We start from the raw sequence: 42,781 nt of genomic DNA, 5'->3' as shown, positions 1-42,781 counted from the left end.
CTGCACACCATGCTGCTCGAAGTGCGGCCCTCCAATGTGGGCGCCATCGAGCTGTACCGTCAGGCAGGTTTCGCCGAGATCGGCCGGCGCAAGGGCTATTACCCCGCAGCCGGCCAGACGCGCGAGGATGCGCTTGTGCTGCGCCGCGCGTGGGCACCCACGGAGGCCACGCCATGAGCCGCCGCGCCAGGTTCCTCGAAGTGCTCGGCATTGCCGATGAATGGGTGCTGCGCCGCGCGCCAGCCCTGCCGGAGGCGGGCGAGCCAGCCGCCATGGCGGGGCTCGCCGCCCCGAGCGCCGAAGATCCCGCCGTCAACGACGACACCGCTTTGCGCGAAGTGGCCCAGGCCGCCGTGACGCTTGCCGCCGTGGCCGACGCCGGTGTGGACGAAGCCCCGGCCGAAGCCGCTGTCGCGTGCACGCCGCCAGAGCTTGCGGCGGCGGTGGCGGATACCGCCACGCGCGAAGCCGTGATTGCGCGCCTGGACTGGGCCGCGCTTGCGCAGCGGGTCTCCGGTTGCACCGATTGCCAGTTGTGCGACGGCCGCACCCAGACCGTGTTCGGCGTGGGCGACCGCCAGGCCGAATGGATGCTGGTCGGCGAAGCCCCGGGCGAAAACGAGGACCTGCAAGGCGAGCCCTTCGTGGGCCAGGCCGGCAAGCTGCTCGACAACATGCTGGCGGCCGTCGGCCTGGCACGCGGGCGCAACGTGTTTATCGCCAACGTGCTGAAGTGCCGCCCGCCCGGCAACCGCAATCCCGAGCCGGAGGAGGTCGCCCAGTGCGAGCCTTACCTGCGCCGGCAGATCGCGCTGATCCAGCCCAAGCTGATCGTGGTGCTGGGGCGCTTTGCCGCCCAGTCCCTGCTGCGCACCACCACGCCGATCGGCAAGTTGCGTGGCACCGTCCACAGCTACGAAGGCATTCCGGTGGTGGTGACCTACCACCCGGCCTACCTGTTGCGCACCTTGTCCGACAAGGCGCGTGCCTGGGAAGACCTGTGCCTGGCCCGCGAGGTACATGCCCGTGCGGGAGCCAAGGCCTGAGTTCACGCTGAGCCCCGGCGGCGCCATCGAGATGGCGCCGCTCTKGCGCCATGCCGTCTCGCAGCGCCTGCGCGAGCTCGCCTGGTGCTCGCTGTCGCCTCCGCTGCTGGCCTTCCTGCCGACGGACGACGCAGGCAACGCCATCATCAATGGCAACGCCCCCGGGCATTCGCAAGCGGCGCTCGCGCGCTGGCCGGAAGGCGCGCTGGCCGCCTGGCAGCGTTGGCTGCCCGCCGCCGACCCCGCCGCGCTGCCCCCCACCATTGCCGAACTTGCCGCGGGCCTGGAGCAGCAACGCGTGCGTGGCCCGTCGCCCGCGCCCAGCCTGAGGCTGGGCCGGCATGCGGAGCGCCTGCTGCAATTCACGCTGGAACACGCCCAGGGGCTGGAGCTGCTTGCGGCGAACCTGCCGGTGCGCCGTGCCGGCGCGCATGGTGTGCAGACGCTGGGCGAGCTCGATTTCGTCTGGCGCGACATGGCCAGCGGTGCCACCGTGCACTGGGAGATGGCGGCCAAGTTCTACCTGCTGGTCGAGCCTGCGGCGGACGGCGCGCCCCGCGGCGGCGGGCCCGGCGCTGCCGTGCTGGACCGCCATTGCTTCGTCGGCCCCAACCTGGTGGACCGCCTGGGCGACAAGCTCGAACATATCGTGCGCAGGCAACTGCCGCTGTCGCGAACCCCCGAGGCCCTGGCGCTGCTGGGCCGTCCCGTCGACCGCAGCGAGGTCTATCTGCTCGGCTGGCTGTTCTACCGGGACGGTGTGGTGCCGCTAGCCATCGACAGCCTGGGCATAGCGCCGGATCACCTGCACGGATGGTGGTCCACCTTGCCGGACTGGCTGGACTGGGCTGGCAAGCGCGAAGGCTCGCGCTGGTACCGGCTGCCGCGCTCGGCGTGGATGGCGCCGGCCAGGGTGGCGCAAGCGCACACGGAAACCGCCGAGGCGATTCATGAGGCACTGGCGCAGCGTTTTGCGGAGACGCATCACGAGAAGAATTGGCGCCGGGAAGCGCCGGTGATGCTGTGCGAGGTAGAGCCGGCGGGGCAGCCTGGTGTGTGGCGCGAGCGTACCCGCGGGTTTGTGGTGCCGCCGGGCTGGGAGGAGCGGGCGCGCGAGCGCATCGCCAGGCCGGTGGGTTGAACTGGCCTGTGGCGAAAGCGCCGCTTAGTGGTGCTTGTCCTCGCCGATCATGGCGAGCGAATTGAAGTTGCGCACGTTGTAGCGGTGCTGGCGCATCACCAGCAGCATGGTGGCACACACGAAGATGCCGAAGGCCACGATGACAATGCCGATCGGCACATTGAGCTTGATCAGCAGCGCGTACAGGCACAGCATCAGCAGCACCGAGACGTTCTCGTTGAAGTTCTGCACGGCGATCGAATGGCCGGCCGACAGCAGGACGTGCCCGCGGTGTTGCAGCAGCGCGTTCATCGGCACCACGAAGTAGCCGGACATGCCTCCCACCAGCATCAGGAAGACGTAGGCGATTGCCATGTACAGCGGCATGTGCATGCCGAGCACATCCAGCGAAATCTCGGGCAGGCTGTTCTTGGTGTAGAAGGCCATCAGCATCACCACCACACCCATCGCCACGCCAAACGGCAGCACCGACAGCGACTTGCGCAAGGGGATGCGCATGGCCGCCATGATCGCGCCGACCGCCACGCCCACCGCCACCACCGCTTGCAGCAGGGCGCCTTGCGACAGGTTCAGGCCGAGCGATTTTTCCGCCCATTTCAGCACGATGAACTGCAAGGTGGCGCCGGCGCCCCAGAACAGCGTGGTCACGGCCAGCGAGATCTGACCGAGCTTGTCGCGCCACAGGGCGGTAAAGCAATCAGCGAACTCGGCGATCAGCTTGATCGGGTTCTTTTCCTGCTGAGGGTAGCGGGCGCCCGTCTCGGGGATGAACAGGTTGAACACGGCTGCGATCACGTAGAACAGCATGATCACCACCATGGCGGCCTCGGCCGGGGTGTTGATGCCGGTGTTGACGTAGGGAACGTCGATACCGAGCAGAAGTTGCGAAATGTGCACCGAGATCAGCGCTCCGCCCACCACCGTGCCCAGGATGATCGAGCACACCGTCAGGCCTTCAATCCAGCCATTGGCGGCGACCAGTTTCTCGGGCGGCAGCAGTTCGGTGAGGATGCCGTACTTGGCGGGCGAGTATGCCGCTGCGCCGAACCCGACGATGCCGTAGGCCAGCAGCGGGTGCAACCCGAACATCATGATGGCGCACCCCGCAATCTTGATGGTGTTGGTGATGAACATCACCTTGCCCTTGGGCATCGAGTCGGCGAAGGCGCCCACGAAGGCAGCCAGCACGACGTAGGACAGCACGAAGAACAATTTGAGCAGCGGCGTCATCCACTGTGGGGAGTGCAGCTCGGTCAGAAGGGCGATAGCGGCGATGAGGAGCGCATTGTCGGCCAGCGAGGAGAAGAACTGCGCGGCCATGATGGTATAAAAACCCTTCTTCATACTTTGGACTCTGTCTCCATCGCTATCTCCGTACATGTCAGGCAGCAGCGCGCCGCTGGGCGCTGTGATTGCCTGTAGGGAACCTGGGCCCGTGTCGTTGTCAAAGTGATGCCTGGGCCAGTCTTGGGATTGCTGCGCAGCTTGCCTGACCGTGTTCGACATATTGCATCACTTTTAAAACATGGCCGGAACGTCCGGCTTTATAACACGAAAATAAGGCGATTCCGAGCTTCCACGGGCCGCCGGTTGGACAGCGCAAGCGCGCAGCGATTCCCTAAATGTTTGCCCTAATGTGTTCAAATAACGTCCGTGCGACGCGCTGCGCGTACCGGGTCTTCCCGGATATGGTGCATCCAGGCGGCGGGAGTGGTCCGGCCAGACAGCCAGGACCCCCGCCGATCCGCCGCGCCGCAAGCCACTAGAAGCAGTAGAAAGCACTAGAAAGTACTAGAAGCGATCCCATGCCAAGACCCATTCACGCCGTCATTCATCAACCGGCCCTGGCCAACAACCTGGACGTAGTGCGTCGTTGCGCACCCCAGTCGCGCGTCTGGGCCGTGATCAAGGCCAACGCCTACGGCCACGGCATCCGCCGGGCATTCGCCGGCCTGCGCGCCGCMGACGGCTTCGGCCTGCTCGACCTGAACGAAGCCGTGCTGCTGCGCGATCTGGGCTGGCAAGGCCCGATCCTGCTGCTAGAGGGTTTCTTCCAGCCGCAGGACGTGCCCTTGCTGGAGCAGTACCGCCTCACCACCGTGGTGCATTGCGAGGAGCAACTGCGCATGCTGGAAGTGGCGCGTCCCAAGGGGCCGCTGGGCATCCAGCTCAAGCTCAACACCGGCATGAACCGGCTGGGCTTCCGCCCGGAGCAGTACCKCACGGCCTGGGAGCGTGCGCGAACCCTGCCATGTGTGGGCAGCATTGTGCATATGACCCATTTCTCGGACGCCGACAGCGCGCGCGGCGTCGCGCATCAGCTGGAAGTCTTCGACGCCACCACCGCCAACCTGCCGGGCGAGGCCAGCTTGTCCAACTCGGCCGCCACGCTGTGGCATCCCCAGGCCCATCGCGCCTGGGTCCGTCCCGGCGTGGTGCTGTACGGTGCCTCGCCCACGGGCGTCGCGGCCGATGTAGCCAGCTTTGGACTGCAGCCGGCCATGTCGCTGCACAGCGAGCTGATTTCGGTGCAGGACCTGCAGCCGGGTGATACCGTCGGCTATGGCTCGCTGTTCACGGCCGAGCGGCCGATGCGCATCGGCGTGGTGGCCTGCGGCTATGCCGACGGCTATCCGCGCCACGCGGCAGGATGGGGCGACAAGCCGGCGCCGGTGCTGGTCGACGGCGTGCGCACCCGTCTGGTGGGGCGGGTCTCCATGGACATGATCTGTGTCGACCTGACGCCTTGCCCGAAGGCCAAGGTGGGCAGCGCCGTGACGCTGTGGGGCCAGGGCTTGCCGATCGACGACGTCGCCGTGGCCAGCGGCACCGTGGGCTACGAACTGATGTGCGCGCTGGCGCCCCGGGTGCCCGTCACCGTGGCGACCCTCACTGCGCCGGAGCAGCCTGCGCTGTGACCTGAGCGGCCATGCAGGGCGGGGCGTTCGTCCCGGCCCAGGGGATCGATCCCGCGCCMCCGCCATTGCCTTGCGCATCCTCTTCAGCATCCCTTTCAGCATCGTTTTCAGCCTCCCCTAGGACCTCAGTTGGCCAAGCCCAAGAACGTCTATACCTGCACCGAGTGCGGCGGCACCTCGCCGCGCTGGCAAGGCCAGTGCCCCCAGTGCCAGCAATGKAACACGCTGGTGGAGACCGTGGCGGAAACCCCGTCGACCAAGCGCTTCCAGCCGCTGGCGGCCTCGGCCATGGTGCAGCGCCTGTCCGAGATCGACGCCGCCGACGTGCCACGCTTTTCCAGCGGCATCGAGGAGTTCGACCGCGTGCTCGGCGGCGGCCTGGTGTCGGGCGGGGTGGTGCTGATTGGTGGCGATCCCGGCATCGGCAAGTCCACCTTGCTGCTGCAAGCTCTTGCCAACTTGTCCGCGCAGCGCCGCGTGCTGTACGTCAGCGGCGAGGAGTCCGGCGCGCAGATCGCACTGCGGGCGCAGCGCCTGGGCGTGGACAGCCCGCACCTGGCGCTGCTGGCCGAGATCCAGCTCGAGAAGATCCAGGCCACGCTGGAGGTGGAAAAGCCCGAGGTCGCGGTGATCGACTCGATCCAGACCTTGTTCTCGGATGCGCTGACCTCGGCGCCAGGCTCGGTCGCCCAGGTGCGCGAGTGCGCGGCCCAGCTGACGCGGATTGCCAAGAGCACCGGCACCACCATCATCCTGGTCGGCCACGTGACCAAGGACGGCAGCCTGGCCGGCCCGCGCGTGCTGGAGCACATCGTCGATACCGTGCTGTATTTCGAGGGCGACACGCATTCCTCGCACCGCCTGATCCGTGCCTTCAAGAACCGCTTTGGCGCGGTCAACGAGCTGGGCGTATTCGCCATGACCGAGCGCGGCCTGCGCGGGGTCAGCAACCCGTCCGCGCTGTTCCTTTCGCAGCATGAGCAGGTGGTGCCCGGCTCCTGCGTGCTGGTGACGCAGGAGGGCACGCGGCCGCTGCTGGTAGAGGTGCAGGCGCTGGTCGATACCGCGAACGTGCCGAACCCGCGGCGCCTGGCGGTGGGTCTGGAGCAGAACCGGCTGGCGATGTTGCTGGCGGTGCTGCACCGCCATGCCGGCATTGCGTGCTTCGACCAGGACGTCTTCCTCAACGCCGTGGGCGGGGTCAAGATCACCGAGCCGGCGGCCGACCTGGCGGTGCTGTTGGCCATTCACTCCTCCATGCGCAACAAGCCGCTGCCGCGCGGCCTGGTGGTGTTTGGCGAAATCGGCCTGGCCGGCGAGATCCGGCCCAGCCCGCGCGGCCAGGACCGCTTGCGCGAGGCGGCCAAGCTGGGCTTCTCGATAGCGGTGATCCCCAAGGCCAATGCGCCCAAGCAGAAGATCGAGGGCCTGGAAGTGATCGCGGTGGAGCGGCTGGAGCAGGCTATCGACCGGGTTCGGCATATGGAGTGAGGCGTTCAGCCCATTTCTGGTCCATGCCTGGCCCTTTTTTCTGCAACTTTGGGTATATTCCGAGGCACTTTTTTTAATCGGAGTTCATCCATGCGCACTTTCAACATCCGCCGTCACGCCGGCATGCTAGCCGCGATCGGCTGCGGCGCCACGCTGCTCTTGGTGTCGGGCGCCGCCGCCGCGGCCGATGCCAGCAAGGCGTTCTTTAACGCAGCGCTGTGCAAGCCGCCCTACACCACGAAATCCGCCACCGCGCTTTACGAGGCCGCCGAGAAGCTCGCCAAGCCGGATCTGTCCAGGCTGGGCGCGGCCATCTACAAGCTTGCGCAGCCCATCGGGCAGGACGGTTTCCAAAGCGATGAAGTGGTATTCGCCGGTACGTCGGCGGGTGTGCTGGTGCAAGGCCTGCAGGCCGAAGCGCTGGCCGCGCGCTACCAGCTCAAGCAGGAGCCTTCGACGTTGCTGGGCACCGCCACCAAGGGCTTTGCCCGCGCTCTGCCGCCCGCTCAACAGCCCTTGCCTGATCTCGGCACCGTTTCCGTTGTGGCGCGCGAAAGCGCTGCGCTGCCGGGCAAGACGCTGCTGGTCTGCGAGCTCGTCACCCACGCGGATGCGCGGGCGCTCAAAGCCTACGAACGCAGCCGGGCGGAGCAGGGCGCCGCTGCGCGCTGACCCTGGCCCAGGAGAACCGCCCCATGCCCGATCAACGCACTTCGGTAGCGGGCGCGGCTGGCCATGCGCCGGTCGTGCTGGAAACCGCGCGGCTGCGCCTGCGCCAGTGGCGTGAGGCGGATTTCGCACCCTTTGCCGCGCTCAATGCCGATCCTGTGGTGATGGCGTGTTTCCCCGCGCCGCTGGAGCGCGCGGCCAGCGACGCGATGGCGCTGCGCTGCCAGGCGCTGATCGCGCAGCGGGGCTGGGGCTTTTGGGCGGTGGAGCGCAAGGCCGATGGCGCTTTCATCGGCTTTGTCGGCCTGCACGAGCCTGCCGCCGCGTTGCCGTTTTCGCCCTGTGTGGAAATCGGCTGGCGCCTGGCGCAGGCGTACTGGGGGCAGGGCTATGCCTCGGAGGCGGCACAGGCTGCGCTGCGCTTCGGCTTCGAGCAGCTTGGGCTGGCGGAAATCGTCTCGTTCACTGCGCTGCCAAATGCCCGTTCGCGGGCCGTGATGGAGCGCCTGGGCATGGTGGCGGATGGCGCCTTCGAGCACCCGGCGGTCGCGCCGGACAGCCCGCTGCGCAAGCACTGGCTCTACCGCTTGCCGTTGGCGCGCTGGCATGCGTCAATCCGCCGCAAGCAGCGCCTTGCCCATCGCAACGGATTGGGCGGGCGCGATCCGCAAAATAGGTAATAATGTGCCTCGTATTGCGCGCCGGCGCATGTCGCCCGGCCCTTTTCTGCTAGTGAGCCATGCAAGCCAATTCCCGTAGTTTCTTTTTGCTGATCGCCGCGATTTCGTTTGGCCTGGTCGGCTATGCCCTCTACCTGCAGCATGTGGAGGGCTACCAGCCTTGCCCGCTCTGCGTGATGCAGCGCTTTGCCTTCGTCGGCATCGGCCTGTTCTCGCTGCTGGCCGCCATTGCGCAGAACACGCGCAGCCTGTGGCAGGGCCTGGGCATGTTGTCCGGCGTGGCCGGCATCGCGGTGGCGGGCTATCACGTGTCGCTGCTGCTCAACCCCAAGGCCAGCTGCGGCATCGACCCGCTGGAGAACTGGGTCAACCAGTTGCCCACGGCCAAGATCCTGCCGCAGGTGTTCTACTCGGATGGCATGTKCACCACGCCGCTGCCCCCGATCTTCGGCCTGTCGATCCCGGCCTGGTCGCTGATCTGGCTGTTCATCCTGTCCGCCACGCTGGCGGTCGGCATGATCCGGCGCGAGAAGAACTACCGCTGACCTGCCTGGCGCGCACTGGAGCGGCCGGCGCGCGCATCCCGGGGGCTGGCGCCCCCGGCACCCCTCGCACGATCAAACGATCAAACCATCAAACGATCAGCTCGATCTGCTCCTGCAGCTCCAGCCAGCGCTCTTCCAGCGTGTCCAGCTCGCCGCCGACTTCGCCCTGGCGCTTGAGCATCTCCATCAGCTTTGCCTTGTTGGCCTCCGCATAGCTGGCTTCGTCGGCCATGAACGTGTCGATCTCGCTCTTGGCCTGCTGCAACACGGCCATGCGCTTTTCCACCTTTTCCAGCTCCTTGGCCAGCGGCTTGCGCAATTGCGTCAGGCGCTGGCGCTCGTCGGCCTCGGCGCGGCGCTGGTCGCGGCGGTTGGCGATGGAGGTGGCTGGCGTTTCTCCGTCTTCCTGTGAGTGCGCCGCGGTGGCGGCGTTGCGCTTGGCCGCGGCTTGCTTGAGCAGCCAGTCCCGGTAATCGTCCAGGTCGCCGTCAAAGGGCTGTATGGTGCCGTCGGCCACCAGCAGGAACTGGTCGGTGGTGGCGCGCAGCAGGTGCCGGTCGTGGGAGACCACGATTAGCGTGCCTTCGAACTGCGCYAGCGCCATGGTGAGGRCCTCGCGGGTGTCGAGGTCCAGGTGGTTGGTCGGCTCATCCAGCAGCAGCAGGTTGGGCTTTTGCCAGACGATCAGCGACAGCGCCAGGCGCGCCTTCTCGCCGCCGGAGAAGGGCTCGATCGACGCGGTGGCCATTTCGCCGCGGAAGTTGAAGCTGCCGAGGAAGTCGCGCAGTTCCTGCTCGCGGGTGTCCGGCGCGAGCCGGGCCAAGTGCTGCAGTGGCGACTCGTGATCGCGCAGCGTTTCCAGCTGGTGCTGGGCAAAGTAGCCGATCTGCAGGCCCTTGCCCTGGCGCAGCGTGCCGGCCAGCGCTTCCTGCGAGGCGGCCAGCGTCTTGACCAGGGTTGACTTGCCCTGGCCGTTGGCGCCCAGCAGGCCGATGCGCTGGCCGGTCTGGATCGACAGCGTGAGGTTGCGCAGGATGGTCACGGGCGGTGCATCCGGCGCGGGAGCGGGATAGCCGCAGTCCACGCCTTCGAGCACCATCATCGGGTTAGGTGCCGAATCCGGCTCGCGGAACTCGAACGCAAAGCCCGCGGCGATATGCACCGGCGCCAGCCGCTCCATCTTCTCCAGTGCCTTGACCCGGCTCTGCGCCTGGCGTGCCTTGCTGGCCTTGGCCTTGAAGCGGGTGATGAAGGATTCGAGGTGGGCGATTTCCTTTTGCTGGCGCGAGTAGGCGGACTGCTGCAAGGCCATCTGCTGCAGGCGCAGCGTCTCGAACTGGCTGTAGTTGCCGCCGTAGCGGCGCAACTGCTGGTTCTCGATGTGCACGGTGACGTTGCAGATCGCATCGAGGAATTCGCGATCGTGGGAAATCATCACCAGCGTGCCCGGATAGCGTGCCAGCCAGTCTTCCAGCCAGACGATGGCGTCCAGGTCCAGGTGGTTGGTGGGCTCATCGAGCAGCAGCAGGTCGGACGGGCACATCAGCGCCTGCGCCAGGTTCAGCCGCATGCGCCAGCCGCCGGAGAACGAGGCCACCGGCTGCGATACCTGCGCCAGCGTAAAGCCCAGGCCCAGCAGCAGGGCCTCCGCGCGTGCCGGCGCGGTGTAGCCGTCGGCATCGGCAAAGGCGGCGTGGGCTTCGCCCTCGGCGCTGCCATCGCCGCTGGCCTGGGCCGCGGCGATGCGCGTTTCGATGTCGCGCAGCCGGGTATCGCCGTCGATCGTGTACTCCACCGCACTGCGCATTACCGCGGGGGTTTCCTGCGCCACGTGGGCAGTACGCCACTGCGGCGGGATGGCCACGTCGCCGCCGTCCGCCTGCAATTCTCCGCGCAGCATGGCGAACAGGGTCGACTTGCCGCTGCCGTTGGCACCGACAAGGCCGACGCGCTCGCCGGGGTTCAGCGTCACGCTGGTGTGGTCGAACAGCACCTTGGTGCCGCGCTGGAGGACTAGCTGGTCGATTCGGATCACGGGAAGGGAAAGGCTGAAGAGGGCTGCGGGTCTGGGGCGGTTGCCCTTGTAGCTCGAAATCTAACCGGCCCCGGCATGGCACGAGGCAACCCGGCATTGTAGCCGCTTCGTATGGCGGCGCCCCCGGAACGCTCGGCGCATGGCGTATGGCCGTCTTCGTTTTCGATTTACCTAGGTGAAAACCCTTGGGCTGGTAAAACTCTATTTTCATGGCATGGGGTTTGCGTGTAAATTTATTTACATAGATCCGCGCCGGATGAAAACGCTGTTTCCCGCCGCGCGCATCCCCGACCAACCCAATGCACGCGCCATGACCAACGGTAACGGTACCCACGGCTCTGCCGGAAAAAACGGCAGCAACGGTGGCAACGGCGGCGCTTCGATCGCGGAGCGCATCGCCCGCGCCTTGCCCACGCTCACGCCAGCGCACCAGCGCATGGCGGAGTACGTGCTGGGCAACCCGTTCCGCGCCGCCACCATGCGCATCGACGAATTCGCCGATGCCGTGGCGGTGTCGGTGGCCACCGCAAACCGCTTCGCGCGTGCGCTGGGCTTCGAAGGCTTCCCGCAGTTCCGCGCCGAACTGGTGCGCGGTTTCGAGGCAACGCTTGCACCAGTTGAGAAATTGCGCACCGAACTGGCGCGTCCCGCCACGGTGGCCGAAGTGTTTGCCGCGTCGCTGGAGGAGGATGTGCGCAACCTCGAAGCCTCGCGGCGCGCGCTCGATGCCGAGACCTGCGAGCGCGCGGTCGAGGCCATCCTGGCGGCGGAGCGCATCTTCGTGGTGGGCTTCGGCGCCAGCGGCTTCCTGGCGGGGCTGCTGCAGCACGGGCTGGATATGTCCTGCCGCACCGTGATCTCGGTCTCGGGCGCGGGCGGTGCGTCTACCGCGGCGCGCCAGTTGTTCAAGCTGCAGCCGCGCGACCTGCTGATCGTGATCGGCTTCCCGCGCTATGTGTATGACACCGTGGCCATCGCCAAGCGTGCCCGCTCGCATGGCGCCCACATCCTGGCGCTGACCGACGGGCCCACTTCGCCGCTGGCGCCGCTGGCCGATATCGCGCTGTACGCCCACACCGGGCGCCAGCTTTCCGCCAATTCGGATGCGGCCGTGCTGGCCTTTATCGAGGCGCTGTGCGGCGCGGTGGCGTATCGCGCCGCGCATGCGGTCAAGGCCGCCGCCGAGATGACCGACTTCCTGCTGCCGTGGCTGCACGGCGCGCCCGCCGGACAAGGGCGGGATGGGCGCGAGCCGCGTGACCAACGCGACCAACGCGAACAACGCGAACAACGCCACGACGAAGCGGCCGAAGGCCGCGCCAAGGCAGCTACGGCACGCCGCAAAAAGACTTCCCCGAACGCATCGTGAACCTCATGAACACCCCAGTCATTGCTATCCACGGCGGCGCCGGCACCATCACCCGTGCCGCCATGAGCCCCGCCAAGGAAGCCGAATACACCGCCGCGCTGAGCGCCGTGCTTGAAGCCGGCCAGCGCGTGCTGGCCGATGGCGGCAGCGCGCTCGATGCCGTCACCGAGGCCGTGCGCCTGCTGGAGGATTGCCCGTTGTTCAATGCCGGCCGCGGCTCGGTGCTGACCCACGCCGGCACCTATGAGCTGGATGCCGCGATCATGGACGGCGCCACGCTGGGCGCCGGCGCGGTGGCCTGCGTCAAGCACCTGCGCAACCCGGTGCTGGCCGCGCGCGCGGTGATGGAGAAGAGCCAGCACGTGCTGTTCGCCGGTGAGGGCGCCGAGGCCTTCGCGCAAGCGCAGGGCCTGGAACTGGTGACACCGGATTATTACTTCACGCAGGCGCGCACCGATCAGTGGGAACGCGCCCGCGCCGCCAGCGGCACGACCCTGCTGGACCACGACGCCGCCACGCTGGCCGCGGAACCCATTGACCCGGACACCAAGTTCGGCACCGTTGGCGCGGTGGCGTTCGATGCGCAGGKGCGCCTGGCCGCCGCGACTTCCACCGGCGGCGTGACCAACAAGCAGGTGGGGCGGGTGGGCGATACGCCCATCGTCGGCGCCGGCTGCTTTGCTGACGATGTGGCGGCGGTGTCCGCTACCGGCACTGGCGAAATGTTCATCCGCACCGTGGCAGCGTACGACGTGGCGGCGCAGATGCGTTATGCAGGCGTGCCGCTGGAAGACGCCGCGCGCCGCGTGGTGATGGAAAAGCTGCCTGCCATCGAAGGGCGCGGCGGCCTCATCGCCGTGGACCGCGCAGGCAACGTCACGCTGCCGTTCAATACCGAAGGCATGTACCGCGGTTTCGCCCGGGTGGGCGAGCCGGTCAATGTGTGGATCTACGGCTGAGCGTGCGCGAGCATGGCAGCGGCATCCGCATGGCAAGCAAAGCATCAAGCAACGCATCAAGCAAAGCATCAACCTAGGCACTAAAGGGGGCCCAGTGGCTGCATCCTCTTCCCAGTCGACCATCGTCCTGCCAGCGCAACGCGTGGTAGCCGTCAACGATCTCACCGTGCGTTTCTCCACCTCGGAGCGCACGGTGGAAGCCGTGCGCAACCTGTCTTTCCACGTCGATCGTGGCGAAACGCTAGCCGTGGTGGGCGAGTCGGGCTCGGGCAAGTCGGTGACCTCGCTTGCGCTGATGCGCCTGGTGGAACACGGCGGCGGCAAGATCGCCACCGGCAGCATGGCGCTGCGGCGGCGCAATGGCCAGGTGCTCGATCTCGCCACCGCCGATGGCGCGGCCATGCGCCGCGTGCGCGGCAGCGACGTGGCGATGATTTTCCAGGAGCCGATGACCTCGCTCAACCCGGTATTCCCGGTGGGCGAGCAGATTGCCGAATCGATCCGCCTGCACCAGGGCAAGAGCCGCGCCGAGGCGCGCGCCGAAGCCCTGCGCATGCTGGAGATCGTGCGCATTCCCGAGGCGCGTCGCGTGCTGGACCGCTTCCCGCACCAGCTCTCCGGCGGCATGCGCCAGCGCGTGATGATCGCCATGGCGCTGTCGTGCAAGCCGGCGCTGCTGATCGCCGACGAGCCCACCACGGCGCTCGACGTCACCATCCAGGCCGAGATCCTGCAACTGATCCGCAACCTGCAGTCCGAGATGGACATGGCCGTGGTCTTCATCACCCACGACATGGGCGTGGTGGCCGAGGTGGCCGACCGCGTGCTGGTGATGTACCGCGGCGAGAAGGTCGAGGAGGGCACTTCCGAGCAAGTCTTCGGCAAGCCCGCGCATCCCTACACCCGCGCGCTGCTGTCCGCGGTGCCCAAGCTGGGTGCCATGCGCGGCACCGACTGGCCGGCCAAGTTCCCGCTGGTGCAGCTGGACCAGGGCGAGCCGGTGGCGCCGGTGCCGCAGGATACGGTGGCGGTGGACGCCTCGCCGATCCTGCGCGTGCGCGACCTGGTGACCCGCTTCGACGTGCCGGGCGGCCTGCTGGGCCGTGTGGCGCGCCGCGTGCATGCGGTGGAGCGCGTGAGCTTTGACCTCTACCCCGGCGAGACCCTGGCACTGGTGGGCGAGTCCGGCTGCGGCAAGTCCACCACCGGCCGCTCGCTGCTGCGCCTGGTCGACAGCCAGAGCGGCACCATCGAGTTCAACGGGCAGGACATCAGCCAGATGCGCGGCGGTGCCTTGCAGACCCTGCGCCGCAATATCCAGTTCATCTTCCAGGACCCCTTCGCCTCGCTCGACCCGCGCGTGCCGGTGGGCTACTCCATCATGGAGCCGCTGCTGGTGCACAAGGTGGCCAGCGGCAGGCAGGCCGAGCAGCGCGTGGCCTGGCTGCTGGAAAAAGTGGGCCTGTCGGCCACCCACGCCTCGCGCTACCCGCACGAGTTCTCGGGCGGCCAGCGCCAGCGCATCTGCATTGCGCGTGCGCTCGCCTTGAACCCGAAGGTGGTGGTCGCTGACGAATCGGTCTCCGCGCTCGACGTTTCCATCCAGGCGCAGATCGTCAACCTGATGCTCGACCTGCAGCGCGAGATGGGCATTGCCTTCCTCTTTATCTCGCACGACATGGCCGTGGTGGAGCGTGTCAGCCACCGCGTGGCGGTGATGTACCTGGGCCAGATCGTCGAGATCGGCCCGCGCCGCGCCATCTTTGAAAACCCGCAGCACCCGTACACCAGGAAGCTGATGTCGGCGGTGCCGATCGCCGATCCGGCGCGCCGCCACCTCAAGCGCGAGCCGCTCTCGGACGAAATGCCCAGCCCGATCCGCGCGCTCGGCGACGAGCCGGTGGTGCAGCCGCTCGTCGCAGTCGGCGGCAACGCCGCTTCCCATCATTTTGTAGCCCGGCACGCCAYCGGCGGCGCCTACTGAACTGACGAAACCAAGGAGAATCGATGATGACCCGTTTGGCCCCTTCCAAGTTGATCGCCGGTGGCCTGGCCCTGGCCGCGTTCGGCGCAGGTCCCGCCTTTGCCGCCAAGGATGCCGTGATGGCGGTGTACTCCACCTTCACCACGCTCGACCCGTACGACGCCAACGACACGCTGTCGCAAGCCGCCGCCAAGTCCTTCTACCAGGGCCTGTTCGGCTTCGACAAGGACATGAAGCTGATCAATGTGCTGGCCGAGAGCTATGAAGCCAGCAAGGATGGCCTCACGTACACCATCAAGCTGAAGAAGAACGTGAAGTTCCACGACGGCACCGCCTTCGATGYCGCCGCCGTCAAGGCCAACTTCGACCGCGTTACCAACCCGGCCAACAAGCTCAAGCGCTACACGCTGTTCAACCGCGTGGCCAAGACCGAAGTGGTCGACGCCAACACCGTCAAGGTCACGCTCAAGGAGCCGTTCTCGCCGTTCATCAACGTGCTGGCCCATCCGTCCGCGGTGATGATCTCGCCCGCCGCGCTGCAGAAGTACGGCAAGGACATTGCCTTCCATCCGGTCGGCACCGGCCCGTTCGAATTCGTCGAGTGGAAGCAGCCCGATCACCTGAAGGGCAAGAAATTTGCCGGTTTCTGGAAGACCGGCTATCCCAAGATCGACACCATCACCTGGAAGCCTGTGGTGGACAACAATACCCGCGCCGCCATCATGCAGACCGGCGAAGCGGACTTTGCCTTCAGCATTCCGTTCGAACAGGCAGCGGTGCTCAAGGGCAGCGCCAAGGTGGACCTGATCGCCTCGCCCTCGATCATCCAGCGCTACCTGAGCATGAACACCATGGTCAAGCCGTTCAACGACCCCAAGGTGCGCCAGGCCATCAACTACGCCATCAACAAGGACGCGCTGGCCAAGGTAGCCTTTGCCGGTTACGCCACGCCGATGGACGGTGTGGTGCCCGCGGGTGTGGACTATGCCGAGAAGCTGGGCCCGTGGCCGTATGACCCGGCCAAGGCACGCGCGCTGCTCAAGGAAGCCGGCTACCCGAATGGCTTCGAGACCACGCTGTGGTCCGCGTACAACCACACCACCGCGCAGAAGGTGATCCAGTTCGTGCAGCAGCAGCTGCAGCAAGTCGGCATCAAGGCGAGCGTGCAAGCGCTCGAGGCCGGCCAGCGTGTCGAGAAGGTCGAGAGCGTGCAGAAGCCGGAAGACGCCGGCGTGCGCATGTACTACGTGGGCTGGTCGTCGTCGACCGGCGAGTCCGACTGGGCGCTGCGTCCGCTGCTGGCCTCCGAATCGATGCCGCCCAAGCTGCTGAACACCGCGTACTACAAGAACGACCAGGTCGACGCCGACATCGCCGGCGCCCTGCGTACCACCGACCGTGGCGAGAAGGCCCGTCTGTACAAGGACGCGCAGGAACACATCTGGAAGGATGCGCCCTGGGCGTTCCTGGTGACCGAAAAGGTGCTGTATGCGCGCAGCAAGCGCCTGACGGGCGCCTACGTGACGCCGGACGGCTCGTTCAGCTTCGACGACATCGACATCAAGCAGTAAGCGATCTGGCTTGGCGCGTGGCGCATCCCATCAGCGCGGTGCCACGCGCTCAGCCATCGCTTAGCGGTACAGCGCAGCAAGCCGCGCAAGGCCGCCTGCCCACAGTCGCGGGGGCAGGGCGGGCGGCCCGCGGTCTTTAATCATCCGGTGCATCATGCTGAATTACTTTCTCAAACGATTCCTGGGCGTGATCCCCACATTGCTGATCGTGGCAGTGCTGGTGTTCCTGTTCGTCCACCTGTTGCCCGGCGATCCCGCCCGGCTCGCGGCCGGCCCCGAGGCCGACCAGGCCACGGTGGAACTGGTGCGCCGCGATCTCGGCCTGGACAAGCCGCTGCCCGAGCAGTTCGTGCAATTCTTCTCGAACGCCGTGCGCTGGGAGTTTGGCCATTCGCTGCGCACCAAGCGTCCGGTCAGCGAGGAAATCGGCGACCGCTTCATGCCGACCCTGTACCTGACGCTGGCCTCGATGGTGTGGGCGGTGATCTTCGGCATGGTGATCGGGATCAGCTCGGCCGTCTGGCGCAACCGCTGGCCCGACCGCTTCGGCATGACGCTCGCCGTGTCCGGCATCTCGTTTCCCGCCTTCGCGCTGGGCATGCTGCTGATGGAGGTGTTCTCGGTGCAGCTGGGCTGGCTGCCGTCGATCGGCGCCGATACCTGGAAGCACTACATCCTGCCGTCGATCACGCTGGGCGCCGCGGTGGCCGCCGTGATGGCGCGTTTTACCCGTGCCTCCTTTGTCGAGGTGCTGAATGAAGATTTCGTGCGCACCGCGCGCGCCAAGGGCGTGGGCGAGTTCCTGGTGGTGGCCAAGCACTGCCTGCGCAACGCCATGATTCCCGTGGTGACCATGATGGGCCTGCAGTTCGGCTTCCTGCTGGGCGGCTCGATCGTGGTGGAAAAGGTGTTCAACTGGCCTGGCCTCGGACGCCTGCTGGTGGACGCGGTCGAGATGCGCGACTACCCGGTCATCCAGGCCGAAGTGCTGCTGTTCTCGCTCGAGTTCATCCTGATCAACCTGGTGGTCGACGTGCTGTACACCGTCATCAACCCCGCCATTCGTTACAAGTAAGTGAGGCCGGCATGACCCAGCTATCCACGCCCGCCAACGGCGAACCCGCCGTCCCGGCCGCCGCCGCCACGCAAGAAGCCGTGCGCACGCCCTGGACCGAGTTCTGGCGCAAGTTCCGCAAGCAGCACCTGGCGCTCGGCGCCGGCGTGTTCGTGCTGCTGCTGGTGGCGGTGGCGGTCCTCGCCCCGCACCTGGTGCCTTACGATCCGGAGAATTTCTTTGACTACGACGCGCTCAATGCCGGGCCCTCCGCCGCGCACTGGTTCGGCGTCGATTCGCTCGGGCGYGACATCTTCAGCCGCATCCTGGCCGGTGCCCGCATCTCGCTGGCGGCGGGCTTCTTCTCGGTGATCATCGGCGCCATCGTGGGCACCGTGCTCGGCCTGCTGGCCGGCTACTACGAAGGCTGGTGGGACCGCATCGTGATGCGCATCTCGGATGTGCTGTTCGCCTTCCCCGGCATCCTGCTGGCGATCGGCATCGTGGCCATCCTCGGCAATGGCATGACCAACGTGATCTTCGCGGTGGCTGTGTTCAGCATCCCGGCGTTCGCCCGCCTGGTGCGCGGCAATACGCTGATGCTCAAGCGCCTGACGTATGTGGAAGCCGCGCGCAGCATTGGCGCGTCGGACTTCACCATCCTGATGCGCCACATCCTGCCGGGCACCATCTCGTCCATCGTGGTGTATTTCTCGATGCGCATCGGCACCTCGATCATCACCGCCGCCAGCCTGTCCTTCCTGGGCCTGGGCGCGCAGCCGCCCACGCCGGAGTGGGGCGCGATGCTCAACGAAGCCCGCGCCGACATGGTGACCGCGCCGCACGTGGCGATTTTCCCCAGCCTGGCCATCTTCCTGACCGTGCTGGCGTTCAACCTGCTGGGCGACGGCCTGCGCGACGCGCTGGACCCGAAGATCGACCGGCGCTAAGGAGCGCACGCGGATGTCCGGATCCATGCCGCATATCGGCGCGTTGCCAGCCGGCGCGCGCAACAGCATCACCGACGTGCCGGGAGTGGCGGTTGGCCAATGCACGCTGGCCGATGGCGCCTGCCAGACCGGTGTGACGGTGGTGCTGCCGCACGGCGGCAACCTGTTCACCGACAAGGTGCCGGCCGCCGCGACCGTGCTCAATGGCTTCGGCAAGAGCGTGGGCCTGGTGCAGGTGGAAGAGCTCGGCGTGCTGGAGACACCCATCGCGCTGAGCAACACCTTTGCCGTGGGCGCGCTGTCGCAGGCGCAGATCCGGCAGGCCATTGCGGCCAATCCGGAAATTGGCCGCGCCTGGCCAACGGTCAACCCGCTGGTGTTCGAGTGCAATGACGGCTACCTGAACGACATACAGGCGATGGCCGTGCAGGAGGTGCATTATGCGCAAGCCTGCGCCGCGGCCAGCGTGGATTTCGCGCAGGGCGCGGTCGGGGCAGGGCGCGGCATGTCGTCGTTCGGGCTGAAAGGCGGCATCGGCTCGGCCTCCCGCCAGGCGGGCGGATACCATGTGGGCGTGCTGGTGCAGGCGAATTTCGGCACCTTGCCCAGCTTCACCGTGGCCGGCGCGCGCCTTGGCGGCGTGCTGGCTGAACGGCTCCAGGCGCATACGCGAGCGCCGGCGGAGTCAGGGCCGGAGAAGGGCTCGATCATCATGATCCTCGCCACCGATGCGCCGCTCGACGCCCGCCAGCTGCGCCGCCTGTCGCTACGCGCGGGGGCGGGCCTGGCGCGTACCGGCTCGGTATTCGGCCACGGCTCGGGCGACATCGCGCTCGCTTTTTCCACCGCCTACACCGTGCCGCAGCAAGCCGGCGCGCCCATGCCGGCACTGGCCATGCTGCATGAAACCCGGCTCGATGCGCTGTTTCATGCTGCCGCCGACAGCGTTGAGCAGGCCATCCTGCATGCGCTGTGGCAGGCCGAAACCGTGCATGGCCGCGATGGGCACCAGCGTGTCGCGCTGCGCGAACTGATGCCCGAGCTGCCGCAATGGCTGCTGCGCGCGGCACCGACGAACTGAATCTCCACAAGCCATGAAGATCCTGATTTCCACCGACATCGAAGGCGTTGCCGGCGTTTTTCATCCCGAGCAGACCCGCGCCGGYAACGGCGAGTACGAACGCGCCCGCGCCTGGRTGACGGCCGAAGCCAATGCCGCCGTGCAGGGCGCCTTCGCGGGCGGCGCAGCCGAAGTGCTGGTCAACGATTCCCACGGCGGCTTTCGCAACCTGCTGCCCGACCAGCTCGACCCGCGCGCGTGCCTGGTGCTGGGCAAGCCGCGCTACCTTGGCATGATGGCCGGGGTGCACGGCTGCGACGGCGTCTTCATGATCGGCTACCACGGCCGCGCGCAAAGCCGCGGTATCCTCGCGCACACCATCAACAGCAGCGCGTTCGCCCGCATCTGGCTCAACGATCAGGAGTTGGGCGAGGCCGGGATCTACGGCGCCCTGGCGGGCGAATTCGGCGTGCCGGTGCTGATGGCCAGCGGCGACGATGTCTTCGTGGACGAGACCCGGCCGCTGATGCCCTGGGTACGCTATGTGCAGACCAAGCAAGCCGGCGGGCAAGGCAGCGGTACCACGCTGTCGCTTGCCGCAGCGCGCGATGCCATCGCCGCGCAAGCCGAGCAAGCCGTACGCGAGCAGGGCGGGCAGCCCCTGAAGATCAGCGGCCCGATCCGCTGCCGCTTGCAAACCCAAGGCCCGGCCTATGCCGACCTGTTCTGCCAGTGGCCCGCGCTGGAGCGCGTGGACGGCGTGACGCTGGTATTCGACGCCGCTTCGGTGCAGGCGGCCGTGCGCATGCTGAACTGCCTGTCGGCGATGTCGTTCATGCTGAAGTAGGGCGCGGCCTGGCCTGTTGTGGTTGTTGAGGCGTTCGTGCCCGCTTGTGCCGCTGCTGGCMGCATGGTGGACAATGGCGGGTGGCAGGCGCCGGTGGCGCCCCGCAAGCCATCAGCCACTTTGCAGCACTCATCACGGCAGGTACAAGCAGATTCATGATCGCAGTCAACGACGGGAGCTGGACTCCCGTACGCAAGGATTTTGTCGAGCCCGGCACGCGCTGCCGGCAGCAGGCCGGCCGTGGGCGGCACCACGGCTTCGGCAACGGCCAGGCCTTCATCCTGCGCGACGGGCAAGGCCACGAGTACCCCTTTGGCGAGGCCTGCGCGCGGGCCGTGCTTGCTGAGCCGGACCTGTTGTACCTGGTGCCCGACTACACCGAGCGGGACGCCGGCCAGCCCGTGCCCGAAGCGACCGCGCCGGACAACGACGAGTTCGAGGCCACCGGCCCGGCCACCCCGCGTGCCCGCGGCGCGGCGGGCGGCGGCCGCCAAAGCAAGGTCAGCGACGCCGCGCTGCGGCGCACGGCCGCCATCCGTTACCTCGTGCTGCGCATGGAAAAGGTGGCCAGCGTGCCGCGCGTGCAACCCACCGTGCGATTTCCTGCCCTCGAAGCGGTGTATCAGTCCTACCTTGAAACCGGCGAGCTGCCGGATGCCCAGGTCAAGCGCATTCTCGCCATCGAGCGTAGCGCAACCACGCCGCCCAAGCTCAAGACCATCAACTTGCTCGATGTCTACACCGCGCACGTCAAGCTGGAGCGCGTGATCCAGGAATCCAACCGCGTCGAACAGCGCCGGTTCCTGCGCAGCATCCATGACTGGCTGGCGCGCCACTTGGTGCTGTCCGCCGCCCAGATCGCCGCGGCAGGCATCCAGATGCATCCGCATGCGTTCCGCTCCCTGCTGCTGCGTGAGGCGGTGCCGGCGGACGCCACCAAGGGCGAGAAGGGCGAGAAGGGCGAGAAGGGTGCCAAGGGCGGCAAAGGCTAGCTGCCTGGCTTCGGGCGGCTTCGGATGGCAATGCCGGCCAAGTTGGCGTTTAATAGCGGCACCCCCACTCCTCGCCAAGCGCGAAATCTGCTGTCATGTCCTTGCATACCAGCTTTTCCCGCAGCTATGCCGAAGCCCGGCAGAAATTCCGTGACGCGGCCCAGGCAGCCGGCGGCACCCTGACCGATTTTCCCCATCCCACCAAGCGCGGCTGCGCCGACGAGGAACTCGCCATGGATGTCGCCTGGGTGGGCAGCGCCGAGGCCAGGCGCATGCTCATGGTGACCTCAGGCATGCACGGGGTGGAAGGCTTCTGCGGCTCCGGGGCGCAGGTCGCCCTGCTGGCCGACGCGGAACTGCTGCAGGCGTGTGCCGGCGCCGGCGTGGCGCTGCTGCTGGTGCACGCGGTCAATCCCTACGGCTTCTCGCATATGCGGCGGGTCAACGAGGACAACATCGACCTCAACCGCAATTTCATGGATTTCACCCGGCCGCTGCCCGACAACGCGCCGTATGCCGAGGTGGCGCCCATGCTCCTGCCCGAGCACTGGCCGCCCTCCGAGGCCGACCAGGCCGCGCTGATGAAGACGGTGGCCGAGAAAGGCCTGCCCTGGTACCAGGCGGCGGTGAGCGCCGGCCAGTACCAGGCGCCAGACGGGCTGTTCTTCGGCGGCAACAAGGCGACCTGGAGCAATTACACGCTGCGCCGCATCCTGGCGCGCTTCGGCGCCGGGCGCGAGGCCGTGCGCTGGATCGACGTGCACACCGGCCTGGGGCCGTGGGGCTATGGCGAGCCGATTTACATGGGGCCGGACAACGCGGAGCAGATCGACAAGGTGCGTGCCATCTGGGGCAATACCGTGACCTCGATCTATGACGGCTCATCGGCTTCGGCCAATCTGAACGGCATGGCATGGCTGGCTGTGCCGGAGACGTTGCCCACGCTGGGTTACAACGGGATCGCGCTGGAGTTCGGGACGTTGCCGGTGACCGAGGTGCTTGAGGCGCTGCGGGGAGATCACTGGCTGCATTTGCATCCCGAGGCGGATGAAGGCCAGCGCAATTTGATCCGGCAGGCGATGTGGCATGCGTTCTATGGCGATGCCGATGACTGGCGGGAGGGGGTGGTGGAGCAGGTGAGGGAGGCGGTGGTCAAGGGGGTGGTGGGGTGGTAGCTTAGTCCGGGCTTGGCGGCCCGTTGAAAAAAGCCCTTCTTCGGCTCAGCGAAGAAGGGCTTTTCCCAATGCAAGGCGTAACACCGTCACGCTTCGGCGCTGAAGCGCCGGTTACCTTCAATCCCTCAATCCGGCAGCGCCTCATAAGTCAGCAGGAACACCTGTTCCTCGCCAGCGCTGACCGGCAGCCAGACGATCTCCAGTTCGGGGAACGCAGCTTCCACATTGGCGTGCTCGTTGCCGATCTCCACCACCAGCGCGCCGCCCGGGTTCAGGTGCGCTTTGGCGCCGGCGATGATGCGGCGGACCACGTTCATGCCGTCGTCGCCGCCAGCCAGTGCGATGCGCGGCTCGGCCTGGTATTCGGCCGGCAGCGCTTGCATGGAGGTTTCGTTGACGTAGGGCGGGTTGGTGAGGATMACATCGTACTTGGCGCCCGCGGGCAGCGGTGCGTACAGGTCGCCCTCGTACAGGCTGATGCGGTCTTCCATCTTGTAGTCCGCCACATTGCGGCGGGCTACGGCCAGCGCATCCGGCGAGATGTCGACCGCATCGATGCGGGCCTTCGGCCAGACATGCGCGGCGATGATGGGCAGGCAGCCCGAGCCGGTGCACAGCTCCAGCACCGGGCCGATTTCGGCGCTGTCGCCTACCCACGGTTCCAGCCCTTCATGCAGCAGTTCGCCAACGAAGCTGCGCGGCACGATCACGCGCGAGTCCACGTAAAAGCGCAGGCCATGCATGAAGGCCTCGTTGGTGATATAGGCCGCGGGCACGCGCTCGGTCACGCGGCGTTCGATGACCTGCAGCACGGCGTCGACTTCTTCGGGCAGCAGGCGCGCGTCGAGGAACGGGTCGAGCGTGTCCAGCGGCAGGTGCAGCGTGTGCAGCGTCAGGTACGCGGCTTCGTCGTAGGCATTGGCGCTGCCGTGGCCAAAGGACAGCTTGGCCTGGGTGAAGCGCGATACCGCGAAGCGCAGCAGGTCGCGCACGGTGAGCAGGGGGGAGGAGGTTGCCATAACGTCTTTTTCTGGTCCGCGGCGATCAGGCGATCAGGCGTTCCAGCACGCCACGGTAAATGTTCTTGAGGGGTTCGATAAATCGCACTTCCACGTGCTCGTCGATCTTGTGGATGCTTGCATTGGGCGGCCCGAACTCGATCACCTGCGGGCAGATCCTGGCAATAAAGCGGCCATCCGAGGTGCCGCCGGTGGTGGACAGCTCGGTCTTGACGCCCGTTTCCGCCGCGATGGCGCCAGCCAGCGCTTCGGAGAGATCGCCGCGCGCGGTCAGGAAGGGCTCGCCGCCCAGGGTCCAGTCCAGGTCGTAGTCGAGCTGGTGGCGATCCAGGATGGCATGCACGCGTGCCTTCAGGCCGTCGGGCGTGCTGGCGGTGGAGAAGCGGAAATTGAAATCGACGGTGACATGGCCGGGGATCACGTTGGTGGCGCCGGCGCCGCCGTGGATATTCGACATCTGCCAGCTGGTGGCGGGGAAGTACTCGTTGCCTTCGTCCCAGCGCTCGTTCACCAGGTCGGTCAGTGCGGGCGCGGCCAGGTGGATGGGGTTCTTGGCCAGATGCGGGTAGGCGATATGGCCTTGCACGCCCTTGACGGTGAGCTTGCCGGAGAGCGAGCCGCGACGGCCGTTCTTGACCATGTCGCCGAGCGTGTCGACGGAGGTGGGCTCGCCCACCACGCAGTAGTCGAGCCGTTCGCCGCGCGCCTTGAGCGCTTCGACCACTTTCACGGTCCCGTCATGCGCCGGGCCTTCTTCGTCGCTGGTGATCAGGAAGGCGATCGATCCCGCGTGGTCCGGGTGGGCCTGCACGAATTCTTCGACCGCCACCACGAAGCCGGCGATCGAGGTCTTCATGTCGGCGGCGCCGCGGCCGTACAGCTTGCCGTCGCGGTGGCTGGGCAGGAAGGGGTCGGAGCCCCATTGCTCCAGCGGGCCGGTGGGCACCACGTCGGTGTGGCCGGCAAAGGCCAGCAGCTTGCCGTCCTGGCCGCGCGTGCCGCGCTTGACGGCCCACAGATTGGTCACGCGGAAGTCGTCCGGGCCGCTGACGATGGCTTCGCAGGCGAAGCCCAGCGCCTTCAGGCGGGTTTCCAGCACGGCCTGGCAGCCTTCATCGGCGGGCGTGACGGAGCGGCGGCGGATCAGGTCTTCGGTGAGGGCGAGGGTGGGGTTCATGGTGGCAGCGAGGAGGCATGTGGCGCCGGAATCCGGCGGGTGCATGGTTCGAGTCTTGCGTCCTGGCAGCGCGCATGTCCTGGCGCTGCCATCGGGCTTAAAAAAGGCTGGCGTAATTATCCGGTGAAAACCCCACGCTGACGCTGCCCTTGTGGGCCAGCACCGGCCGCTTGATCAGCGACGGGCTTTGCTGCATCAGCGCAATCGCGCCGGCTTCCTGTTCTGCAAGCGCCTTGTCCGCGTCGGACAGCGCGCGCCAGGTGGTGCCTTTGCGGTTGAGCAGGGTGGCGAGCGGCACATGCGCGAGCCAGCCGCGCAGCATGGCTTCGTCCACGCCTTGCTTCTTGAAGTCGTGGAAGGTGTATTCCACGCCGTTGGATTCAAGCCAGGTGCGGGCTTTCTTGACGGTATCGCAGTTGGGAATGCCGTAGAGCAGGACAGTCATGGCGATGAGGGAGACGATGAGCGGAGAAACGCGGGGCAGGCCGGTCTGGCTAGCGCAGCAGAAGGTTAAGGGCGACCACCAGGCCGGCAAGTCCAAGCGCAAAGCCGGCCATGGCCACGCCGGTCATCAGGCGCAGGCGACGATCCAGCCGCGCGGCTTCGCGGCGCAGGGCCTCGATGGTGATGGCGTGTTGCTCGGCCAGCAGCTTGACGGCCTCGGCCTGCTGCATGGCGGCGTTTTCCAGCTCTGCAATGCGCGCGGCAGGGTCGCGCGTGTCCGGACCTGGCATGCCGTCGGCGCCGCCATCGCGGCGCTTGCCCTTCTTGATCTTCTCGATGGTCTTGTTGGCCTGTTCGAGGATCGTGGGCAGCAGCGAGAGAACGGTGGTGACAGTGGTCGGGTCCAGGGCCATGATTCGCTTGCGAAGGGCGGGCCAGCGGCGGCCGGCGGCGGTATCCATTGAGCGGGAACCGTTGGAGAGCGGGAAACAGGAATCGGGAAAAGGAAACGGGAAACGAGAAACGGGGCGAGGGGAGCGTCAGCGTTCTGATCCGGCATTCCGATTCAGACCGGCCGCGCACGCGCGCGGTTCCGGGCCAGGGGCGCTCCCCTCGATGCAGCGGGCGAGATCAGTCGCCGCGCAGCAGGTCGTTCAGGCTGGTCTTGGCGCGGGTCTGCGCGTCCACCTTCTTGACGATCACGGCGCAGTACAGGCTGTACTTGCCATCCTTGGAGGGCAGGTTGCCCGCCACCACCACCGAGCCAGCCGGCACGCGGCCGTAGTGGATCTCGCCGGTTTCGCGGTCATAGATCTTGGTCGACTGGCCGAGGTACACGCCCATCGAGATCACCGAGTTTTCTTCCACGATCACGCCTTCGACCACTTCCGAGCGCGCGCCGATGAAGCAGTTGTCTTCGATGATGACCGGGTTGGCCTGCAGCGGCTCGAGCACGCCGCCGATGCCGACGCCGCCGGACAGGTGGACGTTCTTGCCGATCTGGGCGCACGAGCCGACGGTGGCCCAGGTGTCGACCATGGTGCCTTCATCGACGTAGGCGCCGATGTTGACGTACGAGGGCATCAGCACGGCGTTCTTGGCGATGAACGAGCCACGGCGGGCGACCGCCGGGGGCACCACGCGGAAGCCGCCCTTGGCGAAGTCGTCGGCGGTCCAGTTGGCGAACTTGGTCGGCACCTTGTCGTAGAACTGGGCGAAGCCGCCAGCGGACATCGGCGCGTTGTCTTCCAGGCGGAACGACAGCAGCACGGCCTTCTTGATCCACTGGTTGACGATCCATTCCTTGCCTTGCTTCTCGGCCACGCGCAGGGCGCCGGTGTCGAGCTGGCCGATCACGTTGGCCACGGCTTCGCGGATGTCGTTGGGGGCGGACTTGGGCGAGAGGCTTGCGCGGTCTTCCCATGCCTGGTCGATCAGGGCTTGCAGTGCTTGCGTCATATGCGTGTTTTCAGTGGTTGATCGTTGTCTACAACAAAATACGGTGTGTGCGGTGCGGTGCACTTTGCCCGCACACGCTGGTTTCAGCCCAGCGACTTGCAGAAGGCGACGATGCGGCGCGCGCCTTCCAGGCATTCCTCGGGCGTGGCCACCAGCGCCATGCGCACGCGGTTGGCGCCCGGGTTGATGCCGTCGGCCTCGCGTGCCAGGTAGCTGCCCGGCAGCACGGTGACGTTCTGCTCGGCCAGCAGGCGCGCGGCAAACTCAGTGTCGGACAGGCCGGTGCGCGAGACATCCGCCCACAGGTAGAAACCGGCATCGGGCAAGGCCACGTCCAGCACCTCGGCCAGCATCGGCGTGACCTGGGCAAACTTGCGCACGTAGGCGGCGCGATTGTCGCGCACATGGGCCTCGTCGTTCCAGGCCGCCACGCTGGCGGTCTGCACCGCCGGGTTCATGGCGCCGCCGTGATAGGTACGGTATAGCAGGAATTTCTTCAGCAGGGCGGCATCGCCGGCCACGAAGCCCGAGCGCAGGCCCGGTACGTTGGAGCGCTTGGACAGGCTGGAGAACATCACCAGGCGCTCGAAGGGATGTGCGCCTTCGGCGCGGCCCAGCTTGTGCGCCGCTTCCAGCGCGCCCAGCGGCGGTTCGCCTTCCTTGAAGTAGATCTCGGAGTAGCACTCGTCCGAGGCGATCACGAAGCCATGGCGGTCGGACAGCGCGAACAGCTCGCGCCAGTCTTCCAGCGACAGCACGGCGCCGGTCGGGTTGCCCGGAGAGCACACAAAGACCAGTTGCACCTTGGCCCAGGTCTCGTCGCGGATGCGGTCGAAAGCGGGCGCGAAGTTGCGCGCCGGATCGCTGTTTGCAAATACCGGCGTGGCACCGGCCAGCAAGGCCGCGCCTTCATAGATCTGATAGAACGGGTTGGGGCACAGCACCAGCGCGCCGGGCTGGCTGGCGTCGACCACGGTCTGGGCGAAAGCGAACAACGCCTCACGCGAGCCGGTGACCGGCAGCACCTGGGTGGCGGCATTGACCGCCGGCAGGCTGTAGCGGCGCTGGATCCACGCGGCCATGCACTGTCGTAGTGCATCGGATCCGGCCGTTGTGGGATAATTCGCCAGCCCTTGCAGCGCGTTCGACAGCGCCGTCTTGATGAATTCGGGCGTGGGGTGCTTGGGTTCGCCGATGCCGAAGCTGATCGCGGGCAGCGCGCCGTTTGGTTTGACGTCAGCCAGCAGCACGCGCAGTTTCTCGAACGGATAGGGCTGGAGCAGGTCGAGGCGGGGATTCACGATCGGGTTCAGGCCGGTAGGGCCAAGCTCAAAGCCGGTCATTATAAAGGATTGCMGGGCATTCCCGCGTGCCGGCAAGGCCTTGGCGGCGCGCCGCGCCGGCTTGTCCCTGGCTATCCCCAGCCGTCCGCGACCGGCCCCGGTCGCGCCGCGGTGATTTTCCGATACCGAATACTGAACGGTTGCCCAAGCGGCAGCCCTAACCGTTTTCCCATGAGTAATCTGCCCGTCACTTCCACCGATTCGGCCCCGGCCGACCCGCATGCCTTCAAATCCACCTTGTCCATCCTGCTGGGTGCCTCGGTCTGGGGCATCGCCTGGTTCCCCTACCGGGTCCTCGCCGGCTGGGGCCTGGGCGGCATGACGGCAGCCGCGCTGGTGAGCGCCATGGCAGCGCTGATCGCCCTKGTGGCCTTCGCCCGCCACCTGGGCGGCCTGCGCTGGTCGTGGCTGTTCGTGGCGATCGGGCTGGCGGCGGGCGTGACCAACGCCGGCTTTGTATGGGGCAGCGTCAACGGCCATGTGATGCGGGTGTTGCTGCTGTTTTACCTGACGCCGGTATGGACGGCCTTGTTTGCCCGCGTCTTCCTGGGCGAGAAGCTGTCTGCCTCCGGCTTGCTGCTGGTGGTGCTGGCGCTGTTTGGCGCAGGGTTGATGCTATGGACGCCGGAAGTGGGCCTGCCGCTGCCCACACGCGCGGCGGAATGGTCCGGCCTGATCGGCGGCATGGGGTTTGCCGTCAACAACGTGCTGTCGCGCCGGGCCGGGCAGCTTTACCCGCAGATGGATGCGCGCCTGCGCACCGTGATGGTCTACGTGGGTTGCACCGCGGTCGGCMTGCCGTGCGCGCTGTTGCTGGAGCCGGGCGGCGTGGCGCTGTCGCCGGTCATCGGCTGGGCCGGCGCGGCGCTGATGCTGGGTCTTGCCGCCACGCTGGTGCTGAGCAATTCGGTGGTCCAGTACGGACTGCAGCGCCTGCCGGCCAACCGGGTATCGCTGCTGATGCTGTTCGAGATCGTGATCGCGGCGGTGTCGTCGTGGTGGCTGGCGACCGAGACGCTGAGCTGGAAGGAGGCCGCCGGCGGCCTGTGCATCGTGGCGGCTGGCGCCTTGTCGGGGCTGGTGCACCGCACCAAGGCGCGCCGCGGCGACGATGCCGCCGGTGCGGCGGACCAGGCGCTACAGCCGCAATAGCTGGCGCCGCGCCTCAGTAAAGCATCGCCCGCGACACCACCGCCACCAGCGGCTTGCGGATGGCGCGTTCCACGCCGGCATGCAGGTGCAGCGGGCGGAGCAGCATCTTGACCGTCATCTCGATCGGCAGGTTGCGCCGGATCACGGCGCTCACCCGGGAGTTGAGCCTGCGCACGTCCCGCTGCGGAATCTCCTCGGTGCCGCGCTCGATGCGCAGCACGTTGCGCAGCGCGATCTCCGCGTCTTCGTTCTTGATTTCCAGCAAGCGGCGCACCAAGGCCCCCAGTACGCGCAGGCGGCCGAGCCGTTCCACGCCGTTGAAGGTGTTGAAGTAGCGGTAGAAGTGCTTGTAGTGGCGCACCTCGTCGTCAGCGATGCGCCGCGTCAGGTTGCGCAGCACCGGCTCGTCGCTGGCTTGCTCCAGAGAGCGGTAGAGGGCCGCGGTGCCAGTCTCGACTACGCAGCGCGCGGCCATCTCAAGGGCTTTCGTGGGCTCGAAATTGTCGATCGAGCAGGTATGGCGGTATTCGTCGAAGAACCGCGCATAGCCACGCTCCCAGTCGAATTCGGGCCAGACATGCTCCACGTAGCGCCGCAGGGCCATGCCGTGCTGCAGCTCCTCCGCCTCCCAGTGTTCGGACAGCCAGCTGGAGGCCTCGGGATTGGTGGCGTAGTAGTTGGCCAGGTTGCCGGCGTACGTGTCCGAGCCGCTTTCGACAAAGGACGCCGACACCAGCAGGTRGAACAACTCTCGATCGGGCCGGACAAGGGCGGTGTCGATGGCCTGGAAATCGATGTCGCTCAAGGACCATGGTGGCGTTTTAGCCACATTCCCGGCATCTTGGCCGGGTAAGCTGCTGTCTGATATCGCCGGTGAGAAGGCGGTCATGCTGGACACTCCCAGAAGGGTCGCGAAGCCGGGTTCCGTGTTGGCCGGAGGCAGCCATTGCGCCGGAAGCGGGGCGGCAGGTGCAATAGGCCTCAAGGATCACGCTGACAATAAAGAGACTAGCACTAACCCTTGGAAGTTTCCCGCCGGTGCCAAGAGATGCGAGGATTTTCCGTGCAGGGTGGTGTCTTTTGTCGCATGGCAGCATCGCCGCAAGTGTGGGGCGTGAACGGCACAAGGTGTATCGGAAGCGGCCCAAATCCCCAAGGGAAATGGCTTGCGCTTAGCCCGGAAAGCGCCCGGACGCCGAAGGCGCGATGGTATGATTAGCGCCATCTATCGGGCACAAGAGAGAAGGCATGGGGCGCAACCGGCACGCGTCGGCCCCGCTTCTCATTGGAGCCCGGCTCTCCTGAACGCTGCATTACGCTAGATACCCCACGACCAACCGTGCGACTGTCCTCGATCAAGCTGGCGGGCTTCAAGTCCTTCGTCGATCCCACCAATTTTCAAGTGCCCGGCCAACTGGTCGGCATCGTCGGTCCCAACGGCTGCGGCAAATCGAACATCATCGACGCGGTGCGCTGGGTGCTGGGCGAGTCGCGTGCCTCCGAGCTGCGCGGCGAGTCCATGCAGGACGTGATCTTCAATGGCTCCACCGCACGCAAACAGGCTGGCCGCGCCAGCGTCGAACTGGTGTTCGACAACCCTGAGGGGCGCGCTGGCGGGCAATGGAGCCAATACGCCGAGATCGCCGTCAAGCGGGTGCTGACCCGCGACGGCACGTCCTCCTACTACATCAACAACCAGGCCGTGCGCCGCCGCGATATCCAGGACATCTTCCTGGGCACTGGCCTGGGGCCGCGCGCCTACGCCATCATCGGGCAGGGCATGATCTCGCGCATCATCGAGGCCAAGCCCGATGACATGCGGATCTTTCTCGAAGAAGCCGCGGGGGTGTCCAAGTACAAGGAACGCCGCCGCGAAACCGAAAACCGCCTGTCCGACACGCGCGAGAACCTGACCCGCGTGGAAGACATCCTGCGCGAGCTCGGCACCAACCTGGACAAGCTCGAAGGGCAGGCCGAAGTGGCCCAGCGCTTCAAGACCTTGCAGTCCGACGGCGAGGAAAAGCAGCACCTGCTGTGGCTGCTGCGCAAGCGCGAGGCACAGGCCGAGCAGGAGCGGCACACGCGTGCCATCGAGCAGGCACAGATCGACCTGGAGGCGCAAACCGCGCAACTGCGCCACGTCGAGGCCGAGCTCGAGACCATGCGCGCCGCGCATTACGCCGCCTCCGACAATATGCACACCGCGCAGGGCGGCTTGTACGAAGCCAATGCCGAGGTCAGCAAGCTCGAGGCCGAGATCCGCTATGTGGTGGAGTCGCGCAACCGCGTGCAGGCGCAGATCGCAGCACTGACGGCGCAGCGCGAGCAGTGGCAGGGCAAGGCCGAGCAGGCTACCGATGCCCTGGCGCAGGCCGAGGAAGAGCTGGCGGTGGCCGAAGGCCGCACCATCGAAGCCCAGGAGGCCGTCGCGCACAAGACCGATGAGCTGCCCACGCTGGAAGCCCAGTGGCGCGATGCCCAGGTGCTGTCCAACGAGCAGCGCGCCAGCATCATGCAGGCTGAGCAGGCGCTTAAGCTGGAGGCCGCGCAGCAGCGCAGCGCCGACCAGATGCTGCAGCAGCTGGAGCAACGCCGCGAGCGCCTGTCCGGGGAAGAAAAGGGGCTGGACCGCCCCGATGAAACCCGCCTGGAAGAGCAACGCGCCGAGCTGGCCGAGCAGGAAGCCGTGCTGGAAGAAGCGCAGGCCATCCTGGCCGACTCCGCCGACAGCGTGCCGCGCCTGGATAGCGAGCGCCGCAGCGCGCAGGAGCGCGTGCAGCGCGAGGCCGCCGCGATCGGGTCGCTCGAAGCGCGCCTGACCGCGCTAAAGCAGCTGCAGGAAAACGTGCAGACCGAAGGCAAGGTGCAGCCCTGGCTGGCCAAGCACGGCCTGGCCGATCTGCCGCGCCTGTGGAAGAAGCTCCATATCGAGCCGGGCTGGGAGAGCGCGCTGGAATCCGTGCTGCGCGAGAAGCTCGGCGCGCTCGAAGTCTCCAACCTGGACTGGATCAAGTCCTTCCTGTCCGACGCGCCGCCCGCCAAGCTGGCCTTCTACTCGCCGCCACCGGCCGGGCGCCCGCAGGAAACCCCCGCCGGCATGCGTCCGCTGATGGCGCTGGTGCAGATCACCGAGCCCGGCATCCGGGCCGTGATGCAGGACTGGCTGGCCGATATCTACACCGCCACCGACATGGCGTCGGCGCTGGCCCAGCGTGCCACGCTGCCCGAAGGCGCGTCGTTCGTCGTGGCCGAGGGCCATCTGGTGGGCCGCAGCTCGGTCCACCTCTATGCGGCCGATTCCRAGCAGGCCGGCATGCTGGCCCGCGAGCAGGAAATCGAAAACTTGCAAAAGCAGGCGCGCGCCCAGCTGCTGCTGTCCGACGAAGCCAAGAGCCAGGCGGTCCGAGCCGAGGCAGCCTACACCCAGGCCAGCGCCGCGCTCACCGAGGCCCGCGGACGCAGCGAGCAGGCCACGCGCCGCGTGCACGCGCTGCAGATGGATGTGCTCAAGCTGTCGCAGGCCATGGAGCGCTACGCCGCGCGCAGCGGCCAGATCCGCGAGGAACTGGCCGAAATCGCCGCGCAGATCGAAGAGCAGCGCGCCATCCGCGCCGAGTCCGAAGCCAGCTTCGAGCAGCACGACGCCGCGCTGGCGGAGATGCAATCCACGCACGAAGACCACCAGATGGCCTTCGAGGCGCTGGACAGCAAGCTGTCGTCGGCGCGGCACCAGCTGCGCGACTTCGAGCGCGCGGCGCAGGAAGCGCTGTTTGCCGAGCGCAACCTGGCTAACCGCATCGACGAGCTGCGCCGCAATATCCAGACCGCGGGCGACCAGTCGGAGCGTCTCGCCCAGTCGCTGGAAGATGCCCGCGTCGAGCTGGAAACCATCAATGAGCAGACCGCCCACACCGGCCTGCAGGATGCGCTGGAGCGCCGTGCCGAGAAGGAAGAAAAGCTCCAGCTCGCCCGCACCGAGCTCGATGCGCTGTCGGCGCAATTGCGCCAGTACGACGACCAGCGCCTGGCCGCCGAACGTAGCCTGCAGCCGCTGCGCGACCGCATCACCGAGTACCAGTTGAAGGAGCAGGCCGCGCGCCTGAACCAGGAGCAGTTCAGCGAGCAGCTGACGACCGCCGAGGTGGACGAGGCCGCGCTGGCCGGGAAGCTCACGCCCGATCTCAAGCCCTCCTACCTGCAGGGCGAGGTCACGCGCCTGAACAACGCCATCAACGCGCTCGGGCCGGTGAACATGGCCGCGCTGGACGAACTGGCGGCGGCGCGCGAGCGCAAGACTTTCCTCGATGCGCAGTCGGCCGACCTGATCGACGCCATCACCACGCTGGAAGACGCGATCCACAAGATCGACCAGGAAACCCGCGCGATGCTGCAAGGGACCTTCGACCAGGTCAACCTTCACTTCGGCGAGCTGTTCCCGTCGCTGTTCGGTGGCGGGCAAGCCAAGCTGATCATGACCGGCGACGAAATCCTCGACGCCGGCGTGCAGGTGATGGCGCAGCCGCCGGGCAAGAAGAACTCGACCATCCACCTGCTGTCGGGCGGTGAGAAGGCCCTGACGGCCATCGCGCTGGTGTTCGCCATGTTCCAGCTCAACCCGGCGCCGTTCTGCCTGCTGGACGAGGTGGACGCGCCGCTGGACGATGCCAATACGGAGCGCTACGCCAATATGGTGGCGCGCATGTCGGACAAGACCCAGTTCGTCTTCATTTCCCACAATAAAATCGCAATGGAAATGGCACACCAGTTGATTGGCGTGACGATGCAAGAGCAAGGTGTATCGCGTATCGTCGCCGTGGATATGGACGCAGCGCTCTCGATGGCGGAGGCAGCATGACGCTCCAGACCGCCCTGATCGTTGCAGGCATTGTCCTGCTGCTGCTGGTAGTCGCCTACAACCAGTGGCAGATCCGCAAGGCGCGCCGCCCGCGCGCCCTACAGCCCGATGATGACCTGCCGCCGATGCGCGAGCCGGTGGTGAGCCCGGTGGTCAAGCCGGAAGTCAGCGCCAAGCTGCATGAGCCATTGCCCGAGCATCAGGTCGAGCGGCGCGAGCCCACGTTGTCGGCTTCGCCGCTGGACGCCGCCGCCGTGGCGGCTGGCATGGCCGCCAGCTCAGCCGATGCCGACGACGCCCTGGCGGATGAAGTCGCCGTTGCCGCGGCGCCGTCGTCGGCCCATGCACCCAATGCGGCTGCCGGCAAGCCCGGGCATGCCGAGGAGGCGGGAGAGTCTGCCGGGACCGCCGAATCGCACGGCGCTGCGGACCACGAAGAACACGCGGACCACGCGGACCACGGGGAACGCACTGAACAGCAAAAGCCCAAGCAAGAGGCCGCGCCTGCCCAGGCAGCGCAGCCGGAGCCCGTTGCGCTCGATGGCCAGCCCACGCCGGCCGTCATCGATCCGCTGATCGACTGCATCGTGCCGCTGCACCTGGAGCGCAAAAGCTCGGGTGATCGCATCCTGCCGCTCACCGGCCGCCTGCGCCGTGCGGGGACCAAGCAGGTGCACATCGAAGGCCTGCGCAGCGAAGCCAATGCCTGGGAGGCGGTCACAGCCGGCCATCAGTATGAAGACCTGCAGGTGGCGGTGCAGCTTGCCAACCGCGGCGGCGCGCTCAATGCGCTCGAGTTTTCGGAGTTCGTCAATGCGGTGGAAGCGCTGGCGGAAGCGCTCGACGCCTCGGCCGATCTGCCCGACATGACCGAGACGGTCGCCAACGGCCGCGAGCTGGATGCGTTTGCCGCCAGTTGCGATGTGCAGCTTGGCGTCAACGTGATCTCCGACGGCGCGCCGTGGTCGGCAGCCTATGTGCAGACGGTGGCGACCCAGGACGGGCTGGTCCTGTCGCGCGACGGCACTCGCTTCACGCGCTATCAGGCCAACGCCGAGGGCGTGCAGCGGGCGCTGTTCACGCTGCAGTTCGGCGATACCAACTTCCTGCGCGATGACCTCACGGCCAAGGCCGGCCGCCAGATCACGCTGCTGCTCGATGTGCCGTCCGCGACGCAGGCGACCAAGCCGTTCAAGACCGTGTGCGAGTACGGCTACAGCCTGGCGCAGCGCATGGGCGCGCAACTGGTCGACGACAACATGCGGCCGTTGAGCGAATCGTCCTTCGTCGCCATCTTCGGCCAGCTTCAAACACTCTACGACAAGCTGGAAGCCCGCGGCATGCCCGCGGGCTCGCCGGTGACGCTACGTTTGTTCAGTCTCTGATACGCCAGTTCGGCATCGACGATAACGACGACAACGGATTCAGTCCTTCAGCATGAGCACCAAACCAGAAGGTGCGGCGGCGCAAGCCCCCGCGCCTATCAGCGATTCTCCCGCCGCGCGCGCCGACTGGCTGCGCGCCGAGCTGGAGCGCCACAACTATCAGTACTACGTCCTCGATGCGCCTTCGGTGCCCGATGCCGAGTACGACGCGCTGTTCCGCGAATTGCAGGACATCGAGGCCAAGCATCCCGAATTGCTGACACCTGAGTCGCCCACGCAACGCGTGGGCGGCCAGCCGCTGTCGGCCTTCGATACGGTGCGCCACGCCATCCCGATGCTGTCGCTCAACAACGGCTTCGAGGATGAGGATGTGCTGGCCTTCGACCGCCGTTGCGCACAGGGGCTGGGGCGTGCCGCCCCCGCCGAGGGCACGGCCGACCTGTTCAGCGCCGCCGAAGCGGTGGAGTATGCCTGCGAGCTGAAGTTCGATGGCCTGGCCATGTCCTTGCGCTACGAGGCCGGCCGGCTGGTGCAGGCCGCCACCCGCGGCGACGGCGAGACCGGCGAGGACGTGACCGTCAACGTGCGCACCATCAAGGCGATTCCGCTGCGYTTGCGCGGKGAGGCTGAGGCCTTGCCGGCGGTGCTGGAAGTGCGCGGSGARGTCTTCATGTAYCGCCGCGAGTTCGACAAGCTCAAYGCGCGGCAGGCCGAGGCSGGSGAGAAGACCTTCGTCAATCCGCGCAATGCTGCCGCCGGCAGCCTGCGCCAGCTGGATCCGCGCATCACCGCCAAGCGCCCGTTGTCGTTCTTTGCCTACGGGCTGGGCGAACTGCAAGGCGTGCCGCGTCCCGAGACGCACAGCGCCATGCTCGACTGGTTCGCCGGGCTCGGCATGCCAGTCTGCGCGGAGCGMGAAGTCGTGCGGGGCGCGGACGGTTTGCTGAGCTTCTATCGCGGAGTGGGCGAGCGGCGCGCGGCGTTGCCTTACGACATCGACGGCGTGGTGTACAAGGTCAACGCGCTGGCCGAGCAGGAGCGCCTTGGCTTCGTGTCGCGCGCGCCGCGCTTCGCGCTGGCGCACAAGTTCCCGGCCCAGGAAATGACCACGGTGGTCGAGGATATCGAGGTGCAGGTTGGCCGCACCGGCGCCATCACGCCGGTGGCGCGGCTGGCGCCGGTGTTCGTTGGCGGCGTGACGGTGACCAATGCCACGCTGCACAACGAGGACGAGATCCGCCGCAAGGACGTGCATATCGGCGATACCGTGATCGTGCGGCGCGCCGGCGACGTGATTCCCGAAGTGGTGGCGGTGGTGCCGGAGCGCCGGCCCGCCGACGCACGCGCCTTCGTCATGCCCACCGCATGCCCGGTGTGCGGATCGCACATCGAGAAGCTGGAAGGCGAGGTGATCGCGCGCTGCACMGGCGGATTGATCTGCGCGGCCCAGCGTAAGCAGGCGCTGCTGCATTTCGCGCAGCGCCGCGCCATGGATATCGAAGGCCTGGGCGACAAAGTGGTCGAGCAGCTGGTCGACATGGCGATCGTGCACACGCCAGCCGATCTCTACAAGCTCGGCGTCGCCAAGCTGGCCGCGCTGGACCGGATGGCCGACAAGTCGGCTACCAACCTGGTGGCGGCCATCGAGGCGTCGCGCGAGACCACGCTCAACCGCTTTATCTTCTCGCTTGGCATCCGCCATGTGGGCGAAGCGACGGCCAAGGACCTGGCCAAGCATTTCGGCAAGCTCGATGGCCTGCTGGCAGCCGACGAGGCCGCCTTGCTGGAGGTCAACGACGTGGGGCCGGTGGTGGCGCAGTCCATCGCCAACTTCCTGGCCGAGCCGCACAATGTGGAAGTCATCGAGCAACTGCGTGCCGCCGGCGTGCAATGGCCGGAAAGCGAGCCGGCGGAGCGCGCTGCGCCCGCGCCGCTGAGCGGCAAGACGTTCGTGCTGACTGGCACGCTGCCCACGCTGTCGCGCGAAGACGCCAAGGAAAAGCTGGAAGCGGCCGGCGCCAAGGTGGCCGGCTCGGTGTCGAAGAAGACCGACTATGTGGTGGCTGGCGCGGAAGCCGGCAGCAAACTGGAAAAAGCCGAGGCGCTCGGCGTGCCCGTGCTGGACGAGGCCGCCTTGCTGGCTTTGCTGGCCGAGCTTAATACCGGAGATCAAGCATGATCCGTGACATTCTCAAGATGGGCGACCCGCGCCTGCTCCAGGTAGCGCGCCCTGTCACGCGCTTCAACACGCCCGAGCTGCGCATCCTGATCGACGATATGTTCGACACCATGGATCACGCCAATGGCGCTGGCCTGGCTGCGCCGCAGATCGGCGTGGACCTGCAGGTGGTGATCTTCGGCTTCGACCGCAATMCGCGCTATCCCGACGCGCCGACCGTGCCCAAGACCGTGCTGATCAATCCCGAGCTGACGCCGCTTGGCGAGGAGCAGGATGAAGCCTGGGAAGGCTGCCTGTCGGTGCCGGGGCTGCGCGGTGTGGTGCCGCGTTTCACGCGCCTGAAGTACACCGGCTTTGACGTGATGGGCGGGCGCATCGAGCGCATTGCCGAGGATTTCCACGCGCGCGTGGTGCAGCATGAATGCGACCACCTGCAGGGCATCCTCTATCCCATGCGGGTGACGGACTTCACGCGCTTCGGCTTTACCGATGTGCTGTTCCCCGAGCTGCCTCCCAATAGTGACGACTGACTGGCGACGACTGACCGGTGACGACTGATCAGCGATTGCCCTGGCGGCGATGGCGTGCCGCGATACGGTGGGTCAGGGCGACCAGCGCCGCGCAGGCGGGATTGTCGTCGCGCTCCCGGTAAGCCAGGGTCAGCGGCGCGCGCAGCTGGTCGGCTTCTTCCATGCGGCGGTAGGCCACGCCGTGCGKGTTGAGCCCGGCCATCGAGGCCGGCACCACGGTCACGCCGGCGCCGGCGGCTACCAGGTTCAGGTTGCTCAGCATGCGCTCGACTTCCGCGCCCACGCGCGGCGTGAAGCCCAGCCGCTCGCACACCTTCAGCAGATCGCCATACATGCCCGGCGCGCCCGGGCGCCGCACCAGGATGAACGCATCGTCTGCCAGCGCGCGCAGCGAGATGGCTTCCTGGGCCGCTGCGTGGGCCGGCGCGCCGCGCTTGCGCAGCAGCGGATGGTCCAGCGGCAGCGCGATCACCATTTCCTCTTCCAGCAGCAACTCGAAACGCAGGCCTTCGGGGCGCCCCACCGGCGCGCGCAGCAGTGCGACATCGATCGTGCCTGCGGTGAGTTGCTCGATCACCTCGGCGGCGTTGTTCTCGCTGAGCTTGAGCGCAATGCCGGGAAAGCGGCGGCGGCAGGCGCGCAGGACCTCGGGCGTCAGCTTGTGCGCGGCTGCCGAGCTGGTGAATCCGACCGATAGCATGCCTTCCTCGCCGCGTGCCATGCGGCGCATGCGCTGGCGCGTCTGGTCCAGGCGCGCGAAGATGTCCAGCGCGTCAGTGCGCAGCGCCTGTCCGGCGGCGGTGAGCGCCACACCGCGCGGCTGGCGCTCGAACAGCATCACGCCCAGCTCCGTCTCGAGCGCCTTCAACTGTTGCGACAGCGGAGGCTGCTGGATGCCCAGCTGCTCGGCGGCGCGCGTGATGTGGCCGGTTTCGGCTACCGCGAGAAAGTAACGAAGGTGTCTCAGTTCCATGGTGTCTTTCCGGGCTGGGCGCGGCAGAAAGCATATCTTTTCGATATGTATTTCCACTGTGGCATATATTTTACATCGAGGTCGCGGCGGCCTAGGATGGTGCGGCTTTACGAACGAAAACACGGGCGCGCGCGCCAGGCGGCGCGCCGCATCGAGCACCGGGAGACAGGATATGAAGACACTTTGCCTTGCACGCTGCGCATCGATCGCCTCGATTGCACTGATTGCGCTAGCCGCGGCGGCCCAGTTTGGCTGCGCCGCCCCGGGCGCGGACAGTGCCGCGAGCGCGAAGCAGGCCGCACCGGCGCCCGGCACGGCGCAGCAAGCTGCAGCGCCCCAATGGCAGCGGGTCAGGCTCGGCACGGGCGCGAGCGCCTACGATTTCCCGGCCTATGCCAACCATCCGCTGGACGCAGACCTGCGCGGCATCCGCGAGGTGATCTTCGTCCAGCACGGGCTGCAGCGTAACGGCGACGACTACTTCGCGGCCGGCGCGGCACTGCTCAAGCAAACCGGGCGCAATCCCGACGAGGTGCTGCTCATCGCGCTGAACTTCCCCGGCACGCCGGATGCGGCCAAGGGCAAGCATTTCGACGGCATGCCGATATGGAGCGTGCAGGGCTGGATGAGCGGGGAGGATGCGGTCAACCCGCCGTTCTCGGTCAGCTCGCTGCAGGTGCTGGACGACCTCGTCAGCATGGTGACCAACAAGGCCCGTTTTCCCGCGGTGACCCGCGTGACCGTGGCCGGCCATTCGGGTGGCGCGCAACTGGTGCATCGCTATGCAGTGCTGAACAATGTCGATGAGCGTATCCGCGCGGGCGGCATCGATCTGCGCTACGTGGTGGCGAATCCTTCGTCGTATCTGTATTTCACGCCGGAGCGCCCACGCGGAACGAGCTTTGCGCCCTATGACACAGCCATTTGCGCGGACTACGACAATTACCGCTACGGCATGCGCGACATGGTGCCCTATGCGCGCGGCGCGAGCGGCGATGCGCTGTTCCGCCGCTATCTCCAGCGCCAGGTGACCTATCTCGTGGGCTCGGAAGATAACGACCCCAACCACCGYGTGCTCGAYAAGGCMTGCGGCGCCGAGGCCGAAGGCCCGACCCGGCTGGAGCGCGCGCGTGGCTACCTGCGCTACGCGCGGTACCTTGCCGCATCGATGGGCAGCCAGCGTCCGCCGGTGCGCCACCAGGCGTTCGAGGTGGTTGGCGTCGGCCACAACCAGCACCGGATGCTTGGCTCGCAATGCGGTGCCAAGGCGGTGTTCGGGCTGGCGGAGACGGCCAATGCGGACGGCGCGGCTTGCCGTGCGCCGCAGCTGTGAAGCGATTGGCGCAGGGCAGGGCGCGGGCTTGCGGCATGGCTTGAGACATTGGCCATGCTATGAGCCGGTGGGTACGCGGCTCGGCAGATGCGCGCTGGTGGCCATGGCGGCCGCCAGCTTGCTTTTTGGCCTGGTGCTCAGAACTTCTCGAAGGCGCCGAGGAAGCGCCACTGGCCCACCGGCAGGTCGCCCAGCACGATGCGGCCCATGCGTACGCGCTTCAGGCCCACGACCCGCAGGCCAACCTGCTCGCACATGCGGCGGATCTGGCGCTTCTTGCCCTCGCGCAGGACAAAGCGCAATTGCTCCTCGTTCTGCCAGCTCACCTTGGCCGGCTTGAGCGCTTCGCCATCCAGCGACAGGCCGTGGCGCAGCTTCTCGATCAGTTCCACCGGGAACACGTGCGAGATGTCGCGCTCGACCAGGCCTTCCGGCGAATCCCAGCTCACCCGCACCAGGTATTCTTTCTCGACGGTCGAGTCCTCGCCGATCAGGTGGCGCGCAACGCGGCCGTCCTGGGTCAGCACCAGCAGGCCGGTCGAGTCGATGTCGAGCCGGCCGGCAGGCGCCAGGCTCTTGCGCTGCCACGGGGCAAAGCGCTTGCGGGTGGGGTCCAGCTCCCACTGGTTTTCCGGCGCGAACAGCACGGCGGCAGGCTCGTAGCCATCTTCGGCCTGGCCCGACACGTAACCGACCGGCTTGTGCAGCAGCACGGTCACGCGTTCGCCCTGCTCGGAGCGTGCGGCCTGGTGGATCTCGATATTGGCGTCCGGGCTGATGCGCGAGCCCAGTTCGGTAACGGGCTGCCCGTCGACCAATACCCAGCCGCGCGGAATCCATTCATCGGCTTCGCGGCGCGAGCACAGGCCAAGTTCCGACATCCGCTTGGACAGGCGCACCAGGCCATCGGAGCTAGGCTGGGGCGCGTTCTGCACGGGGGCGGCACGTTCCGTACGTTCCGCACGGGCGCCGCCCTGGTAGTCGCGCTGGCCGGCATCGCCGGAGCGGCGCGGACGGTCATTGTCGCCACCGTGAGCGGGACGGCGAGGGCGGTCGTCGCCCTGGCCCGCAAAGCGGCGCGGCCGGTCCTGGCCTTCGCCAGGGCTGAAGCGGCGCGGACGATCGTTGCCTTCGCCCGGGCCGAAATTGCGCGGACGATCATTGCCTTCACCGGCAAAGCGGCGGGGCCGATCCTGGCCTTCGCCTGGGGCGAAACGACGCGGACGGTCATTGCCTTCGCCAGCAAAGCGGCGAGGCCGATCCTGGCTTTCACCCGGGGTGAAACGGCGCGGCCGGTCCTGGCCTTCGCCGGAGCCAAAGTTGCGCGGGCGGTCGTTGCTGTCGCCGCCAAAGCGGCGGGGCCGATCCTGGCCTTCGCCCGGGGTGAAACGGCGCGGCCGGTCCTGGCCTTCGCCGGAGCCRAAGTTGCGCGGGCGGTCGTTGCTGTCGCCGCCAAAGCGGCGGGGCCGATCCTGGCCTTCGCCAGGGGTAAAACGGCGCGGCCGATCCTGGCCTTCACCGGAGCCAAAGTTGCGCGGGCGGTCGTTGCTGTCGCCGCCGAAGCGGCGGGGCCGATCCTGGCCTTCGCCCGGTCCAAAGCGACGTGGCCGGTCCTGGCCGTCGCCCGTGCGCGGGCCGCGCGGCGGGCGCTGGCTAGCGTCTTCCGCCTTCTTGCGGCCACCGGCGCGTTCCTGTGCCTGCTTGATGCCGTCGACCACGGCGCGCACGCGTCCGCGGTTCAGGTCGGAMACTCGCACCGGCCGGGTGGCGGCGGGTTTGCGGGCATTGCCCTCGGGCGCGGCGGTCTTGATGCCCAGCGTCTTGCGCTTGGGCGAATTGCTATCGGTCATATCTTCTATGTGGGGCGTCCGGCCTAGATGGCCAGCGCCGCCAGCAGGTCCTGTTCAAGCTGTAACTGCAGTTTGTTATCCKAGGCGAGGCGGCTGCCATCGACCAGGAAAACGTCTTCCACCCGCTCGCCGAGCGTATTGATGCGGGCGGTATGCACCGAGGTGCGATGTTTGGCCAGTACGCGGGAAATCGCGTACAGCAGGCCGGTGCGGTCGTTGGCCGACAAGGAAAGCAGGTAGTACTGGCCGCGCTCGTCGGGGCGCAGGTCCACGCGCGGCTTGATCGGGAAGCTGCGCGACTGGCGCGACAGCCGCCCCTGGGCGGGTTCCGGCAGCGTGCCTTGCTGCTGCAGGCGCTCGGCCAGTTCGTGCTCCACCAGCGCGATGATGTCGCGGTAGTTGCCGCTGGCATCGCTGCTGATGCCCGGGTCGGTCACCTGGAACGTATCCAGCGCATAGCCGTGGCGCGTGGTGTGGATCTTGGCTTCCTGGATGGAGAAGCTCTTGCGCTCGAAATAGCCGCAGATGCGCGCGAACACGTCGGGCTGGTCCTTGACGTAGACCGCCACCTGCAGGCCTTCGCCCGCAGGCGACAGG

At 67.1% G+C, this 42,781-nt stretch carries 34 protein-coding genes and 2 pseudogenes; 24 read left to right on the top strand and 12 right to left on the bottom strand.

All coding sequences use genetic code 11. The features are described from left to right. From AC1DS3_RS05620 to AC1DS3_RS05610, 3 genes and pseudogenes are all read left to right on the top strand, one after another. A pseudogene (locus tag AC1DS3_RS05620) lies at window positions 1–177 on the top strand (ribosomal protein S18-alanine N-acetyltransferase); the annotation flags it as partial. Further along, window positions 174–1,046 (top strand): uracil-DNA glycosylase, encoded by an 873-nt coding sequence (locus AC1DS3_RS05615; RefSeq protein ID WP_477109144.1) that lies wholly within the window; start codon window positions 174–176, stop codon window positions 1,044–1,046. The pseudogene AC1DS3_RS05620 and the gene AC1DS3_RS05615, both read left to right, overlap by 4 nt. Next, on the top strand, window positions 1,021–2,187 hold the full coding sequence (locus tag AC1DS3_RS05610) for a DUF1853 family protein (RefSeq protein WP_477126816.1): 1,167 nt from the start codon (window positions 1,021–1,023) through the stop codon (window positions 2,185–2,187). Before AC1DS3_RS05615 ends, AC1DS3_RS05610 begins: the two co-directional genes overlap by 26 nt. 24 nt (window positions 2,188–2,211) lie before the next feature. On the opposite strand, the gene lplT is transcribed toward AC1DS3_RS05610, so the two are convergent. Continuing rightward, on the bottom strand, window positions 2,212–3,531 hold the full coding sequence (gene lplT, locus AC1DS3_RS05605) for a lysophospholipid transporter LplT (RefSeq protein WP_150983541.1): 1,320 nt from the start codon (window positions 3,529–3,531) through the stop codon (window positions 2,212–2,214). Window positions 3,532–3,992: 461 nt separating this feature from the next. Here lplT and alr point away from each other — a divergent pair, with 461 nt between their 5' ends. The 5 genes from alr to AC1DS3_RS05580 all read left to right on the top strand — a co-directional run bounded on the left by alr (window position 3,993) and on the right by AC1DS3_RS05580 (window position 8,490). Continuing rightward, on the top strand, window positions 3,993–5,105 hold the full coding sequence (alr, locus tag AC1DS3_RS05600; RefSeq protein WP_477126815.1) for an alanine racemase: 1,113 nt from the start codon (window positions 3,993–3,995) through the stop codon (window positions 5,103–5,105). A gap of 129 nt (window positions 5,106–5,234) precedes the next feature. Continuing rightward, window positions 5,235–6,596, top strand: coding sequence for a DNA repair protein RadA (radA, locus tag AC1DS3_RS05595; protein WP_477126814.1), 1,362 nt, complete (start codon window positions 5,235–5,237; stop codon window positions 6,594–6,596). Window positions 6,597–6,686: 90 nt separating this feature from the next. Further along, window positions 6,687–7,268 carry a hypothetical protein gene (locus tag AC1DS3_RS05590; protein WP_441630284.1) on the top strand — a complete coding sequence of 194 codons (582 nt, stop codon included), beginning with the start codon at window positions 6,687–6,689 and terminating at the stop codon, window positions 7,266–7,268. 23 nt (window positions 7,269–7,291) lie between these two features. Beyond that, window positions 7,292–7,945 carry a GNAT family N-acetyltransferase gene (locus tag AC1DS3_RS05585; protein WP_441630286.1) on the top strand — a complete coding sequence of 218 codons (654 nt, stop codon included), beginning with the start codon at window positions 7,292–7,294 and terminating at the stop codon, window positions 7,943–7,945. A 59-nt stretch (window positions 7,946–8,004) separates the two neighbouring features. After that, a complete protein-coding gene (locus AC1DS3_RS05580; RefSeq protein ID WP_477126813.1) occupies window positions 8,005–8,490 on the top strand; it encodes a disulfide bond formation protein B in 486 nt (161 codons plus the stop codon). A gap of 88 nt (window positions 8,491–8,578) precedes the next feature. Here the strand turns inward: AC1DS3_RS05580 and AC1DS3_RS05575 are convergent, their stop codons facing one another. Continuing rightward, a complete protein-coding gene (locus tag AC1DS3_RS05575) occupies window positions 8,579–10,525 on the bottom strand; it encodes an ATP-binding cassette domain-containing protein (RefSeq protein WP_477126812.1) in 1,947 nt (648 codons plus the stop codon). Between the two features lie 256 nt (window positions 10,526–10,781). Between AC1DS3_RS05575 and AC1DS3_RS05570 the strand changes: the two genes are divergently transcribed. The 10 genes from AC1DS3_RS05570 to AC1DS3_RS05525 all read left to right on the top strand — a co-directional run bounded on the left by AC1DS3_RS05570 (window position 10,782) and on the right by AC1DS3_RS05525 (window position 22,486). Next, entirely contained in the window at window positions 10,782–11,894 is a 1,113-nt protein-coding gene (locus tag AC1DS3_RS05570) for a MurR/RpiR family transcriptional regulator (RefSeq protein ID WP_441630291.1), read from the top strand. Between the two features lie 5 nt (window positions 11,895–11,899). Next, on the top strand, window positions 11,900–12,853 hold the full coding sequence (locus tag AC1DS3_RS05565; protein WP_477126811.1) for an isoaspartyl peptidase/L-asparaginase family protein: 954 nt from the start codon (window positions 11,900–11,902) through the stop codon (window positions 12,851–12,853). Window positions 12,854–12,947: 94 nt separating this feature from the next. Further along, complete coding sequence (locus AC1DS3_RS05560; protein ID WP_477126810.1) at window positions 12,948–14,837, top strand: dipeptide ABC transporter ATP-binding protein; 1,890 nt, start codon at window positions 12,948–12,950, stop codon at window positions 14,835–14,837. 23 nt (window positions 14,838–14,860) lie between these two features. Beyond that, window positions 14,861–16,408 carry a glutathione ABC transporter substrate-binding protein GsiB gene (gene gsiB / locus AC1DS3_RS05555; RefSeq protein ID WP_477126809.1) on the top strand — a complete coding sequence of 516 codons (1,548 nt, stop codon included), beginning with the start codon at window positions 14,861–14,863 and terminating at the stop codon, window positions 16,406–16,408. Between the two features lie 154 nt (window positions 16,409–16,562). Beyond that, a complete protein-coding gene (gene gsiC, locus AC1DS3_RS05550; protein WP_441630298.1) occupies window positions 16,563–17,483 on the top strand; it encodes a glutathione ABC transporter permease GsiC in 921 nt (306 codons plus the stop codon). A gap of 11 nt (window positions 17,484–17,494) precedes the next feature. Further along, window positions 17,495–18,412, top strand: a complete 918-nt coding sequence (gene gsiD, locus AC1DS3_RS05545) for a glutathione ABC transporter permease GsiD (RefSeq protein WP_183031225.1) — start codon at window positions 17,495–17,497, stop codon at window positions 18,410–18,412. A gap of 13 nt (window positions 18,413–18,425) precedes the next feature. Then, a complete protein-coding gene (locus AC1DS3_RS05540; protein WP_441630300.1) occupies window positions 18,426–19,493 on the top strand; it encodes a DmpA family aminopeptidase in 1,068 nt (355 codons plus the stop codon). Between the two features lie 13 nt (window positions 19,494–19,506). Then, window positions 19,507–20,319: a M55 family metallopeptidase gene (locus AC1DS3_RS05535; protein ID WP_477126808.1), complete on the top strand. Its 813-nt coding sequence runs from the start codon at window positions 19,507–19,509 to the stop codon at window positions 20,317–20,319. A gap of 155 nt (window positions 20,320–20,474) precedes the next feature. After that, window positions 20,475–21,311, top strand: a complete 837-nt coding sequence (locus tag AC1DS3_RS05530) for a hypothetical protein (RefSeq protein ID WP_441630304.1) — start codon at window positions 20,475–20,477, stop codon at window positions 21,309–21,311. A 95-nt stretch (window positions 21,312–21,406) separates the two neighbouring features. Next, window positions 21,407–22,486, top strand: a complete 1,080-nt coding sequence (locus AC1DS3_RS05525) for a M14 family metallopeptidase (RefSeq protein ID WP_441630306.1) — start codon at window positions 21,407–21,409, stop codon at window positions 22,484–22,486. A 125-nt stretch (window positions 22,487–22,611) separates the two neighbouring features. On the opposite strand, the gene prmB is transcribed toward AC1DS3_RS05525, so the two are convergent. The 6 genes from prmB to dapC all read right to left on the bottom strand — a co-directional run bounded on the left by prmB (window position 22,612) and on the right by dapC (window position 27,885). Then, window positions 22,612–23,505, bottom strand: a complete 894-nt coding sequence (gene prmB / locus AC1DS3_RS05520; protein WP_441630308.1) for a 50S ribosomal protein L3 N(5)-glutamine methyltransferase — start codon at window positions 23,503–23,505, stop codon at window positions 22,612–22,614. A 25-nt stretch (window positions 23,506–23,530) separates the two neighbouring features. Beyond that, window positions 23,531–24,682, bottom strand: a complete 1,152-nt coding sequence (dapE, locus tag AC1DS3_RS05515; RefSeq protein ID WP_441630310.1) for a succinyl-diaminopimelate desuccinylase — start codon at window positions 24,680–24,682, stop codon at window positions 23,531–23,533. Between the two features lie 97 nt (window positions 24,683–24,779). Further along, window positions 24,780–25,127: an arsenate reductase gene (locus AC1DS3_RS05510; protein ID WP_441630448.1), complete on the bottom strand. Its 348-nt coding sequence runs from the start codon at window positions 25,125–25,127 to the stop codon at window positions 24,780–24,782. 49 nt (window positions 25,128–25,176) lie between these two features. Beyond that, window positions 25,177–25,539, bottom strand: coding sequence for a hypothetical protein (locus AC1DS3_RS05505; RefSeq protein WP_441630312.1), 363 nt, complete (start codon window positions 25,537–25,539; stop codon window positions 25,177–25,179). A gap of 217 nt (window positions 25,540–25,756) precedes the next feature. Next, window positions 25,757–26,584, bottom strand: a complete 828-nt coding sequence (gene dapD, locus AC1DS3_RS05500) for a 2,3,4,5-tetrahydropyridine-2,6-dicarboxylate N-succinyltransferase (protein WP_043346976.1) — start codon at window positions 26,582–26,584, stop codon at window positions 25,757–25,759. An 83-nt stretch (window positions 26,585–26,667) separates the two neighbouring features. Beyond that, complete coding sequence (gene dapC, locus AC1DS3_RS05495; RefSeq protein WP_441630450.1) at window positions 26,668–27,885, bottom strand: succinyldiaminopimelate transaminase; 1,218 nt, start codon at window positions 27,883–27,885, stop codon at window positions 26,668–26,670. Between the two features lie 213 nt (window positions 27,886–28,098). Here dapC and AC1DS3_RS05490 point away from each other — a divergent pair, with 213 nt between their 5' ends. Beyond that, window positions 28,099–29,079, top strand: coding sequence for a DMT family transporter (locus AC1DS3_RS05490; protein WP_477126807.1), 981 nt, complete (start codon window positions 28,099–28,101; stop codon window positions 29,077–29,079). Window positions 29,080–29,092: 13 nt separating this feature from the next. On the opposite strand, the gene AC1DS3_RS05485 is transcribed toward AC1DS3_RS05490, so the two are convergent. Further along, entirely contained in the window at window positions 29,093–29,884 is a 792-nt protein-coding gene (locus tag AC1DS3_RS05485) for a ferritin-like domain-containing protein (protein ID WP_477126806.1), read from the bottom strand. Window positions 29,885–30,418: 534 nt separating this feature from the next. On the opposite strand from AC1DS3_RS05485, the gene smc reads away from it, so the two are divergent. Genes smc through def form a run of 4 tightly spaced genes read left to right on the top strand, consistent with a single transcriptional unit; the run spans window position 30,419 to window position 38,028 of the window. Then, window positions 30,419–33,934 (top strand): chromosome segregation protein SMC, encoded by a 3,516-nt coding sequence (gene smc, locus AC1DS3_RS05480; protein WP_477126805.1) that lies wholly within the window; start codon window positions 30,419–30,421, stop codon window positions 33,932–33,934. Next, window positions 33,931–35,319 (top strand): cell division protein ZipA C-terminal FtsZ-binding domain-containing protein, encoded by a 1,389-nt coding sequence (locus AC1DS3_RS05475; RefSeq protein WP_441630321.1) that lies wholly within the window; start codon window positions 33,931–33,933, stop codon window positions 35,317–35,319. The genes smc and AC1DS3_RS05475 overlap by 4 nt, the downstream gene beginning before the upstream one ends. A 52-nt stretch (window positions 35,320–35,371) precedes the next feature. Further along, window positions 35,372–37,498: an NAD-dependent DNA ligase LigA gene (ligA, locus tag AC1DS3_RS05470; protein ID WP_441630323.1), complete on the top strand. Its 2,127-nt coding sequence runs from the start codon at window positions 35,372–35,374 to the stop codon at window positions 37,496–37,498. Then, window positions 37,495–38,028, top strand: a complete 534-nt coding sequence (def, locus tag AC1DS3_RS05465; protein WP_477126804.1) for a peptide deformylase — start codon at window positions 37,495–37,497, stop codon at window positions 38,026–38,028. The genes ligA and def overlap by 4 nt, the downstream gene beginning before the upstream one ends. Window positions 38,029–38,056: 28 nt before the next feature. Here the strand turns inward: def and AC1DS3_RS05460 are convergent, their stop codons facing one another. Then, complete coding sequence (locus tag AC1DS3_RS05460) at window positions 38,057–39,001, bottom strand: LysR family transcriptional regulator (RefSeq protein ID WP_477126803.1); 945 nt, start codon at window positions 38,999–39,001, stop codon at window positions 38,057–38,059. 172 nt (window positions 39,002–39,173) lie between these two features. Between AC1DS3_RS05460 and AC1DS3_RS05455 the strand changes: the two genes are divergently transcribed. Then, the gene (locus tag AC1DS3_RS05455; protein WP_441630328.1) at window positions 39,174–40,334 is read left to right on the top strand and encodes a hypothetical protein; all 1,161 of its coding nucleotides are present in this window, start codon (window positions 39,174–39,176) and stop codon (window positions 40,332–40,334) included. Window positions 40,335–40,471: 137 nt separating this feature from the next. Here AC1DS3_RS05455 and AC1DS3_RS05450 read toward each other — a convergent pair whose 3' ends face one another. Further along, the gene (locus tag AC1DS3_RS05450; RefSeq protein WP_477126802.1) at window positions 40,472–42,184 is read right to left on the bottom strand and encodes a pseudouridine synthase; all 1,713 of its coding nucleotides are present in this window, start codon (window positions 42,182–42,184) and stop codon (window positions 40,472–40,474) included. Window positions 42,185–42,207: 23 nt separating this feature from the next. After that, window positions 42,208–42,781: pseudogene (locus AC1DS3_RS05445) on the bottom strand ([protein-PII] uridylyltransferase); the annotation flags it as partial.

It is taken from the genome of Cupriavidus sp. 01L46 (assembly GCF_056399905.1).
Note: the sequence above shows the minus strand (reverse complement) of the source record. Positions and strands in the feature narration are given on the sequence as shown.

Excerpts from the sequence above, each read along its gene's own strand:
- AC1DS3_RS05615 (WP_477109144.1), top strand. The coding sequence starts at position 174 with ATGAGCCGCCGCGCCAGGTTCCTCGAAGTGCTCGGCATTGCCGATGAA.
- lplT (WP_150983541.1), bottom strand. The coding sequence starts at position 3,531 with ATGAAGAAGGGTTTTTATACCATCATGGCCGCGCAGTTCTTCTCCTCG.
- AC1DS3_RS05590 (WP_441630284.1), top strand. The coding sequence starts at position 6,687 with ATGCGCACTTTCAACATCCGCCGTCACGCCGGCATGCTAGCCGCGATC.
- AC1DS3_RS05585 (WP_441630286.1), top strand. The coding sequence starts at position 7,292 with ATGCCCGATCAACGCACTTCGGTAGCGGGCGCGGCTGGCCATGCGCCG.
- AC1DS3_RS05570 (WP_441630291.1), top strand. The coding sequence starts at position 10,782 with ATGAAAACGCTGTTTCCCGCCGCGCGCATCCCCGACCAACCCAATGCA.
- gsiC (WP_441630298.1), top strand. The coding sequence starts at position 16,563 with ATGCTGAATTACTTTCTCAAACGATTCCTGGGCGTGATCCCCACATTG.
- AC1DS3_RS05540 (WP_441630300.1), top strand. The coding sequence starts at position 18,426 with ATGTCCGGATCCATGCCGCATATCGGCGCGTTGCCAGCCGGCGCGCGC.
- AC1DS3_RS05530 (WP_441630304.1), top strand. The coding sequence starts at position 20,475 with ATGATCGCAGTCAACGACGGGAGCTGGACTCCCGTACGCAAGGATTTT.
- AC1DS3_RS05525 (WP_441630306.1), top strand. The coding sequence starts at position 21,407 with ATGTCCTTGCATACCAGCTTTTCCCGCAGCTATGCCGAAGCCCGGCAG.
- dapE (WP_441630310.1), bottom strand. The coding sequence starts at position 24,682 with ATGAACCCCACCCTCGCCCTCACCGAAGACCTGATCCGCCGCCGCTCC.
- AC1DS3_RS05510 (WP_441630448.1), bottom strand. The coding sequence starts at position 25,127 with ATGACTGTCCTGCTCTACGGCATTCCCAACTGCGATACCGTCAAGAAA.
- AC1DS3_RS05505 (WP_441630312.1), bottom strand. The coding sequence starts at position 25,539 with ATGGCCCTGGACCCGACCACTGTCACCACCGTTCTCTCGCTGCTGCCC.
- dapD (WP_043346976.1), bottom strand. The coding sequence starts at position 26,584 with ATGACGCAAGCACTGCAAGCCCTGATCGACCAGGCATGGGAAGACCGC.
- AC1DS3_RS05475 (WP_441630321.1), top strand. The coding sequence starts at position 33,931 with ATGACGCTCCAGACCGCCCTGATCGTTGCAGGCATTGTCCTGCTGCTG.